Origin of the sequence: Nocardiopsis sp. JB363 (genome assembly GCF_900143625.1) — a bacterium.
Taxonomy (GTDB): Bacteria; Actinomycetota; Actinomycetes; order Streptosporangiales; family Streptosporangiaceae; genus Nocardiopsis.
Map to the genome: position 1 here is coordinate 1 of NZ_FRFF01000020.1, position 49,196 is coordinate 49,196.

A 49,196-nucleotide genomic window follows, 5' to 3' on the forward strand; every position below is an offset into this window, starting at 1 on the left:
ACACTTCCAAGCCACCGGCGTGCAACACCATCAGACTCACCCGGTGCGCCACCACGTCGTGCATCTCCCGAGCGATGCGCGTGCGCTCAGCCGTGATCGCCTGCTCGGCCATCATGTGCTGCTCACGCTCCAACCGCTCGGCCCGCTCCCGCAACCGCTCCACGAGCTCACGCCGCGTACCGATCCACAACCCGGCGATGGTCGGTAGGACCAGGATGGTCATGACGGTCATGACGTAGGAGATCACCGCGGTGTTGAACACGCTCGCCACGGCCAGACAGCTCAGGGCGAACCAGCCGGTGAGCAGCCTGCGGTCGTTGAAGTAGGCCGGGTAGGAGTACAGCCCCACCATCAGCGGGATCGGGTTGCCGTACAGCACCAACAACAGCAACCCGGCCAGCATCAGCCACTTGGGACGGCTTCGCCGCCACAGCATCGTCAACGAGGCGAGGATTCCGGAGATCAAGAGGACGAAGAACCCGGTGAGCAGGATCCACCAGGCGTCGCCCGTGGAGTCCATGGACTCCACGTACACCCCCAACAGCACCGAGAAGGCACCCAGCCCGCCGCCGAGCCCGGCCAGCATCGCCACTCCGCTGAAGGGCAGCGTGAACAGGGCGAAACACCAGTCGGCGATGCGCAGCCGACGGTTCCACCACCACTGTCCGTTGTGCCGCGCCAGTGCCGCCGCGCGATCCACCTGTTCTCTCAGCCGGGTTCTCACGCGACCGAGTGTAGGCCGGTGGCGGTGGGAGGCCATCGGCCCCCAGGGGGCGCGTCATCGCGTCGGTCCGATCGTCGACCCGCGGCGTTCACCCTGGTCCTCGGTGTCAGGAGGCCACGGCGGTTCCTCAGAGCCGGCGGGTCCCCGACGAAAGTAGGGGGCGCGAACCCACTTAGGCGTCCCGAAACCGCCCCAGGACATGCCTTTGGCCCATCCCCGGTTCGGCCCGTGGGTGGAGGTTTCGGGCGCTTTCCGAACCTAGCGTGCTGAACACGCCCGAACACGACCCCGTCCCCGGCCGCACAGCCCGGCCGCATGATCCAGGAGTCATCTCCGCCATGCTCCGCACCACCCTGGCCGGCCTTCGTATGCACAAGGCCCGCTACGTCACCACCACCCTGGCCATCCTGCTCGGAGTCATGTTCATCTCCGGCACCATGGTCTTCGCCGACACCCTCGAAGCGAGTTACGAAGAATCCGTGATGGGGTCGGCCACCAACGTCGACACCATCGCCGTGGCCGCCGAACAGCAGGATGAAGCGGGTCAGTACCTGGAGCCCGAACCCCTCACCGAAGAACACCTGGAACAGATCCGTTCCCTGGACGAGGTCGCCGCCGCGGACGGTGTGGTCAACGGCCACACGGTCCTGCTCGACGCCGAGGGACGCGCCGTCGGCAGCGTGCCGCCCCTGGGCGTCTCCGTGGGCGAGGCCACCCGTTTCACCGCGGGGGAGGGCGCCCTGCCCACCACCGCGGACGAGGTCGCCCTGAGCACCACCACCGCCTCCGAGACCGGTTTCGAGGTGGGCGACACCGTCACCCTGCTCGACCCCGATCGTCGGGAGCGGGAGTTCACCGTCACCGGGCTGGTCAATTTCGGAATCGATCCCCAGTACGTTTTCGGCGGCGCGGTGGTCATGACCGAGGACGTCGCCCGACAGATGACCGGGGCCGAGGGCTTCGGTGAGATCGACGTCCTGGCCGCCGAGGGCGCCACCGAGGAGCACGTCGCCACGAGCGTCGCCGCGCTCCTGGGGGACGCGGCCGAGGTCGAGTCCGGCACCGCCTACGGTGAAAGGCTCGCCGGGCAGGGAGGCGCCCAGAGCGGGATCCTGCGCATCTCCCTGCTGCTGTTCGGCGTGATCGCGATGTTCGTCGCCTCGATCGTCATCTACAACACGTTCGCGATCCTCATCGCCCAGCGTCAGCGCGAGATGGCCCTGCTGCGTTGTGTGGGCGCCAAGCGCGGTCAGGTCTTCCGTTCGGTGCTGATCGAGTCCTTTGTGGTCGGCCTGGTCTCCTCGGTCCTGGGCGTGTCGGCCGGGGTCGGTGCGGGCTTCCTCGGCGCCTGGATCGGTGGTCCCCTCCTCGGCGCCGACGTGGTCGCCGCGGTCGTGATCAACCCGAACGCGATCCTCGCCGGTCTACTGGTCGGCACCCTGATGACGGTGTTCTCCGCGCTGGTCCCGGCCATGCGCGCCACCCGGGTGTCCCCGTTGGCGGCGCTGCGCACCAGCGCCACCGCGGCCGGTCTGGAGAAGGGCACCGGATGGCCCCGCGTGGTGTTCGGTGTGCTGACCTTCATGGTCTCGGGTGTGTTGGTCACCGGGGTCCGGCTGGTCGGCCCGCACCCGGTGAACCTGTTCGTCGTGACCGGTGCGGCGCTGCTCGCCTTCCTGGGCGTGGTCGTGCTCGGCCCACTGCTGGTGCGCTGGTGTGCGGGTGTGCTGGGCCTGCCGCTGCGCCGTATGGGTGTGCCGAGCATGCTCGCGGTGGACAACTCCACCCGCAACCCGCGCCGCGCCGCCACCGCCATGATCGCCCTGACCGTGGGCGCCACCCTCATCACCGGGTACTCGGTGGTGAGCGCCACGGTCGAGTCGACCATGACCAAGATTCTGGACGACGAGTTCCCGGCGGACTACCGGATCGACCCGCAGTTCGCCCCGGAGGGTGAGGTCGCGGACGCTTCCGTCGAGGAGGACGCCGAGGAGACCGGGGACGAGCTCCCCGTCGACTTCTCGTTCATCCCCGACCAGGTGCGTTCCGACCTGGAGCGGGAACCGTCCATCGAATCGGTGTTCAGTGAGCGCTACGACTACACCGAGTCCGACGTCGCCATGGAGGGAAGCGACGGCACCATCCCGGTCACCACCTACCACGGCGCGGAACCCGGCACCGATCTCACCGCCGACCTGGTGGAGGGCGATCTGGCCGACCTGGGCCCGGGGACCGTGATCCTCTCCGAGGACTTCGCCGTCGACAAAGGCGTGGGCGACACCGTCGGCCTGGCCTCCCCCGAAGGCGAGCTGGAGTTCGAGATCGTCGCGGTGGCCGAGGAGATGCAGACCTTCTTCGGGGCGACCGTCATCACCGAGGACTACGAGCGGATCTTCCCCGAGGGGACCCAGGACTCCCACCTGATGATCCGGGGCGTGCCGGAAGCCGATCCCGCCGAACTGCGCGAGGCCGTCTACTCGTCCGTGGACGACCATCCGACGCTACAGGTCGCTTCGGACGCCGAGGTCAAGAACCAGTTCTCCGAGATGATGGACGTCGCGTTCTACACGATCGCGGCGATGCTGGGGCTGGCCATCATCATCGCGGTGTTCGGCATCTCCAACACCATGGCCCTGTCGGTGTTGGAACGCACACGTGAGTCCGCGATGTTGCGGGCCCTGGGGCTGACCAAGGCGCAGCTGCGCCGGATGCTCGCGATCGAGGCCGTGCTGCTGTGTCTGATCGGCGCCGGGGTCGGCATCGTCCTGGGCGTGGTGTTCGGGTGGGCGGCCTCCGTCGCGGTGCTGCCGAACCTGGTGTTCACCTTCCCCGGTCAACAGATCGCGGTGTTCATCACGGTGGCGATCGTGGCCGGTCTCCTTTCCGCGGTGCTGCCCGCCCGGCGCGCCGCGGGAACGTCCATCACCGGGGCTCTCGGAAGCGAATAGCGGCACGGTCGTGATCGGCCGGCCGCACGGGGAGGACGCGGACCCTCGCTTTCGGGCGGGGGTCCGTGTTCGGTCGGACCCGGATCCGGGGAAGAGTGGCACATGAGTGATTCGGTCTCGACGCCGTCCTCCGCAGGGCGAGTGGCCTGGGGTACGCCCACCGCGCGGTGGATGTTGACGGCCACGGTCATGGCTTCGGGCATGGCGTTCCTGGACTCGACGGTGGTCACGGTGGCGCTGCCCGCCATCCAACAGGACCTGGGCACCGGGCTGTCCGGTCTGCAATGGATCGTCAACGGGTACATGGTCACGTTGTCGGCGCTGATCCTGCTGAGCGGGTCGCTGTCGGACCGGTTCGGCAGGGTGCGGCTGTTCATGATCGGGGTGGCGGTGTTCGCGCTGGCCTCGGCGCTGTGCACGTTCGCTCCGACACTGGAGTGGTTGATCACGGGGAGGGTCGCCCAGGGGGTGGGCGGCGCACTGCTGACCCCGGGAAGTCTGGCCATCCTGCAGGCGGGCTTCCGCGAGGAGGACCGGGCACGGGCGATCGGCGCGTGGTCGGGGCTGACGGGCGTGGCATCGGCGGTGGGCCCGTTCGTGGGCGGGTGGTTGGTCCAGATCGGCGACTGGCGGCTGATCTTCCTCATCAACCTGCCGCTCGCGGTGGCGGTGCTCGTGATCGCCCACTACAAGGTGCCCGAGTCGCGGGACACCTCCGCCTCGGGAAGCCTGGACTACGGTGGCGCGCTGCTGGGCGTGGTGGCGTTGGGCGGGATCACCTACGCGCTGATCCAGTGGGGCGCCGAGGGCGGCACCCCGGCGGTGTGGACCGGTGCGGTCATCGGTGTGCTCGCGCTCGTGGTGTTCGTGGTGGTGGAGGCCCGCAAGCGCGACCCCATGCTGCCGTTGGGGTTGTTCCGGTCGGTGCCGTTCAGCGTGACGAACGCGTCCACGGTGGTGATCTACGCGGCTCTGGGGACGCTGCTGTTCCTGATGGTCATCTACCTGCAGGAGGTCGCCGGGTACTCACCGATCGCCGCGGGGGCGGCGTCCCTTCCATTGACGATCCTGATGCTGACGCTCTCGGCCCGTTCGGGGAAGCTGGCCGCGAGGATCGGCCCGCGCCTCCAGTTGGTGGTGGGTCCGCTATTGCTGGCGGGCGGGCTGTTCTGGTTGTCGCGGATCGGTGAACAGGCCCCCTACCTCGCCGAGGTGTTCCCCGGGGTGCTGCTGGTGGCACTGGGCATGTCCACCACGGTGGCGCCGCTGACCGCGACGGTGCTGGCATCCGTGCCCGAACGGCACGCCGGATTGGCGTCGGGGGTGAACAACACGTTCGCGCGCGGGGCGCAGCTGATCGGTGTGGCGGCGATCCCGGCCCTGGCGGGGATCGGCGGCGCGACCGGGGAGGGCGGTGGCACGGAGGGGACCACGGGGCTGGCCGAGCATTTCGGCACGGCGATGCTCATCCTGGCCGGGCTGGCCGTGGCCGCGGCGCTGTGCGCCTTGGCGTTGCCGCGCGGTCGGATGCCCGAAGCCGAAGCCGAGGGTCGGGACGCAGCGACCCGGGGCGCGCCCGCCGAGGTCGGGTCGGCGGCCGTGGAGGAGTCACCGCACGAGCGACCGCTGCGCTTCTGCGGTGTGTCGGGGCCTCCGATGCGGTCCTGTCCCGGGTCCAGCGCGGGTGTACGTCGGAACGGGGGTTCCCCCGGTGCGTCCGATCAATCGTCCTCGTAACCCTCGGGTGGCCGGTCGGTGACGGCGTCGGGATCGGGGACCACGCTCAGGGCCTCCTCCTCCGCGCTGCGTTCACCACCCCAGCGTTGGCGCGGGATGGCCACGCCCAGGTGTTCGGCGCGGACGCCGTCGGTGATCCCGGTCCGGCCGCGACTGTCGTCGTCCTCGAAGTCGTAGTCCAGGACGTTGAAGTCGGAGTCGATGACCATGTCGCGCTGGGCGACCTCCGTCGCCTGTGGGTCGTCTCCGAGGTCCAGGTTCACGTCATAGGGAATCTCGATCACGTGGACCACCTCCTCATCTCAGGTCCTTCCCCGAGTCACCGTCCTCATCACCACCGAAAGCGCGATGGTCGAGGAACGACGCCGGGGAACGCGAAGACCCCGGAGCCCGCTCGGGGCGTCCGGGGCCGGTGTTCACCTGTCGGGCTCGTGCGGGTCCGCCGGATCATCGGCGTCGGGAACGTATCCCCCCTGGTCCCTGGTGCGATCGGGCCTCCCGTGTCGGGTCGCCGGTGAGAACTCGTCCCGCACCGGACCGCTCTCGGGTGTCTCGAACCGACCGTCCCTGACGGCCGCTCCCTCCCCGGTGTCCTCGGTGGCACCGTCGTCGACCACCCGCATGGCCTGTTCCTCGGTGCTCTCGGTCTCCCCGCCCCAGTTGTCCTTGGGGAGGACATCGCTGCGTTCGTCGCGCACCGCCTCGTCGATGCCGCGTCCGCCCCCGGTGTCGTCATCCTCGAATTCGTACCCCTGGATGTCGTGCTCCGGTTCGACTCGTCGCTCGACCTGGGCGATCTCACTCGCCTCCGGGTCGTCGCCCATGTCGGTGTCGACGTCGTAGCGCTTGTCGGTCATCACGCGTACCTCCTCTCCCTCTCCTCCCTTGGTACCCAAGGGCGCGGCGGAGGCACAGGGATCCGCGCGATTCTCCGCACCGGAGGGTGCGGGACCCCCGGACGGCGTGCGGTCAGGTGCGGCGTCTTGAGCTCTCCGCGCGACGCAGGCGCAGCGGTCGCAGGACCGCTTCCAGGGCCACCGCCCCATCGAGCTTGCTCTCGCCCTCCACCCGATCCTCGAAGTGGATGGGCACCTCCACGATCTTCTGACCACGACGGAACGCCCGGTAGTGCATCTCCACCTGGAAGGCGTAGCCGGTGCTCTCGATGCCGGGCAGGTTCAGGGCGCGCAGAGCCGAGGCACGCCAGATCTTGAAGCCCGCGGTGACGTCGCGCACCGGGATGGCCAGTACCGCCTTGACGTAGGCGTTGGCCCAGCCGCTGAGCAGGCGGCGGCGCAGCCCCCAGGCCTCGGACAGGCTGCCGCCGGGCACGTAGCGGCTGCCGATGACCACTCCGGCGTTGGTGGAGTGCAGGGTGCCCAGCAGTTGGGGGACGTACCCGACCGGGTGGCTGAGGTCGGCGTCCATCTGCACCACGTAGTCGGCACCGTCGTCCAGGGCCCGGGTCATGCCCTCCACGTAGGCCCGGCCCAGTCCGTCCTTCTTGGTGCGGTGCACCACGGTGAGCTTCCCGGTCCGGTCACCGCCGAGCTCCACCGCGAGCTTGTCGGCGATCTCCCCCGTGCCGTCGGGCGAGTTGTCGTCGACGACCACGATGCGCAGCTCTGGCAGGTCCAGTGCGACCAGGCGGGCGACCAGCCGGGGAAGGTTCTCGGCCTCGTCGTAGGTGGGCACGACCACAGTCAGTCGGGAGCCGCGCCAGGGTTCGGGGAGCGCCACGGGTTCGGGTGTGACCCGCACCGGCGCGGGCGGAAGGTGCGTCGGTTCGGAGGGCATGCGTGTCGGCTCCTGGCGTCGAAAGGGTCGTGTGCGGACGGTCTTACCGGCGAGTAAGTGTGTACAGGATCACGCATCGGGCCTTCACCGCACAAGTCGGCGCGAATCGCGGGCGATGTGTTCTTCCGGAAGTATCCGACGCCGACGCGCACTCGCGTCGAGTCGTCATTGACCCCGTTCTTCGGCGGCCACGACGACGTGCACCAAGGCTCCGATCTCCTCCAATGTCATGATCACCTCGGGGTCGGCGCCCGAGTCGGTGACCAGGTGCGCGATGTTCTCCGGGGCGACGGTGGGCATCATGGTCTCGGCGCCGACCTTGGTGTGGTCGGCCAGGACGATGGTCTCCTCCGCGCAGGCCGACAGGGCCCGGTCGATGCCGGCCACGGCCGGATTCGGGGTGCTCAGGCCCCGTTCGGCGCTGACCCCGTTGCCGGACAGGAAGGCCCGATTGACCCGAAGCCCGGCGAGCGCGGCCTCGGCGGCGGCGCCGACCAGCGCCCGCATGGGCGCGTGCACCGTGCCACCGGTCATGACGACCTCCACCCCGTTGGCGCCGGCCAAGGCGTCGGCCACCGGCAACGAGTTGGTGACCACCGTCAGGTCGCCGTGGCCGCGCAAGGCGCGGGCCAAGGCCTCCGCGGTGCTGCCGGGGCCGATGGTGATGGCGTCGCCCGGACGGGCCAGGCGCGCCGCCGCGACGGCGATGGCGGCCTTCTCCGCGGCGCACTGGTCGCTCTTCCCGGTGTAGCTCTGTTCGTGCCCGATACGGCCGGGCAGGGCGACACCGCCGCGGCGGCGGTCGAGCAACCCCTCGGCCTCCATGGCGCGCACGTCACGACGGATCGTGACCTCCGAGGCCCGCACCTTGGCGGCCAGGTCGCGCAGGGACATGCTGCCGTTGGCGCGGACCAGCTCCAGGACGCGTTCTCGCCGTTCGGCGCCGAACGTCGGACGGCTCTCCTCGGCCATGCTCACCGGCCCTTCCTCGATCGATCGGTGGTGCGCGGCACGGGCGCCGCCTCCACCATCGAATCAGAGTACGGACCGGTCACGCCGTTGCGCGTCCGGGGCCTGTGCTTCCTCGCTCTCCTGTGTTCGCTGTCCCACGGGCCTCTCGGTGAGGAGGGTCACCAGGAAGACGACGGTGAGGGCGACGAGCCCGATGAGGGCTCCCGCTCCGAACATCATCACGACAGACATCTGAGCCTCCAAGGGGACGGGCCGACCTGCCACTTACCGAATGCCCGCTCCCACTCGCGCTCACACCCCCATGACCGGGGGATCGGCCACAATGGAGGACATGACCCTTGGTTCATCGACCCTTGAGCCCACGGTGTGGTGGGCCCACACCTCCGCCGCGAGCGACCGTCTGCTGAGTCTGCTGGACGAGGCCGAACGCACCCGCAACACGCGATTCCGACTTCAGGCCGACCGGGACCGTCACCTGATCGGGCGGGCCCTGACTCGCCTGGTGCTCGCCGAACACGCCGGTTGCGCGCCCGAGGACGTCCTCTTCGATCTGCGTTGCCGATCGTGCGAGGACAAGGCGCGTACCGGGGCCGGCGGGCAGGACGCCTCCCCGCACGGCAAACCGATACCGGTCGGTGCCGCCGACGGCTGGGAGATGTCGGTGAGCCACTCCGGCGAGTGGGTGGTGCTGGCCTTGGCCGCGGGAACCCCGGTGGGGGTGGACGTGGAGCGGGTGTCGGACTCGCGCGACCTGGACGGGCTGGCCGCCTACACGCTGGCCGACGTCGAGCGTCAGGAGTGGGACGCACTGCCCGAGTTCGAGAGGGTGGGAGCCTTCTTCGGTTACTGGGCACGCAAGGAGGCCCTGCTCAAAGCCACCGGGCTGGGGTTGTCGGGTGGCCTACGCCGGGTCTCGGTGACCCCGCCGCACGGCCGGGCACGGCTCGTGGACTGGGAGGGCGGGGGGCGCCCCGAGTCCGCGTGGCTCGGTGACCTGGAGCGCGGCCCCGACTACCGGTCGGCCTTGGCGGTGCTCACCGATCGCACGGTCGAGCCGACGGTGCACCAGGCCGAGGTCACCCTGGAGCTGTTGCGTCGCTGAGGACCGCCCAGGGCCCGGCGGCCCGTCGGCCTGGGGAACACCGCTCAGGCGGCGGCCTCACGGGCCAGGTGACGACCGATCACCAGACGCTGCACCTGGTTGGTGCCCTCCACGATCTGCAGGACCTTGGCTTCGCGCATGTAGCGCTCGACCGGGAAGTCACGGGTGTAGCCGTAGCCGCCGAACACCTGGACGGCGTCGGTGGTGACCTTCATGGCGGTGTCGGTGGCCAGCAACTTGGCCATGGCGGCCTGTTTCCCGAAGGGGCGTCCGGCGTCGCGGAGGCGGGCCGCGGAGAGGTACAGCTCGCGTGAGGCCGCGATCTGGGTGGCCATGTCGGCGAGCATGAAGCTCAACCCCTGGAAGTCACCGATGGCGGAGCCGAACTGGTGGCGTTCGCGGGAGTAGGCGACGGCGGCGTCCAGGGCGGCTTGGGCCAGGCCCACGGCGCAGGCGGCGATGCCCAGGCGTCCCGAGTCCAGAGCGGCCAGGGCGATGGAGAAGCCGCGGTCCTCCTCTCCGACCAGCGCGGTGGTGTCGAGTTCGACGTCGTCGAAGAGCATTCCGGCGGTGGTGGAGGAGCGCATGCCCATCTTGCGTTCGGCGGGCGCCGAGCCCAGTCCCGGAGCGTCGGCGGGCACGTGGAAGCAGCTGATGCCGCGGCCGCCGGAGTCGGGGGCTCCGGTGCGGGCGAAGAGCGAGTAGTAGTCGGCCTGTCCGCCGTGGGTGATCCACGCCTTGGCGCCGTTGACCCTGTATCCGGACTCGGTGCGTTCGGCGCGGGTGGTCATGGCCGCGGCGTCCGAACCCGAGGCGGTCTCGGACAGGCAGTAGGCGCCCAGGAGTTCACCGCCGAGCATGTCGGGTAGGAGCGCGGCCTTCCGCTCCTCGCCACCGTAGGCGGCCAGCGGGTAGCAGGACAGGGTGTGGACGCTGACGCCCAGGCCGATGGCGAGCCAGCCGCTGGCGAGTTCCTCCACGACCTGGAGGTAGACCTCGTAGGGCTGGTCTCCACCGCCGTACTCGCCGGAATAGGGCAGCCCCAGCAGACCGGCGCGGCCCAGGGTGGTGAAGGCCTCGCGAGGGAAGACGGAGTTCTCCTCGTCCTCGGCCACGCGCGGGGTGATCTCCTTGGCCACGATCTCCCGGGTCAGATCGAGGAGTTGTTCGGCCTCGGGTGTGTGCAGCGTGCGTTCGACCGCCATGAACTCCCCCACGGATACGCGCCCTGGTGCGCATGGGACCCACCTCGCGGGTCTCGCGATTTAGTAGGTCGTCCAACTATATGGTGACGCTGCGCACCTTATCCCACAAGTCCCCCGCTGTGGACACCCAGGTACTGGACGACGACATTCCCGGAGGCGTTCGTGCTGGACACGACGTTCACCACCAGGCTTCCGGTCAAGCCGTCTGTACACAGAGGGGGTACGCGGCTTAGATTCCACGCATGGACCTCGAACTCCGCCACCTTCGCACCGTCTGTCTTCTCGCCGACACCGGCAGTGTGACCAAGGCGGCCGCGGCACTGTCCACCTCGCAACCGGCGTTGACCACCCAGTTGCAGCGGATCGAACGCGAGGTCGGCGGGGCGTTGTTCCACCGGGGACGCTCGGGGGTCCGCCCGACCGAACTGGGCGAGTTCGTCCTGGTCCGAGCACGCTCCGTACTGTTGTCCATGGACGACCTGATGCACGACGTCAGTGCACGCGGCGCCTCCCCCACCGCACTGCGCGTCGGCGGGGTCGGACAACTGACCGTGGAACTGTCCGGGCGGCTCCCGGAGGTCTTCCCCGGGATCCCGGTGCACGTGCGCACCGAGTACTCCCCCAAGCTGGTCACCGACCTGGTCCGGGCCGGCCGCCTCGACCTGGGAACCACCATCGACTACGTGGATCGCGACCTGACCACGGACGGGCCGTTGGCGTGGGCGATGCTCGCGGTGGATCCGCTGCACGTGGCGCTGTGGGTGGACCACCCACTGGCCGAGAAACCCTCCATCCACCTGGAGGACCTGGCGGACTACCCTTGGGCGCTCACTCCCCCGGACGGCACCGGCTGGCCCGAGTGCTTCTACGTGGCCTGCCAGCGGGCGGGGTTCAGCCCCGACGTGCCCTACCGGCTGCACGACCGATCGGAGATCCGCGACCTGATCGCCGACCGCCGGGCGGTGGCCCCCTGTCAGTCCGACTTCGATACCGGTCGGGGCGTGGTGGTCCGCCAGTTGGAGGGGGCCCCGATACAGCTTCGACACCTGCTGGTCTGGCGGCGCGACGGCCCGGTGAACCAGGCCGCGGATCAGATCGCGCGCGTGGCGCGGGAGATCATCGACCACAGCGCCGAGAAGATCTGACGCAGGTCGGGGAAAGCCACCGACTTCGATTCGAATAGTGATCCCATGATCGGACTTATTACCCGAAACTCGGCATCACAATGAAAACCGTTACCCATAAAGGTTTCGTGAAAAATGCGTGGCGACCCTCGCGCGGCCTTTGATGCCGAAGGTCCCCAACCGGCCCTTCGGCCCACCTTCGCGTCTGCGACCTGGAGTGACACAACCCAGCGTTACCGGCGGTTGCAGTGGTCGCTCTCATTCGTATGATGTTTACTAGCCGGTAACGTACTGATGAGTAGGAACCAGCCCCCGAACCCTCTCTCCCGAGCTACGAAGCCGTCTTCCCCCACGGGCCGAACGGGCCTCCCGCTGCGCAGGCACCACGAAAGTTCAGGAAGACCACATGCGACCACTGAGAATCATCGCTTCGACGCTCACCGTGGCGATTCTCTCGACCTCGTGCGGCGGCTCCGGGTCGAGCGAAGAGGAGTCCGTCACGGACGTCCTCACCACCGGGGTCACCGACGACAGCGTCGTCATCGGAACCCATCAACCCCTCACCGGTCCCGCCTCACCGGGCTTCGTGCACGTTTCGACCGGCACGAGCGCGGTGTTCGACTACATCAACGACAACGGCGGCATCCACGGCCGCCAGATCGACTACCGCGTCGAGGACGACGTCTTCGACCCCGCGCAGACCATGGACGTCACGCGCGACCTCATCGACGAGCAGGAGATCTTCGCCATGCTCGGCGGGCTGGGCACGCCCACCCACGAGGCCGTGATCGACGACCTCAACGACAAGGGCATCCCGGACCTCTTCGTCTCCTCCGGGGCCCTGGCCTGGGACTCACCCGAGCAGTACCCCTACAGCTACGGCTTCCAGGTGGACTACTCCAAGGAAGCGAAGGTCCAGGGCGCCTACATCTCGGAGAACTTCCCCGATGACAGCGTCGGTCTGCTCTACCAGAACGACGATGTCGGCCCGGCCTCGCACGCGGGCATCGAGCAGTACCTCATCGACGACATCGTCGCCTATGAGGACTACGACCCCGGTGTCGCCGAACTCGACGGTCAGATCGCGGCCATGAAGGAGTCCAAGGCCGACGTCGCCGTCTGCTACTGCATCCCGGCCTTCCTGGGCCTGGCCATCCTCCAGGCCCAGTCCATCGGATACGAGCCGCAGTGGGTGGCACCCAGTTTCGGTGGTGACGTCGAGGTCGTCACCGATCTGATCAGCCAGTACTCCGAGGGAACACCCGCCGAGGACGTGCCGCCGGAGGCCTTCACCGACGGTCTGATCATCACCTCCTTCCTCCCGATGGCGGCCCAGACCGACGACCCGTGGACCGCGTTCTTCCGTGAGATCCACGACGAGTACAACGAGGGCGCGCCCTTCACCGACACCACGATGTACGGCATGGTGCAGGCGGTCCTGCTCGCGCAGTTGCTCATGGAGGTCGGCCCCGACCTGGACCGGGAGACCCTGATCCAGGCCCTCAATTCCCAGGAGTGGGAGGGCCCTGGGCTGGTGCCGTTCGTGGCCACCGAGGAGGACCACAGCGGCTACTCCGGCGTCATGGTCGCCCAGAACCACGCCGGTGAGGAACCGGAGATCCTGCAGGATCCGCGGGTCACCGACAGCGACGGCGGGGAGATCCTCCCCTACGAACCGGACCGACCGGCCCCGGACGAGGTCGCCCTGCACGACGGCGACCGCTAGCGGGGACCGTTCCGGGCGTTCCCGGACCGCACATGGTCGAGGAGGGCGCGGACCGCATCGGACCCGCGCCCTCCTTCCCTCTTCCGTTCCCGGGATCGGGGACCGACCCCGGTGGCGGAGTGGTCAACGCCGCTCCAAGCGCGGGAAGACCACCTTCTTCAGCACCAGGGTGAGCGCGGCGACGGTGGGAATGGCCAACAGCGCCCCGACCAGCCCGAGCAGCGCGCCGCCGACCAGGGCCGCGGTGATGTTGGCCGTAGGGGCGACGTCCACGGCGTGCCGCATCACCCGCGGCGAGATCACATAGCTCTCGATCTGTTGGTAGACGAGGAAGAAGAGCAGCGTGGCCAGCCCCAGCCAGAGGTCGCTCACCCCCACGGCCAGCGCGGCCGCGAGCGCGCCGATGGTGGTTCCCACCAGCGGGATCAACGCGGTGACGGCGACCACCAAGGCCAGGGTGAGCGCGTAGGCCGAACCGATCGCCCAGAGGAAGAAGAACGCCACCACCCCACCGAAGGCGGCCACCACCAACTGCCCGGCGATGAACGCGCCGATGCGCCGTACGATCTCGTCACCGATCTCGCGAACCCCGTCCCGGCGCGAGCGCGGCACGAACCGGTAGGAGACGTCCATCATGCCGGGCAGCGAGGCCATGAAGAACAGGGTCAGGACGAACACGGTGAAAAGGGCGAACAACCAGTTGAACACCACCTGGCCCACCCCGACCAGACCGCCGAAGAGCCGCTGTCCGAAATCGCCCCCGGTGACCAGCCCCTCCAGGCGTTCCAACACGTTGTAACGGTGGTCCACCGCGCGAAAGAACGACGTGTTCTGCAGGTGATCGATGGCGCCGGGCAGGGCGGCGGCGAAACCGCTCACCTGCTCGGTCAGGGGCGGCACGATGGCCCACGTGAACACCGCCACGAAGGCCAGCAGGACCAGGCACACGGTGACGATCGCCGCCCATCGGGGCATCCGCAGCCGCCGACGCAGGAGTTCGATGACCGGGTTCAGGCCGATCGCGAGGAAGAGGGCCACCAGGATGTAGAGGAAGACCGCCCGCACCCCGGTCAGGGCCTCCACCAGCAGCCAGGCGCTGAGGACACCGAGCGCGCCGACAAAGCCCATGACGAAGTAGTTGGGGCGGCGCGCCCCGTCCCCGGTGAGTCCTCCGGAGGGGTCGGTTCCGGCTCCCCCACCGGAAGCGTCGGGCGCGCGTCCCCCCTCCGCGCCTGTTTCCGGCTTTGGGGAGGGTGATCCCTTCGCACTCGTGGCCGGAGCGTCGACGCTCATGTGCGCCGCTCCGGCTCGTCCCCGTCCTCGGCCTCTTCACGGTCGGGGAGGCGCAGGGTGAACAGGGCTCCGCCGAGCATGTCGCTGTGGCCGGCCACGAGCGTGCCGCCGTAGGCGTGCACGATCTCACGGGAGATGGCCAGACCGAGGCCGCTGCCGCCCGGGTCGAGTTGCTTGGACTCGGGCAACCGGGAGAAACGCTCGAAGACGCGTTCGCGGTCCTTGACCGGGATTCCCGCACCGTCGTCGTGGACCTCCAGGATCGCGGCCCCTCGGCCGTGTCCGACGATGATGTCGATACGGCTATGGGCGTGGCGCTCGGCGTTGGCGACGAGGTTGGTCAGCACCCGCACCAGACGCAACCGATTGACCACGACGTACACGGGTTCGGACTCGTGTACGTGCGCCTGTGTGTGTCGGCGCGGGTCGGTGAACTCCTCCCGTACCAGGGAGCCCAGTTCGATACGTTCGCGGATCATGGCGACGTCGGTGTCCATCCGGGCCAGTTCCAACAGGTCCGAGACGATGTTCTCCAACCGTTCGGTGTCGGAGAGCAGACCGGTCAGCAGACGTTCTCGGGCGCGTTGGTCGGGTTCGGGGTCGGAGATCTCGACCTCCAGCTTGGTACGCATGCCCGCGATGGGGTTGCGCAGTTCGTGGGAGGCATCGGAGACGAAGCGACGTTGCCGGACCATCGACTCCTCCAGTCGCCCCAGGGTGGAGTTGGCGGTGCGCGCCAGGTGGGCGATCTCGTCGTCGCTGCGGGGGACGGGGAGCCTACGGTGCAGGTCGCCGACGGAGATCCGGTCCATCTCGGCGCTGATACTCTCCACCGGGCGCAGCGCCCGTCCCACCCCGTACCAGAGGATCAGGGCGGTGCCCGCGAGCAGGACGATCGCCATCCCGCCCAGGACCAGTTCGAGCGTGTGTCCGGCCAGCACCTGGGGGGTGCGGGTGGCGGCGAGGACGACCACGTCACCGTAGGCGGAGTCGGTGACGCCGTAACCCACCACCTGGAAGCAGTCGTCGGGTGCGGTACCCGCCGTCTCACCGCAGGCCAGCGTGTCCATGCGGAAGTCGTTCTCGTCCGGTTCCTGGAGGGTCAGGGCGGGCAGGCCGCTCAGGGCGACACTGGAGGCGAGGACCTCGGAGGTCTCCCGATCGACGATCTGCAACCGCAGGATCGGTTCGGAGACCGGGATATAGGAGTCAAAGCGGTCCGCCATGATGTACTCGACGACGTCGCGCGCCGAGTCCGCGGCCTGGTCCCTCAACTGCTGCTGCGTCACCTCCCGGAGGAACATGAGGGAACCCACCGAGGTGACCAGCATGACAAGGGTCAGCAGGGTCGTGGCCCACACCGTCACCCGGGCTCGGATGGATCGGGGGCGCAGCCATCGCCACCTTTTCCGTCGCCGTTCCTGGGGTTCTGACACGCCTTCATTGTCACCCAGGGTCATCCCAAAACCGAGAACTGGCAACGGTGTGGCGGGACCACGGCCCCATCGGGCCGAAGGACGGGCCCCTTACTCGTAGGGGTCCGGTGGGTCGGTGACCTCCTCCATCTCCTCGGTGGCGAACTCGTGCTCGGAGACGTCGTACAGGTCGCCCTCCGGCTCCACCCAGGTGCCTCGGACCGTCCACCAACTGTCGGTCTCGGGCGCCGGCTCGTCGGTGATGAGGACCTTGTTGACCACGGCGTCCGCCGCGCAGCAGGCCATCTGCAGTCGGGCCAGGTACCAGCCCTCACCCTCCTCGTTGGGGACCGCGAAGCCGGTCAGCTCGATCTCGCGGTCGGCCATCTCACGCTCGTCGTCGATCCAGGCCCGCATCACGAACTCCTGGATGTCGAGCCGGGCCGCCTCGCCCGGCGCCGCCTCGGAAAGGGCGTCGTTGAACTTGGAATCCCGGCCCTCGTCCCGGGGCGGTGGGCCCGCCGAACCACCGGTGCTCTCCACCGTGTACGAGCCCAGGGCCGGTGGGGCGACCACGAACACCGCCAGTACCGGGAGCAGGAGCAACCAGGCCACCCATGGGGCACGGGAGTGGTCGTGGCCGTCGTCACCGTGCCCGTCGTGGCCCTCGTCATGGCCGTGGACTTCGCCGGTGTTCCGGCCCGAGGCGTCCATCGCGACCGTGGCGGGGGCGACCTCCTCTTCCTTCGAGGTGTCCCCCTCCCCGCGAACCTCGGCCACGACGACCAGGACACCGAGCACGACCATGACGACCCCGGCGGCGATCAGGAAGGGCCCGAAACCCGCCTTGACCCAGTTCAGGTAGAGGTCGGTGGGCACGGTGCTGGTCAACGCGGCGGCGCCGAGCAGTACGAGCGTGAGTCCCTGCGCGATGCGGTTCACAGGATCAGAGCTCCGATCAGGAAGGTACTGAGGAGGCCGACCACCAGGCACAGGGGGGCGAAACGGACGACGAAGCGCCAGCCGAACACGCCCGCCTGCATCGCGATGAGCTTGAGGTCGACGATGGGGCCGATGACCATGAACGCGAGCTTGGCGGTGGGTGAGAAGTCGGTGAGGCTGACCGCGACGAAGGCGTCGGCCTCGGAGCAGATGGACAGCAGGATGGCCAGCGCGGCGAGCACCAGCACCGAGAGGATGGGGGCCTCGGCCACCGTCAACAGCCATTCCCGAGGCACCATCACGTTGAGCGTGGCGGCCGCCAGGGCGCCCACCACCAGGTAGCCGCCGGCGTGCATGATGTCGTGCAGCATCGACTCGCGGAAGACCTGCCACGAGGAGGCCCCGGGGGTCGTGCTCTGTGAGGGCAGGCGCAGCCAGTCGGTGCGACCGAACCGCACCCAGATCCAACCGATGACCACCGACGCCAGCAGGGACGCCGTGAAGCGGGCGAGCACCATCTCCGGCTGCCCGGCGAAGGCCACCGCCGTGGCGATCATGACGATCGGGTTGATGGAGGGCGCCGCGAGCAGGAAGGTCAACGCAGCGGCCGGCGCCACCCCCCGCTTGATCAGGCTGCCGGCGATGGGCACGGAGGCGCACTCGCACCCTGGCAGCAGGGCGCCGGAGGCACCCGCGACCGGGACGGCGTAGCTCGCCTTGTCCGGGATGAACCGTCGGTAGGCCGAGGTCGGGACGAAGGCGACCAGGGCCGCGGACAGGGCCACCCCGAAGACCAGGAAGGGCATGGCCTGGAAACTGATGGCCGTGAAGATGGTGGCCCAGGCCAGGAAGGCCTGACCGGTCAGCTCATCGGAGAACCACGCGTGGCCGAAGGCCATCGCGGTGATGATCAGGGCGAAGAGCCAGACCGTGCCGGTCCTGCGTGCTCCGGGTCGCCTCCCCCAATCGGCGGGGGGCAGTTCGTCTCCGCGGTCGTCCCAGCCACGGGCGAGCGAGTCGCCGAGCGAGGAGGACGGGGCGGACTCGTGTGTGGTCCGTTCGGACACGGGTGTACTCCGTGAGATTCGGTTGGGAACTCCTCGCATGGTAACCGAAAACCGTTTTCGTTCGCGCGGGTGGAAACCAACCTGTGGACGACCCCGGGAGAAGACCACATGACCGAGAGTGCGCGTATGGCTTCCACCCCTATGGCCACGATGTGACCCAGGTCTCTATCGTTGGCGCCCATGGAACCGAGAACGACGCCGTCCCCCTCCGGCGAGAGCGCTCCAAAAACCCCCTTCCACAAGGTGGTCACCGCCAGCCTCATCGGCACCACCATCGAGTGGTACGACTTCTTCCTGTACGGGGCCGCCGCCGCGTTGGTCTTCAACGTGGTCTTCTTCCCCGAATCCGACCCCCTGGTCGGCACCATGTTGGCCTTCAGTACCTACGCCGTCGGGTTCGTGGCCCGGCCCCTGGGCGGTGTGGTCTTCGGACACTACGGTGACCGGATCGGCCGCAAACAGCTCCTGGTGCTGAGTCTGCTGCTGATGGGCGGCGCCACCTTCGCGATCGGCCTGTTGCCCACCTACGCCGCCATCGGAGTGGGCGCTCCCCTGCTGCTCACCCTGTTGCGGGTCATCCAGGGATTCGCCCTGGGCGGAGAGTGGGGCGGCGCGGTCCTGCTCGTCGCCGAACACGGAAAACCGGGCAACCGCGGTTTCTGGGCGTCGTGGCCCCAGGCCGGGGTGCCCTGCGGCAACCTGTTGGCCACCGCCGTCCTCGCGGTCCTGGCCGTGGTGATGACCGACGAGGCCTTCCTCGACTGGGGTTGGCGGATCCCGTTCCTGTTGTCCGGGGTCCTGGTGTTCATCGGTCTGTGGATCCGGCTCGCGGTCACCGAGTCGGAGGTGTTCAAGGACGCCTCACGCAAGGCCCGCAAGTCCCAGGGCCCCGAGCGCGCCCCGATCCTCGACGTGCTGCGCCACCACTGGCGCGAGACGCTCGTGGCCATGGGGGTCCGGCTGGCCGAGAACGTCTCCTACTACGTGGTCACGGCGTTCATCCTGGTCTACGCCACCCAGCAGGCGGGACTGGCCAACGAAGCCGTGTTGAACGCGGTGCTGATCGCCTCCGCGGTGCACCTGGTGACCATCCCGGCGTGGGGCGCCCTGTCCGACGTGATGGGGCGGCGGCCGGTCATCGCGTTCGGGGCCGTGGGGATGTCCCTGTGGGCGTTCGCGTTCTTCCCCCTCATCGACCAGGGCACCTTCGGCTCGGTGACCTTGGCCGCGACCATCGGGTTGATCCTGCACGGGGCGATGTACGGTCCGCAGGCGGCGTTCTTCTCGGAGTTGTTCAGCACCCGGGTGCGGTACTCGGGCGCCTCCATCGGCTACCAGTTGGCGTCGATCGTGGCCGGTGGTCTGGCCCCGCTGATCGCCACGGCGCTGCTGGCGTCCTTCGGTTCCAGTCTGCCGATCTCCGTGTACGTGGCGGCGGTCGGCGTCGTCACCGTGGTGGCGGTGACGTGGTCCAGGGAGACCCGGGGAACCGACCTGGCCGCGGTGCCCAAGGGCGGTGACACCGACCCCGACCTCGACTCCTAATGGTCCTTGGACTCCGGGCCCCGGTCGTCTCCACGGCCGGGGTCTTCCTCTTCGGGGGCCTGCCCGTCGTCTCCGACCTCCGGGTCCGTGGCTTCCTCCTCCTCGATCTCGTGGTCGTCGGGCGGACTCCCCGTGGCCGATCCCCAGGCGGTGACGTTCCGCAGGTCGGGCATCTTGGCCAGGCTGAACTGCGGGTCCAGGCCGTTGCGGAGTTGCCGGCTGTAGTCGGCGAGCAGACGGAAGGCGACGGTGGACAACGGGGCGATCGCCAACAGGTTGACCGTGGCCATGACGCCCATGGAGATGTCGGCGAGGGTCCAGATCACGGCCAGCGGGGCGACGGAGCCGACGAAGACCGCGACCAGGACCGCCGAACGGAAGTAGGTCATGTGACGGGGCGTGGCGTCCAGGAATTGCAGGTTGGACTCGCCGTAGTAGTAGTTGCCCAGGACCGACGTCCACGCCAGCAGGAACAGGATGACGGTGAGGGCGTGGATGGACCAGCCGCCCAGCGAACCCTCCAGCGCGGTCTGGGCGACCTCGATGGGGGCGACGTCCGGGTTGAACTCGGTTCCGTACAGCAGCACGATGAACGCGGTGACCGAGCAGACCAACCAGGTGTCGAAGTAGACGCCCAGGGTCTGGACCAGGCCCTGTTTGGCGGGATGGGAGACCGACGCGGTCGCACCGGCGTTGGGCGCCGAACCCAGGCCCGCCTCGTTGGAGAACATGCCGCGCCGCATCCCCCACAGGATCGCGGTACCCACGCCGCCCGCCGCGACCTCGCGCAGCCCGAAGGCGTGGCCGAAGATGGCGCCGAAGACGCCGGGAACGGCCTCGATGTTGAGGATCACCACGGCGACGCCGAGCAGGATGTAGAGGATCGCCATCAGCGGGACGAGGGCCTGGGCGACGGTGGCGATCCGGCGCACTCCGCCGAAGATGACGGCGGCGGTGATGGCGACCAGGAACAGACCGACGGCCACGTCGAGCACCCACCCGCTGGTGCCGCCGATGGCGTCCATCGTGGTGCCGACCGCCCCGGTGATGCTGTTGGACTGGACGGAGTTGAAGACGAGGCTGAACGTCACGGTGATGATGACGGCGAAGAGCGCTCCCATCCACCGCCGGCCCAGCCCGTGGAGCATGTAGTAGGCGGGGCCACCGCGGAATCCGGTGCTGGTGCGCACCTTGTACAGCTGGGCGAGGGTGGACTCCACGAAGGAGGCCGCACCGAGGACAGCGGCCATCAGCCACATCCAGAACACCGCGCCGGGCCCGCCCAGCATGATCGCCAGAGTGACGCCGACGATGTTGCCGGTACCCACACGGGAGGCCGCCGAGAGCGCGAAGGCCTGGAAGGAGGAGATCTCCCGGCCCCCGTCGGGGGCGATCCCGGGGCTGCTGCGTATGACGCGGAACATCTCGGGTAGCAGCCGGACCTGGACGAACCCCGAGCGCACGGTGAAGTAGAGGGCCAGGATGACCAGCAACGGGATGACGAAGAAGGTCCAGAAGGCGTCGTTGAGGGCGACGAGAGCGTTGTTGAGGACGGTCACGCGTTCCCCTTCAGGTGGCGTGGTGGTCCCGAGTGCGGCTTCGGGGTTTCCCGACCACTTTCGTCTTCGGGGCGGTTCCGGACCCTCGGGGACACGCGAAGGGGTGGTAAAGGACCGTAAACACACATGTTCCGACCCATGACGAAGGGGCCCGGGCCGGCATGTGCCGGTCCCGGGCCCCTCGTCTGTTCAACCTCTAGCGCGGAGCGGAGTCGAAACGCTCACCGCGGCGGGGGCCGCCGCCACGACGGTCGCCGCGGAAACCACCGCGGGGGCCGCCGCCACGACGGTCGCCGCCGTAACCGCCCTCGGGACGGTCGCCGCGGTAGCCACCCTCACCACGGTCATTGCGACGGTCGCCGCCGTAACCGCCCTCGGAACGCTCGCCGCCGCGACGCTCGCCACGGTAGCCGCCGTCACCACGGTCGTTACGACGATCGCCACGGTAGCCACCGCCCTCGCCACGGTAACCGCCTCGGTAGCCGCCACCGTTACCGCGGTAACCACCGCGACGGGGGCCGCCACGGCCGCGACGCTCGCGAACGGGCTCCGGCGGCTCGATCCACGGCTCCCAGGAGGGCTCCTGCGCACCGGTGACCTCGGAGAGCAGTTCGTCCCCGGGGTTGACCAGGTGCTGCTTGGGCTCGATGCCGGCGTCGCCGAGCAGTCGGCGGGCCATACGGCGCTGGTTCGGCGCGACCAGGGAGACCACGGATCCCGAGGCCCCCGCGCGAGCGGTACGCCCACCGCGGTGCAGGTAGTCCTTGTGCCCCGTGGGCAGGTCGACGTTGACGACCATGTCGATACCGTCGACGTGGATGCCGCGGGCGGCGACGTCGGTGGCGACCAGGGCCTGGATCTTGCCCTCACGGAACTTGGCCAGGGTGCGGGTGCGCACGCTCTGGGTCTTGCCACCGTGCAGCGAGGCGCTGGGAACTCCGGCCTCGGCCAGCTGCTCGCTGATGGTGTCGGCCCGGTACTTGCTGCGCACGAACAGGAGCGTGCGGCCATCGCGCGCGGCGATCAGGGTGACGATCTTGTTCTTGTCACGGGGCAGCACCTTGAGCAGGTGGTGCTCCATGGTGGTGACCTGGGAGACCGGCGGGTCCACCGAGTGGGTGCGCGGCTCGTTCATGTACCTGCGCACGAGCTTGTCGACGTCGCCGTCCAGGGTGGCCGAGAACAGCAGCGTCTGTCCGTCCGGGCGCACCTGGTCCAGGAGCTCGGTGACCTGCGGCATGAAGCCCATGTCGCACATCTGGTCGGCCTCGTCCAGAACCGAGACCTCGACGTCGCCCAGGTCGCAGGCGCCCTGTTCGATGAGGTCGGTCAGACGGCCGGGGGTGGCGACGAGGACGTCGACGCCACGGCGCAGTTCGTTGATCTGGCGGGTGTAGGAGCTGCCACCGACCACGTCGCCCACGCGCACGCCCACGACGCGAGCGTAGTCGCGCAGGGAATCGCGCACCTGGTGCGCGAGTTCACGGGTGGGCACCAGGATCAGGGCCCGGGGGCGGTTGGCGGCGGCGCGGCGCTCGGAGCAGCGCATCAGGACCGGCAGGCCGAAGGCCAGGGTCTTGCCCGATCCGGTGCGGCCACAGCCGAGGACGTCGCGGCCCTCGATAGCATCGGGAATGGTGGCGGCCTGGATCGGGAACGGGGTGGTCACACCGTTCTTGGCCAGCTCCTCGACGATGTCCTTGGGCAGGCCAAGGCTGTCGAAGGCAGGCATTACGGCAGTGTCCGTCGTCAAGTGACGTGTACCTTCCTCATCGTTTGGCGGCGTTTCGAGGAAGGCTCCACACGGTCACAGCGGACCCAGCGAAGAAATCACACAAACGCGCCTGATCACACGCGGAAGCGACCCCGCTTCGTGTGGGGTTCGTGATGCTCTTCGGGTCAAGAGTGACGTCGACCGGGTCGACACGCTCTCCGCGTCTTGGCGGCCCGGCGCGCTCTTATGCGCGCGGCATTGAACGACCGCTTGCAGCAGCGTACTAGAAATCGCCTCGGACCGGGGACGGGACGGGTGCATTACCCCGGTGATACGGGTCTCTCGCCCGCCCCCGACGGCACGGGCCGCGCTCCAGGATCAGGAGCCGGCGGCCATGCCCTTGGCCAGGGCGGTGAGACGCTCTGCCTGGGCCTTGCGCTCGGCGGCGCACTGCTCCTCCAAGGTGTTGCCCGCGGCCTGTTGGAGGAGCGCCTTGGTGGCGACGGCGGCGACGGCGTCCACCGCGAGGAGCCCGGCGATGGCGTCGTCGACGGCGCCCGCGAGTTCGTCGGTACCCACCACGAGGGTGGCGAGACCGAGTTCGCGGGACTCCTCCGCGCCGACCTTGCGGGCGGTCAGGCAGATCTCGATGGCGCGGTGGACGCCGACGATGTCCACCAGAGGCTTGGTGCCGGTGAGGTCCGGCACCAGCCCCAGGGCGGGTTCCTTCATGCAGAACTTGGCGTCGTCGGCGAGGATACGCAGGTCACAGGAGAGGGCCAGCTGGAACCCGGCACCGATGGCGTGTCCGCGCACGGCGGCGATGGTGACCAGGTCGGGACGGCGCAACCAGCGGAAGCCCTCCTGGAGTTCGGCGATGTAGGCGTCCAGGTCGGCGTCGTCCGTCTCTCCCTCGGCCAGCCCGGCGACGATGGAGCGTTCCCCGTCCACCCCTTCGGGGGTGAACATGTTGAGGTCGATGCCCGCGGAGAAGATGTCGCCCTCTCCGGCGATGACCACGATTCGGACATCCCCGGGGAGCGTCTGGCCGATGTGGGCCATCGTCGTCCAGGTGCGTCCGGTCATCGCGTTGCGACGCTCGGGTCGGTCGATGGTGATGCGGGCGACCGCACCCTCCACCGACAGGCGCAGGCCCGCGCGGGTCAGCTCCTCCTCGGTGGGCGCCTGCCGCGCGCCGGTCTCCTGCTGGACCTGGGACATGTGTTCCTCCGTCGGGTCGGTGACACCCCGACCTTACTCGTCGGTAACCACGGCGACGCCATCGGCCGTCACGCCTTGCGCGTCGCTCCACCGCGTCCGCGCAGTTCCACCCCGGCCTCGCCCAACAGTCGGTGGACGAAACCGTAGGAACGGCCCGTGGCGGCGGCCAGACCGCGGATACTCTCCCCCTCGTCGTAGCGGCGCTTGAGCTCGGCGGCCAGCTCCGCGCGACCGGCACCCGAGACCCGGGTGCCCTTCCTCAATTCGTCACTCACAGTTCTCTCCCGTTCAAGACAGTCCGACGCCACGAGGGCCGGAACCACAGTCATGATCAGGCATGAGGGTCGAGTGCCGCCACAACCCACGACGGCCACACCCAGTAATCGGGGTTTCGGCGCAGCACAAACCCCGACCGAAAAGGAAGAGGAGTGAACCTCCCAGCGTTCTGGGCGTCCACTCCTCGTCACCGTGTTCCCACGGGTCACCTCAGGCCAGGGCGATGAGGTCCTCGAAGTCGGGGTTCCACATGTCCTCCACACCGTCCGGGAGCATGATGACCCGCTCCGGCTGCAGGGCGTTGACGGCGCCCTCGTCGTGTGTCACCAGGACGATCGCGCCCTTGTAGTTGCGCAGCGCCGACAGGATCTCCTCGCGGCTGGCCGGGTCCAGGTTGTTCGTGGGCTCGTCCAGCAACAGCACGTTGGCGCTGGAGACCACCAACGTGGCCAGGGCCAGCCGGGTCTTCTCCCCGCCCGAGAGCACACCGGCGGGCTTTTCGACGTCGTCACCGGTGAACAGGAACGAACCCAGGGTCTTGCGCGCCTCCATCTCGGGCAGGTCGGGGGCCGCGCTCATCATGTTCTCCAGAACGCTGCGTTGCACGTCCAGGGTCTCGTGTTCCTGGGCGTAGTACCCGAGCTTGAGCCCGTGCCCCGGAACGACCCGGCCGGTGTCGGCCTCCTCGACCCCGCCCAGCAGCCGCAGCAGGGTCGTCTTGCCCGCGCCGTTGAGCCCCAGGATGACCACCCGACTGCCCTTGTCGATGGCCAGGTCCACCCCGGTGAAGATCTCCAACGAACCGTAGGACTTGGACAGCCCCTCGGCCATGAGCGGGGTGCGACCGCAGGAGGCCGGATCCGGGAAACGCAGCTTGGCGACCTTGTCCGCCTTGCGAACCCCCTGCACACCGTCCACGATCTTGTCGGCACGGTTGAGCATCTGCTGGGCCGCCCGGGCCTTGGTCGCCTTGTAGCGGAAGCGCTCGGCCTGCTTGCGCAGGGTGTCGGCCTTCTTCTCGGCGTTGGCCAGTTCACTGCGGCGTCGACGCTCGTCGTCCTCGCGCTGGATCTGGTACTGCTTCCAGCCCATGTTGTAGATGTCCATGACGCTGCGGTTGGCGTCCAGGTAGTAGACCTTGTTGACCACGTGCTCGACCAGTTCGACATCGTGACTGATCACGATGACCCCGCCCTGGTGGGACTTGAGGAAATCGCGCAACCAGACGATGGAGTCGGCGTCCAGGTGGTTGGTGGGCTCGTCCAGCAGCAGTGTGTCGGCCCCGCTGAACAGGATGCGGGCCAGCTCGACGCGGCGTCGCTGGCCACCCGAGAGGGTGTGCAGCGGCTGTGTGAGGACCTTGTCCGGCAGGCCCAGGCTGGAGGCGATGGACGCGGCCTCCGAATCGGCGGCGTACCCGCCCAGCACGTGGAGGCGTTCCTCCCACCGCGCGTACTGACGCACGCCCTTGTTACGGGTCTTCTCGTGGTCGCTGGCCATCTTCTTCTCGGCCTCGCGCAGCCCGCGCAGTGCCTCGTCGATACCGCGGGCGGACAGCACACGGTCCTTGGCGATGACGTCCAGGTCTCCGGTGCGCGGGTCCTGGGGCAGGTAACCGATGGTGCCGGACGAGGTGACCGTCCCACCGGTGGGCAGTCCCTCACCCGCCAGCACCTTGGTCATGGTGGTCTTGCCCGCACCGTTGCGGCCTACCAGACCGATCCGGTCCCCAGCGGCGACCTGGAAGGTCGTCGGCTCCAACAGGAGTCGGGCTCCGACGCGCATTTCGAGGTCGGTGGCGATCAGCATGGGTGGAGCTTCCTCAAGGTGGTGTGACGGTCGGTGGCGGCCCGGGACCGCGCGCGGCCGGGCCTTGTACGTGGCGCCGGCGGGTGGGGTCGGGCGGGGAGTGCCCCGGACGGACCGACCCAGCCTAACGGCACGGGTGAGGGGGTGGGCTAAGGGTTTTCCCGAACGCCCACCGCACGGGGACCTGGGGCGCGCATGGCCGCGCCCCCGACCCTGATAACGGGGTCGGGGGCGCGGCGCATTCCCCCGCGCCGTGGGCGGAGGCTCACATCCGGTCGTTATTCCTGTTCCCTGTCCTTGTCCACCTTGTCCTTGGTCCCTTTGGTCGGCTCGACCGTCGCCTCGTTCTGGGCCACCACGACGACCGCTTTGTCCGGGGCCCCCGTGCGGGGCTCCGCTTTCTCATCCGAGTTGTTCTCGGTGTTGACCGGAGGACGGTTGCGCAGCAGCGCGGCCAGGACGGCGGCGATCGGGGTCGCCAGGAACATGCCGGGGATGTTGCCGAGGATGCCGCCCGCGGTGATCGCGATCAGCACGACGGGCGAGGGCAACTCCAGGGCCTGCCCGTAGATCCGGGGGGCGAAGAAGCTGCTCTCCGCCTGCTGGACCACGACGACCGCGGCCACGATGATGAGCGCGACGACCGGCCCTTCGGCGACCAGGGCGACCAGGGCCGCCAGCAGGCCGGTGAGGAAGGCGCCGATGACCGGTAGGAACGCGCCGATGAACGTCAGCACGATCAGCGGGATCGCCAGGTTCACGTCCAGGAAGATGATCAGGAAGATACCGATGCCGACGGCGTCGATGACACCGACCATCGCCACGCCCCGCACGTAGCGACCCATCACCCCGTAGGCGACGCCACTGGCGTGACGCAGGCCCGGACGGGACTTGGGCGGCAGGAGGGTGACGACCCAGTCCATGAGTTTGTCGCCGGAGTGCACGAAGTACACGGTCATGGCGATGACCAGGACCAGACCGAGCAGGATCTGCACCACGGCCGTGCCGGCGGTCCAGGCGCCGCTGAGCAGCTGGTCGGTGTTGTCGGTGATCATCCCCTGGACCTGCGCCCAGGCGTTGTTCAACATCTCGGTGAACAACGCCGGGTCGACGAAGGGGATCTCCACCTTCTGGAGCTGCATGAAGGCGCTGCTGACGCTGGCGACCAGCCCGTCGAAACCCTGTATGGCGGGCGAGACGATCATGGTGACCACGCCGCTGAGCACGACCAGTGCCGAGAGGACGGACAGCGCGGTCGAGGAGCCCCGGCCCAGACCCTTGCGCCGCAGCCAGTTGGCCATCGGCATGAGCAGGGCGGTGATGAAGACGGCGAGCACCACGGGCAGGGTGATCACTGACAGGTGGAGCACCGCGTAGACGAACAGGCCCACCACGATGCCGATGAGCAGGATCCGCCAGGCGACGTCACTGACCATCCGCAGCAGGTCACCGGCGCCGACGTCGTCCTGCTCGGCCGCGGCCCGCTTCTCCTGTTCCACCTTGGCCTCGGACTCGACGCGCGCCTCTTCCTGCGCCTCCAGATGGGCGAGGCGGTCGGCGCGGGCTCTGCGCGAGACGAGCCACTTGTTCAGGAGCGCCCAAACTCCCGGCCGCTGGGCTTGCACATGGACTCCATTCTCCGGTGATCACACCGAGGTCGCTCATCGACGGCGACCATCCGTATGCCGTTGTCGTCTTATGCGGGGGATGGGAAGGGATGGTGCACTGATGTCGTAGTGGGGTTGATGCACGTTACAGGGCCCCGGTTCTGGGCGGACCCCCGTGATAGGCACAACTTCGTCAGAACTGCCAGGGTTCCCGTGCGTGTCCGCTGTCGACGATCTCGTTGCCGAAGGGGGCCAGGGCGACGGGGATCATCTTGATGGAAGCCCAGGCCATGGGGATGCCGATGATGGTGACGGCCAGGCCGGCCGCGGTGACGATGTGACCGATCGTCAGCCACCATCCCGCGACGATCAGCCAGATGACGTTCATGAAGGTGGCACCGCCGCCGGAGCCCTGACGGCGCACGAGGTCGCGGCCGAAGGGCCAGATGGCGTACTTGGCCATGCGGAAGGAGGCGACGCCGAAGGGGATCGTCACGATGAGGACGCAGCAGATGACGCCGGCGAACAGGTAGCCGAGCGCCAGCCAGAAGCCGGCGACGAAGATCCAGATGATGTTGAGAATGAGCCGCAAGAGGGCCACGGTGATTCGTCTCCTTGAGTCTGTCCCTGGACACGGGTGCGCTTCGTCGGGTACCCGATCGAACACATCCTGTTCTCTATCGTCTGGGACTCTCGCACACCACGCTCTGTTCCACCTTCGACCCCTGGCTTTGCCCCTAGGGGATGGCGCGGGGGTCTCGGCGACGTTCCGGACACCATCGGGGGCTTTCGAGCACCCCGGTCGTTCCTCGCGGAGAGTGAGGACATACGGTCATGCCCAATCTCGGAGACCTACAGCGGCCAGAATGTGATGGGCGCATCAGAGGGACCCCCTAGGCAGGGGCGGCATGGCCCCATACGATGTCCCTTGTCCTTCACAAGACGGTCGTACATGTGATCTGCGACGAACTCGGACAAATATCCATAGACCTGGTGTCAGGCATCAGGTTTCGGTAACAGTTGAACGAGTAATTTCCCCACCCCCCGTGCACGATCGGGAGTGGGGATGGCATGATTACGTACCGGCTCGGACGGAGGCTGTCACCGCCTCCGCAGCCGTTCGCGTGAGCGCACCCCTTCATCGACAGGCATCGCCTGCTGTGATGGTGCATTTGGTGGTCTCAGCCACACCGGGGAACAACGCCTACACCGCCCGACGTTTGCGTCGTGCGGGGTGTCTCGCGCCAAGTGACCGACTTGTTGGTGACTGAAGCTTTTCAAGACAGCTTACTAGTGATTTCAGTAGAGGTGGTTCAAGCATGTCTCAGGTACGTCGGCAGGCCGCGCTGCGCCCCCGCCCGAGCTGGGGGTGGCAGGATGCCGCCGCGTGCCGGGGCGAGGACCTTGTGCTCTTCTTCGGCCCGGATGGCGAACGTCAGCCGGAGCGAGAGATTCGCGAGCGCAAGGCCAAAGAGATCTGTGCGGCCTGCCCGGTTCGAACCGACTGCCTGGACTACGCGATCTCGCGTCCGGAGAAGTACGGCACCTGGGGTGCTCTGAACGAGGACGAGCGCGCCTCCGAGCGCCGTCGTCGTATGCGTCGCGCCAACGCCGCCTAAGTCCGCGCGTCATTCCCCACGCGGAACTCTTCCCGGATGGCCCCGGCCCCGATAACCCGCGGCGCTCCGACATCGAATGTCGGAGCGCCGCGGGTTTTCCCTTGTCCGGGTCACGGAACGGTCGCGAACGTCTTACCCGGAAGGTATCTCGGACCGGCCCGGTGTACCCTTCCGGCCTCGTGTCGGCCCCGATCTACTCGGCACGACGGAACAGGTGCCGGTCGAACCAGTCCAGGCTCCGCACCGCGACCTCACGCCACTGCCGCGTCCCGCCCAGGAGCCGGTCGGCCCCGGAGACCACACCCAGCTCCGAGGGGCCGCCCAGACGGGACATCGTCCACTCCCCCAGTTCGCGCACGAACGACTCCTCGCTCTCCAACAGGATGAGCGTGGGCGCCCGGACCTTCCCCAGCGCCGGTTCGGCCAGGTCCACACGACCTCCGTGCACCACGACCGACGCCACGTCCTGAGGCAGCTCCGCCGCGGTCACCAGAGCCGCGGGCGCCGCGTCGCCCCACCCCATGACGCCCAAGGGTTCGCTGGCCGCGTCGGTGGCCCGGCGCAACCAGGTGACCGCCGCGCTCAATCTCTCCCCCAGTACCTCGGTGTCCCCCTCGTCGTCGCCGTCGTCCCCGGTCAGCAGGTCCAACAGCAGGGTGGCGTAACCGGCCCGCTGCAACGAGGAGGCGATCGCCCGCCGTTCCGGGTCCCCGCGTCCACGCCCGAAGGCCATCACCACCACACCGCGCAGAGCCGTGGGCATGGTGAGGTCACCATCGAGGTAGACCTGCCCGGCGCGGATCCGTACGGCGCGGGCCACCTCCGGCCGCGGACGCGAGCGTTCCAGGTCGAGCAGGATCGTGGTGACGTGGTCGTCCGAGAGCTGATCGAAGTCCCGGTACCACTCCCCCACGGCGCGGAAGTTGTCCGGCGCGCTGATCACCACCACGGCGTCGGCCTCACCCTTGAGTGCCTCCAACACCTCGGAGGAGGCCACCGGCACCGCCAACACCAGGCTCGACGGCCCGGCCTGGCGCACCATCCTCAGGGCGGCGCGGGCGGTGCCGCCGGTGGCCACCCCATCGTCGACCACCACGCAGTCACGGCCGGCGATCCGAGGCATGGAGCGCTCGCCCCGGTAGACACGACGCCGACGGTCGAGTTCGTCCCGTTCGGAGGCGACGGTGTCGGAGAGCGCCTGGCGTGGGAGTCGCATCCGGGCCAGGGCGAGGTCGTCGTAGAAGACGTGGCCGTCCTCGGTGATCGCGCCGACCCCGGTCTCGGGCCGACCGGGCAGACCGATCTTGCGCACCATGAGGACGTCGAAGTCCGCGCCGAGTCCGCGCGCGAGTTCGGCACCCACCGGCACTCCGCCGCGTGGCAGGGCCAGAACGATCGGATCGTCGACCGCGTGTGGACGCACACGTTCGGTGAGGCGTCGCCCCGCCTCGGTTCGGTCGGTGAAGGGCAGGGATACGGGTACCGGGTTCATGTCGTCGCCGGTGCCGGGGGCGTGGGCCCGGCACCCCTCCTTCCGGCCGTCCGTCGAACACGCCGCTCGAAAAGTGCTACCGGCATACCCCGCCGTACACGGATTACAACCCCGAGTCCGGGCAAAACCCGCATGCCTCACGAACACGCCACACGTCCGGGGCCGGGCCGAAGGGGGGCCGACCATGGTGTGTCAGGCCGGACGGAAGCCGTTGCGCAGCACCGCCATCTGCAGCGCGTCGTGTCTGCGCCCCTCCCACAACAGTGATTCGCGCAGGCGACCCTCGACGTAGAAACCACAGGAACGGTAGACAGCGATGGCACGCATGTTGAACGCGTACACCTGCAACCAGAGTCGGTGCAGGCCGATCTCCTCGAAGGCGTGGCCCAACACCAACTGAGTGGCCTCCCGCCCCAATCCCTTGCCGGTGAACTCGATGGCCGACAGGGCTATGCGGTAGCCCGCGGTCTCGTTCTCCGGGGAGACCGCGTAGATGGAGAGCTCGCCGAGGTAGCGGCCGTCCTTGGGCGAGATGATCGCCAGGTCCAGACGGTCGTCCCCTTCGGCGCGGCTGTGACACCACCGACGCGCCTGATCGTAGGTCAGGTGGCCGTGCGAACCCGTGAGCCTACGGACCTCCTCGTCCAGTCCCGCGGCGAAGTAGGCATCGGTGTGCTCCGGGCCGAGGGGGACCAGAGACACGTTCTCGCCGGTGAGGGTGGGCTTGTCTCTCAGCGCGCTCGTGTTGATCATGCGGGTCTTCCGGTTCCGGCCGGGACCGTGGGGCACGGCATTACCCGGGTGAGGGAGACGGCGGTCAGGGGTGCCGCACGCGGAACGGGTCGCGGTGGCGTGGCCTGGGGACATGGGCCGGGACGGGGGCGAAGTGGGGCGAATCCTTCCGGGTTCTCGGTGGGGGTACGGGCTCCCTATGTAAAACACCTCCGCCCCGAAAGGCAAGCCCGGCGGGAGAGTGGTCGACAAAACGCTGTTCATCCGATGATCGGACTGGATAGGATCTGCCCGCATCGAAAGCGCCCTGGGAGCCGCCCGTGAACACCCCGACCGACATGTCCACCACACCACCGCCCGAGGCCCGACGTGCCCGGGTCGCGGTGTCCACCCTGTTCTTCGTGAACGGGTTCACCTACACCAACGCGGTGCCCTGGCTCCCCGTGATCAAGAACGGGTTGGGTCTGAGCAACGCGGAACTGGGGTTGGCGATCGCGGCGATGCCGTTCGGCGCGATCCTCACCGGCATGCTCGCCGGTCCGCTCATCCATTGGTTCGGCAGTGGCCGGACCGCGGTGGGGACGAGCCTCATCAGCCTGGGAGCGCTCCCATTCATCGCGCTCGCGCAGAACTGGTGGATGCTCGCGGGCGCCCTCTTCGTGCTGGGCTGCGCCGACACCTGGACCGACTCCGCGCAGAACTCACACGGTCTGCGGGTCCAGCGACGCTATCGGCGGAGCATCATCAACACCTTCCACGCCGTGTGGAGCCTGGCCGCGGTCTCCGGTGGGCTGCTCGGCGCCACCATGGCGGGCACGGGGGTGCCCATCCTGTGGCACCTGGGCGGGGTGACCGTCGTGCTCGTGGTGATCAACCTCCTGGTCTCCCGCATGCTGCTGCCCGGGCCGGAGAACAGCGAACGCGAGGACGGGACCAACGGCCACGACGGTGGCCGCGTCCGCATGTCCGGTCGCGCCGTGGTCCTGCTCCTGGCGCTGGGCGTGCTGTTGATGATGGCCGGCGGCATCGAGGACTCCGCCGCCTCCTGGGGCGCGGTGTACATGACCTCGGAACTGGACGCGGCGCTGTTCCTGGCCGCCATGCCGTTCGTGGCCTGCCAGGCGATGATGACACTCGGGCGGCTCATCGGCGACCGGGTCACCGACCGCTTCGGCGCGGTGGTCGTCGGACACGCGAGCGGTCTGCTGTCCGCGGGCGGGATGGCCCTGGCGCTGGCGTTGCCGCACCCGGTCACCACCATCATCGGCTTCGGGGTGATGGGACTGGGCGTGTCCACCCTGTTCCCGCTGACCCTGGCCGCCGCGGGGAACGTCCCGGGGGTGCGCACCGGCGACGGGGTGACCCTGGTGGGATGGCTGGGCCGGGTGGGTTTCCTGGCCTTCCCCCCGACCGTGGGGTTCCTCGCCGACTCGATGACCCTGGGCGGCGCCCTGTGGGTGATCGCCGTCGGGGGCGCGGCCGCCTTCCTCCTGGCCCCGGCCCTGCGGCCACGTTCCTGAGGACGCCCCGGCCGGCGGTCGAACCGACCGGCGGGAACCACGGGCATGACGGAGGGCCCCGACCTCGACGGTCGGGGCCCTCCTCACGTCAGAGCCCACGGGGTGGACACGGACGCGGTGTTACCCGATCAGACTCGGACGGCGGCTGCCGGCCCACAGGGCCAGAGCACCGATACCGGTCACCACGGCGCCGCCGAGCACGAAGCCCGACAGGTCGACGCCGGTCGCGGCGAGGTTCGGGTCGCCGGCGTTGTCGGCCGTCGAGGACGGCGTGGTGGGAGTGGTCGCACCGGGGCTCTGGCCCTGGTCACCCTCACCGTTGTCGCCCTCGTCGCCTTCGCCGCCGTCACCCTCGTCGCCGCCATCGTCGCCATCACCGGGAGGAGGCGTCTGGCCGTCGTCCGGCGGCGTCGTCGGGTCGTCGTCCTCGGGCGGAGGCGTCTCGCCACCGTCCTCGTCGTCACCGTCGTCACCGTCGTCACCGTCGTCACCGTCGCCGGGGGGAGGGTCCTCGCCCTCATCCGGAGGATCGGTGGGGTCCGGCGGATCCACGGGGTCCGGAGGATCGACCGGGTCCGGCGGCGGCTGCTCTTCACCACCGTCACCAGGGGGAGGCGTCTCACCGTCTTCGTCCGAAGGGAAGAACGGCAGGATGTTGACGTTCTCGACGGAGCTCTCCACAGCCGCGCCGAGGTCGATCTCGACCTCGACCGGCTGGGACTCGACGGTCTCCTCGGTCACCTCGGGGGTGACGTCAGGGGTGGTCTCGTCCGCGGTCACGGCGAACGCCGGGCCCACGGAGAAACCCGCCATGAAGAGACCCGCCGCGGTAACGGTGAGTACCCGATTCTTGGGGGACATCCGACTCCTTTCTTTTCTCTTGTGAGTGATCACTCAGGGGGGATGGCGTACAGGTGGCCCTCGTGGACCACCACCGCGCGGTCGCCGAGCAGGCCGCGCGGAGTCTCTGCGCCCTCGGGAACGTCGGTGGGCTCACCGGAGGCGTCGATCGCCACCGGGGCCCCGTCGAGTTCACCGAAGACCTGGTCACCGAGGGTGACCTCGGGTTCGAAGCCCGGGACGACGTTGGTCCCACCGCTGCCGGGGGCGAACAGCACCGGGCCGTAGGCGGCCAGGTCGGGGCCGAGGGGGCCGGTGCGGTGCTGAACCTCCGCCAGGTCCTCCTCCTCGACCTCGGCGGTGCCCAGCACCGAACCGTCGGAGTTGTCGTGGAAGGCGAGGAGATGACCGTCGCCGTCCTCCGTCTCCCAGTGGACGAGCGCGTAGCCGCGCAGGAAGGTCATGACCTCGTCCAGGTCGCCGGCGCCGTCGGGCTGTTCGGGTTCCACTCGCTGGGGGTCCTCGCCCGGGGCGACCCAGTGCCAGGGGCCCTGGAGAACGCCGGCGAGCGCGCGGCCGTCCTCGGCGAGCAGCGCCGCGGAACCTCCGGGGGTGTCGACCTCGGCGAGCTCCCCGTCCACCAGGACGTAGGCATCGTCGTCGTCGCGCACCAGGACACCGTCGCCGACGAACTGGGCGGAGGCGGACTCGTTCAACTCGACGTTGACGGCGGTTCCTCCCCCCTCCGGCCAGAACCAGAGGGCTCCGGGGGTCTCCAAGGCGATGTGCGTGGCGCCGTCGAACTCCACGAAACGGGGGCTGCCGAGCGCCTTACCCGCCTCGAAGGGCAGATCGACCGACCATTCGCGGGACCCTTCCGCGTTGAGCAGGTTGAGCCGCTCCGCCGGGTCGATGTAGACGAGGCGCTCCCCCTCGCGGTCGACCGCCGGCAGGGTGTCGGGGGCCAGCTCTTCGGTGATGTCCACCGTGGCGGCGTAACCGGGCGGCGCGGGGTGGCCCAGTTCCACCACCGTGTCGTCCCCTCCCTCCTCGGAGGCCGCGGTGGACCCGGAGAGGAACCTCGCGGCGACCAGTCCGCCTCCGGCCAGGAGCAGCAGGGCCAAGCAGGCGGCGCCGACGATGAGGAGCACGCGTCGACGTTTGGCCCCGTCGGCACGGCCCTTCGGGGTGGTGGGTGCCATGGCGGGCACGGGCCCGGTCGGAGGCCGCGACGGCGTTTCCTGCGGAGGCTGTGCCTGAACGGGCTGGTCGGCAGCCTGAACGACCCCGTCGGGGGTGGCGATCAGACGCCAGAAACCGTTGGCGTCACGTGCTTCCACGAGCACCGGCTGCCCGATGTGCGCGGCGTAGCCGGTGGCGACGTCCAACGCCGCGCGCCGGGTCTCTTTGGGGGCCTGACCCTGGACGACCTGTCGCCGACCCTCGATGACGATTTCGGCGTTGCGTTCGTCCGGCGCGATGACGATGACGGCGGTGGGCCGGGGATGCCCCGGGCGGGACGCCCGGCTCATGGTGCCTCCGAAGGCGTGTGGAACATGGACCTGTCCGTGGACTGGAAAGAGGAGAGCGTGATCGACGATGACGTGCGGTGGCGGCCCGGCGGGGTGACCGAACAGGGGGTTACGGCACAGACGTAGTCATTGCTGGACGTGATCATACTGATCCCCACAGGAGCCGACCGAGCCTATCGGATGCTGGGAAAACGGACATGGTTCGCACTCACTCCCACGGTTTTCACTGGATGCGGCCGATGACCTGCGCTGTTCCGGAACCACCCACCGAACGCCGGGCACGCTTCACTCCCTCAGCACTGGTTCGGACACGCAGAAAGGGGTCGAGGTTGACGCCGAAACTGGCCGGATCCGGCCACGGAGGGTCCCCGGAAACTCACGGGTACGGTCCCTGCGCACCGTTGCAGCACCGGACCGGAGCCCCCGAGCGACCGCCCCTGGATCGTGTGCGGCCCGGGGGTGAGGCCGATCAACAGGGTCTGCCCCGGTGCCGATCCCCCCACCCGGGCACCGTCCACGTACACCCGGTAGTCGACGAGGATCCGGGCGCGCGTCCCGAAGAGATGGCACTCCATGGCCGGGTTTCCTTGGGGGGGAGGTCACACGGGACCTTTCGTGGGCGGTCCGGCTCGGGGCGACGGGATCGCGGCTTCCCGCCGGACGTCGTGAGGATACCGACAACCGCCGTGACGCGGGGGTTTCGGCCGTTTGTGGTCAGCGACCGTTCTGTTCGTTGATGGTGTCGATGACCGCCTGCTCCCGACGCTGGGCGATGCGGTCGGCCCGTTCGAAACGTCGGTTGGCGAGTTCCGCCCGGGCGGCGGCGGTGCGCACCGTCGGCCACAGGGCGTCGATCTCGGAGTTGAGTGAGGATCCCACGAGCACCGCGATCGCCATGACGTACAACCAGGCCAGGATGGCGATGGGGGCGGCCAGCGACCCGTAGATGCTGACCTGCCCGAAGGAGGCGTCCAGGTAGACGCGCAACAGCGCGGAACCGCTCAGCAGGACCAGCGTGGCCAGCGCAGCCCCGGGCAGGTGACGCCACAGCGGGGTGCGCACCGGGACGCTGAGCGCGTACAACAGCGTCACCGCCGCGGTGACCATCAGCCCCACGAGGGGCCAGTAGAGGAGGTTGAGTCTGCCCACGGTGACCGGCAGCAGCTCGTGGACCAGGTCCGGACCGGCCACCATGATCGGCAGCACCAGCACCGCGAAGAACAGACCGCCCAGGTAGGCGAAGAAGGCCAGCAGACGCTGGCCCAGCCATCCGCGGAGCTCGTCCAGGCCGTAGGAGATGGTGATGGAGCGGATGAACACGTTCATCGCGCGCGAGCCCGACCACAGGGACACCAGGAACGTCACCGACAGCAGCCCGCCCTGGACACCGCCGAGGAAGTCGTCCACCAACGGCTCCACCACGGAGGCGACCGTTTCGGGGGTGAGGATGCGCGCGGCCAGGTCCAGCATCCACTCGCGGATCTCCACCACGAGTTCCTCGCCGAACACCATCGCCAGCGGACCGAGGGCGCCCAGGAGACACAGCAGGAGCGCCGGCAGGGAGATCAACGCGAAGAAGGCCGACTCGGCGGCCAGGCCGATCACCCGGTCGCGGGACAAGGCGCGGATGGTGCGCAGGATCAACAGGGTGCCGTTGTGGACCATGGGGTGCCGGCCGAGCCACACGTCGGCCGCTCTCCACAGGCTCTCCCAAAAACCCACCACAAGGAGAACGTTAGCGGTAGTGGCGCAGCTCGGGCGGCCCCACCCCGTGGCCGGGAATGCCGCAACATGACGTGAGTCACTCACGCGCGGGGTCGGCACACCTGGACAACGGCCCGATGGGCGTGCCATTCTCGAAACATGATCGCTGCTTTGGACCCCATGCTCCGCGTGCGCCGCCACGTGGACTTTCAGCGGGTCAGCAGCGCGATCTGTCGCAGCGTCGGATAATCCCCTCGCCGCCTTGACGCACCCGTGAATTCAGTGGGTGCCCGCGGCCCCGGCGCTCCACACTCTTCTTGAACTCCCACACACGCGGGCTTCACCCGTTGCACCTGTCACGACGACGTGCGGTGCCGGCGGGTCCTGTGGTGATGGCACCGGGACCGTGGTCACCCCCGTGACCCCATCGGAGACACCCGCGATGCCTCCCTCTTCCGCGCAGCCCGGCAAGGCCACGACGGCCGCCGCACCTCGGCGCCGCCGTGGCGAGGGCCAATGGGCCCTCGGCTACCGTGAGCCGCTGAACAAGAACGAGGAGAACAAGAAGAACGACGACGGGCTCAACGTCCGCGATCGGATCATCAACGTCTACTCCAAGGGCGGGTTCGACTCGATCGACCCCGCCGACCTTCGAGGGCGGTTCCGCTGGTTCGGGCTCTACACCCAGCGGGCCCCGGGCATCGACGGCGGCAAGACCGCCGTCCTGGAGCCCGAGGAGCTCGACGACCGCTACTTCATGCTGCGGGTGCGCATCGACGGTGGTCAGCTGAGCGTGGCCCAGCTGCGCGCGATCGCGGAGATCTCCCGTGACCACGGCCGTGACACCGCCGACATCACCGACCGACAGAACGTCCAGTACCACTGGATCCGGGTCGAGGACGTGCCCGCCATCTGGGAGAAGCTGGAGTCGGTGGGGCTGTCCACCACCGAGGCGTGTGGCGACACCCCCCGAGTGATCATGGGCTGCCCGGTGGCGGGGGTGGCCGAGGACGAGGTCCTGGACCCCAGCGAACAGATTCGGCAGATCTACGACGAGCACATCGGCAGCCCGGAGTTCTCGAACCTGCCCCGCAAGTTCAAGACCTCCCTGTCCGGGTGCACCGTGCACTGCGTCAACCACGAGATCAACGACGTGGCGTTCGTGGGCGTACGCAACGAGGCGGGCGAGACGGGCTATGACCTGTTCGTCGGCGGCGGCCTGGCCACCAACCCGATGTTCGCCAAGCGTCTGGGCACGTTCCTGCGCCCCGACCAGGTCAGCGAGGTCTGGGCGGGTGTGGCCGGGCTCTTCCGCGACTACGGCTACCGCCGGCTGCGCACCCGCGCGCGGATCAAGTTCCTCATCAAGGACTGGGGCGCCGAGAAGTTCCGTGAGGTGCTGGAGAAGGAGTACCTCGGCTACGAGCTCCCCGACGGCCCCGAGCCGATCCTGGACCCGGGCGTGCGCCGTGACCACGTGGGCGTGCACCGCCAGAACGACGGACGGTTCTACGTGGGCTTCGCGCCGAAGGTGGGCCGGGTCTCGGGTACTTCGCTGCTGCGGGTGGCCGAGATCGCCGAGGAGCACGGGTCGGACCGTGTGCGCACCACACCCGACCAGAAGCTGATCATCCTCGACGTCGAGGAGGAGCGGATCGCCTCGATCAGCGCCGCTTTGGAGTCCGAGGGCTTCGAGGTCGACCCGAGCGTGTTCCGCCGCCAGACGATGGCCTGCACCGGCATCCAGTTCTGCAAGTTGGCGATCGTGGAGACCAAGGACCGCGCCTCCACCCTGATCGACGAGCTGGAGAAGCGCCTGCCGGACTTCGAGGAGCCGATCAGCATCAACGTCAACGGCTGCCCGAACTCGTGCGCGCGCGTCCAGGTCGCCGACATCGGTCTCAAGGGCCAGCTCATGTTGAACGAGCGCGGCGAGCAGGTGGAGGGCTACCAGATCCACCTGGGCGGCGGTATGGGGCTCACCCAGGCCTTCGGCAAGAAGATCCGCGGGCTGAAGAGCACTGCGGACGACCTGCCCGACTACGTCGAGCGGGTGTTGCGACGCTTCCAGACGCAGAAGGAGGACGGCGAGAACTTCGCGGCGTGGGCGGCCCGCGCCGACGACGCCGACCTCAAGTGACGCCCTCCCGGTAACGAACGCACGGGCTCCACGAGCCCCGCCCGGCCCCCGATTCCCCGGGGGCCGGGCCCGATCCGAAGAAGGAGGTGCGCCGTGTCCGAAAGGGCCGCACCTTACTACTGCCCCTACTGCGGCGACGAGGACCTGGTGCCCGAGGAGGGCGCCGCCGTCAAGGGCGAGGGCTACCCCTGGGCCTGCCTGTCCTGCGCCCGAGTGTTCCGGGTCAAGTACGTGGGTCTGCGCTCCGCGTCGTTCTCCGCGGGCGGCGCCCCCTCCAGACCGACGGAAGGGAACGAATGAACGCCACCATCACCGAGGGTCCCGAACTGGCCGAGCGGGCCGCGGCCGAGCTGGAGGAGGCCACCGCCAAGGAGATCATCTCCTGGGCCGGCGAGACCTTCGGCGACCGTCTGTGCATGACCTCCTCGATGGCCGACGCCCTCATGGTCGACCTGGCCGCCGAGGCGCTGCCGGGGATCGACGTGATCTTCCTCGACACCGGCTACCACTTCGCCGAGACCATCGGCACCCGTGACGCCGTGGCGTCCCTCTACGACATCAACCTCGTCACCGTGGAGCCGAAGCGAACCGTGGCCGAGCAGGAGCTGGTCCTGGGTCCACGGCTGCACAACCGCGACCCCGGCATCTGCTGCCACCTGCGCAAGGTGGAGCCCCTACAGCGGGCGCTGGAGCCCTACTCGGCGTGGCTGACCGGCCTGCGCCGGGAGGACTCGGTGACCCGCCGCGACACCCCGGTCGTGCAGTGGGACCGGCGTCGAGGGATGACCAAGGTCAACCCGATCGCCCGATGGTCCCGGGAGGATGTGGACACCTACATGAGCGAACACGGTGTGCTGGTGAATCCGCTCCAGTACGACGGCTATCCCTCGATCGGCTGCGAGCCGTGCACCCGAAGGGTCGCTCCGGGCGAGGACCCCCGCAGTGGCCGTTGGGCCGGGACCGGCAAGACCGAGTGCGGGATCCACACGTGAGCGGGGACGCGCGGGCGCCGCGAGGGCCCGTGTCCATCCCGTTGCTCGCGGTGGCCCATGGGAGTCGGGACCCGAGGGCGGCCGAGGCCGTGTCGGCGCTGTTCGACCGGGTGCGCTCGCTGCGCCCGGAGCTGGACGTCCGACTGTCCTACCTGGACCACGTGGCGCCCAGCGCCGAGGCCGCGTTGGACGAACTGGCCGCCGGTGGGGCCGGCGAGGTGGTGGTGCTGCCGACCCTGCTGACGGCGGCCTTCCACAGCAAGGTGGATCTGCCCGAGGTGCTCGCCACGGCCCGCGAACGCAGCCCGTGGTCGCGGGTGCACTACGCCGACACGTTGGGGCCGCACCCGCTGCTGTCCGCGGCGGTGGAGCGGCGTCTGACCGAGGTGGGCGCGCACGCCGACCCCGAGACCGCGTTGGTGCTGTGCTCCGCCGGGTCCAGCGATCCGGAGGCCAACGCCGTGGTGGCTCGGCTGGCCGAAGAACTGGGCGAACGCGGCCCGTGGCGTGAGGTGGTGGCCGCCTACGCTTCGGCCGCCTCCCCCACACCCGATGAGGCCGTCGCGGCGGCGTGTGGTCGCGGGGCCGGGCGGGTGGCGGTGGCCACCTACCTGTTGGCGCCGGGGTTCTTCGCCGACCGGATCCACGACCGGGCGATGGCGGCGGGTGCGTCCGTGGTCTCCCCCACCCTGGGCGACTCCCCCGAGCTCGCCCGGATCGTGGTGGAGCGCTACGACGCCGCGGTGGCCACCCGGCACTCGGTGGTCTGAGCTCGAACGAACACACCGAGCGGGTGGCTCTTCGGGGCCGCCCGCTCTCCGTGTTCGGGATCGTCCGCGTTCGTGGTCATCTCGCGGCGATGGACGCGGTGGCCAGGACCACCGCGGAGAACAACAGGGCCCCGGGCGCGCCCACCACACCGGCGACACCGGCCGCCGCTGCCGGGATGGCGACCTGGCCCAGCCGGTTGCCCCAGATGCGCAGCGCCAGGGCCGCGCCACGGGCCCCTTCGGGGGCCAGGGTGGTGACCTCGGCCATGGTGAGGGGTTGACCCACGCCGAGGAGGAACCCGCCCACCACCAGGACCACCGCCAGAGCGGCGAAATCGCTCGTGGGCAGGGACACCAGGACCAGTGCGACGGCCGTCACCCCCGTGCTGGTGATGATGAGGGCCTTGCGGGACCAACGGCGCAGCATCCACGGCAGGCTCAGCCGGGAGAGCAGGGAGGCTCCGGCTCGCAGGCTCAACAGCACCCCGACGAGCATCGGGGAGATGCCACGGCTCTCGGCGATGAGCGGCAGGTACGCGGTGAGGATGTCCACCGCGGTGAGCAGCGCCAGGCTGGTGAGCAGGGCGGAGGGCATCCGCCGACGGCTCAGCAGGACCCGGGTGGGAACCGGGGGCGCCGCCTTCTGCTCGGCGGTGCGCCGAAGCGGGCGCAGGCGTGCGAGCGGCAGCAGTGGCAGGATGCCCAGGGCCGCCACGACACCGGCGACCACCAGCGCGGAGGAGGTGGCCGAGAGCAGGGCGGGGCCCGAGGCGTCGGCGAGGATGACACCGGAGATCAGTGGCCCCGCGAGCTGCCCCAGGGACGCGGCGGCGGTGAACCAGCCGAAGTCGCGGTCCAGGTGTTCGGGACGCGAGTAACGGGCGATGAGGGCCTGTGAGGCGATCATGCACAGCAGCTGTCCCACGCCCACGACGGTGCTCGCCAAGGCCAGCCCGAACAGGCCCACGGAAGCGGCCAGGAAGAGGCCGCCCGCGGCGAGGATGATCGAACCCAGGCCCGCGATCCAGGCGATACGGGCCGTGCGGTCGATGAAGCGGCCCACGGAGACCGCGATGAGCAAAGGGAGCAGGGCGTAGGCGGCGGTGACCAGTCCGACCTCGACCGCGTCGCCGCCCAACGCGATGGTCCGGTAGGAGATGAGTGGTCGGATGAGGTTGAGCGCGGTGTGGACCGACATCACGCTGCCCAGGAGGCCCCAGAGCCACCGTGAGCCTCCGTCGGTTCGCTCGCCCGCCATGTTCCCCCTTCGCGCCGTGCCCGCCGTGACATCCCGGGATTCATCCCGTCACGGGATCACTACTCGTGTGGGGTGCCGATCGGCGTCCGGCATCGTATCGGGAGCCCCCTGTCGGCCTCTCCACCGGGTCGACGTCCTTCCAGGTGGACCCGGCAGGACAGGGCCTCCACGCTCCTCGTCGACCTCGATAGGTTCGACGTATCGACGCCGATCCGACGGGGAGCACGAGATGGCCGAGAGTATGCGGGACCTGTTGCGGGGGTTGACGGTGTTCGCCGGGCCCCTGGCCTCCTTCGATCCGGAGACCGCACCACGGGATCCGCTGGAGCTGTTCCGGGAGTGGTTCGCCGAGGCGGTCGACACCGGTGTGGCCGAACCGCACGCGATGACGGTGGCCACCGTCGACGCCGACGGCGCGCCCTCCGCCCGCGTCCTCATCATGAAGGACCTCACGGAGGAGGGGTGGTGGTTCGCCACGACCACGACCTCCGCGAAGGGGCGGGACCTGGCGAAGAATCCGAACGTGGCGCTGCTGTTCTTCTGGGGGCCACAGGGGCGCCAGGTACGGGTGCGGGGCCGGGCCGAACTCGCCGGCGCCGAGGCCCGCGCGGCCGACTTCCGCAACCGGCCGTTGGAGGGGCGGGTGGCCGGACTGCACGGACGCCAGAGCGAACCCCTGGGTGCGGCGTCGGAGATCCACCGCGTGGCCGAGCACAGTCGCGCCCGATTGGAGGCCGATCCCGACCTGGCGCCCGACGACTGGGGCCTGTACCTGGTGCGGCCGCGGGAGGTGGAGTTCTGGCAGGGCGACCCGGACCGCAGGCACACCCGGCTGCGCTACGAACGCGAGGGCACGGAGTGGCGTCGCGGGCTGCTGTGGCCCTGACCCGAACAAGACCGAACGCAATTCGGTTCGGAGGTGGCGGACGGATATGCTGCGGCTCACCCACCCGCCGCCCTCGGACCAGGAACGGAGCCGGTATGCCCGCTACACACGAGGTGTTCAACCAGGCCACCCCGCTCGGCGACCACAACGCCGCCGACGACCCCGCGCTCGTGGACGGTCTGCGCCGTGAGGGCGCGGGCTGGGCCGAGGCCGAAGTACGCGAGGTCGGTTCGGCCGCGGGTTCCGAGCGTGTTCGTGCCTGGGGCGAGTCCGCCAACACCTACACCCCCGTGCTGCGCACCCATGACCGTTTCGGCCACCGCGTGGACGAGGTCGACTACCAGCCCGCCTACCACGTCCTCATGGACCAGGCCGTGGAGCACGGCATGCACGCGGCACCGTGGGCGGACGAGCGAGCGGGCGCGCACGTGGCCCGTGCCGCCAAGTTCTTCCTGTGGTCCCAGGCCGAGAGCGGGCACGGTTGCCCCATCTCGATGACCTACGCGGCGGTACCGGCGCTACGCCACTCCCCCGAGCTGGCCGCACAGTACGAGCCGCTGCTCACCGCGCGCTCCTACGACTTCGGGTCGCGCCCTCCGCTGGGCAAGAGCGGTCTCCTCGCCGGAATGTCCATGACCGAGAAGCAGGGAGGTTCGGACGTGCGCGCCAACACCACGCGCGCGGTGCCCACCTCCGAGGGCCACTACCTGCTCACCGGACACAAGTGGTTCACCTCCGCGCCGATGAGCGACGTGTTCCTGACACTGGCGCAGGCACCGGAGGGCCTGACCTGTTTCCTCGTGCCGCGGGTGCTGCCCGACGGAACCCGCAACAAGCTGTTCGTCCAGCGGTTGAAGGACAAGCTGGGCAACCGGTCGAACGCCTCCGCCGAGTTGGAGTACGACGGCGCGGTCGCGCACCTGGTGGGCGAGCCGGGGCGGGGCGTGCCCACCATCATCGAGATGGTCAACGGCACCCGTCTGGACTGCGTGATCGGTTCGGCGTCGGGGATGCGCGCCGCCCTGGTGCAGGCGCTGCACCACAGCGAGTCGCGCAGCGCGTTCGGGGAACGCCTGGTGGATCAGCCGCTGATGCGCAACGTGCTCGCCGACCTGGCGCTGGAGTCGGAGGCGGCCACGGCGCTCATGATGCGTCTGGCGGGGGCCGCCGACCGCTCCGTGCGGGGCGACGAGGGCGAGATCGCGTTCCGTCGGCTCGGTGTGGCCGTGGGCAAGTTCTGGATCACCAAGCGTCAGCCCGCGCACGCCGCCGAGGCGTTGGAGTGCCTGGGCGGCAACGGGTACGTGGAGGAATCGGGCATGCCGAGGCTGTTCCGGGACTCCCCCCTCAACTCCATCTGGGAGGGTTCCGGGAACGTGGCGGCGCTGGACGTGCTGCGCGCGATGGCCAAGTCACCGGAGTCAGTGGAGGCCTTCCTCGCCGAGCTGAACGCGGCCGTGGGCGCCGACGACCACTACGACGCCGCCCTCAAGCGCCTGGAGCAGACTCTGGGCGACGTGGACGAGATGCAGTACCGGGCGCGTTCGGTGGTCGAGCTGATGGCCGTGACCCTGCAGGCGTCGGTGTTGCTGCGACACGCGCCGACCCCGGTGGCCGAGGCGTTCACCGCCTCACGGCTCGGCGGCGAGTGGGGGCACGTGTTCGGGACGCTGCCCCGGGGCGTGGATACCGGTCTGATCCTGGAACGAGCCCGACCGCGCCGATGAATTCATCGCCCTCGCCGTTTTATTGAACAACCTCGCAAATCTGGCATAAATCACCATAAGAAGACTCGCGAAACAGGCCGGTGCAGGAACATCGGTCTGTTTCGGCATACTTTCGCGGCCTTGGCGGAAGGAAAGAAGGCGCAACGCCAAAGCGCCCTTCCGGGCCCCGACCACAAGAGACTGACGACGCCTATGGTGGAAGTCTGGCCAGGTAGTTCGTATCCGCTCGGTGCGACCTACGACGGCTCCGGCACCAATTTCTCGCTCTTCTCAGAAGCGGCCGAACAGGTGGAACTGTGCCTGTTCGATGACGAGGGGGTGGAGACCCGCATACCCCTGACCGAATACGACGGCTTCGTCTGGCACGGGTACCTTCCCGGGGTGGGCCCGGGCCAACAGTACGGGTACCGGGTCCATGGACCCTACGCACCCGAACAAGGCCTGCGCTGCAACCCGAACAAGCTGCTCACCGACCCCTACGCCAAGGCGCTGAACGGCGAACTGACCTGGCACGAGTCGCTGTTCAGCTACCATTTCGCCGACCCCGACCGCAAGAACACCGCCGACAGCGCACCGTACGTGCCCAAGTGCGTGGTGGTCAGCCCGTTCTTCGACTGGGGCAACGAGTCGCGTCCGAGCACCCCGTACCACCAGACGGTGATCTACGAGACGCACGTGCGCGGCCTGACGATGCGCCATCCGGGCATCCCCGAGCACCAGAGGGGAACCTACTCGGGGCTGGCCCACCCGGCGATGATCGAGTACCTCACCTCCCTGGGGGTGACCGCGATCGAGCTCATGCCGGTGCACCACTTCGTGCCCGAACACGCCATGGTGGCGCGCGGCCTGACCAACTACTGGGGGTACAACACACTGGCGTTCCTGGCCCCGCACAGCGGATACGCGGCGCTGGGGTCCCGCGGTCAGCAGGTCCAGGAGTTCAAGGCGATGGTGAAATCGCTGCACGAGGCGGGCATCGAGGTGCTGCTCGACGTGGTCTACAACCACACCGCCGAGGGCGACCACATGGGGCCCACGCTGTCCTGGCGGGGTATAGACAACCTGGGCTACTACCGGGTCTCCGACGAGGACCAGCGCTACTACCTCGACTACACGGGCTGCGGCAACAGTCTCAACGTGCGGCACCCGCACTCGCTCCAGCTCATCATGGACTCGCTGCGGTACTGGGTCCTGGAGATGCACGTGGACGGGTTCCGCTTCGACCTGGCCTCGGCACTGGCCCGGGAGTTCCACGACGTCGACCGACTGAGCACGTTCTTCGACATCGTCCAACAGGATCCGGTGATCTCCCAGGTCAAACTGATCGCCGAGCCCTGGGACGTGGGCCCGGGCGGCTACCAGGTGGGCAACTTCCCACCGCTCTGGACCGAGTGGAACGGCAAGTACCGGGACACGGTGCGCGACTTCTGGCGTGGTGAGCCGGTCAAGGGCGAACTGGCCTCACGGCTGGCCGGGTCCAGCGACCTCTACCAGGACGACGGACGCCGTCCCGTGGCCTCGATCAACTTCATCACCTGCCACGACGGTTTCACCATGGCCGACCTGGTGTCGTACGACAACAAGCACAACGAGGCCAACGGCGAGGGGAATCGGGACGGCACCAACGACAACCGTTCCTGGAACCACGGGGTGGAGGGACCCACCGAGGACCCCGCCATCCTCACCCTGCGCCGCCGCCAGGTCCGCAACTACCTCGCCACCCTGTACCTGTCCCAGGGCGTGGTGATGCTCTCGCACGGCGACGAGATCGGTCGCACCCAGGGCGGCAACAACAACGCCTACTGCCAGGACAACGAGATCGCGTGGATCGACTGGGAGGGCGCCGGACTGGCCGGGGAGTACCCGGAGAACGATCTGTTGGACTACGTGCGCGGGCTGGCACGGCTGCGCAGGGAACACCCGGTGTTCCGCCGCCGCCGGTTCTTCCGCGGCAGCCCGGTGGAGGGAGGGCGGGCCGGCGAGGACGGGCTGCCCGACATCTCGTGGCTGCGCCGGGACGGCTCGGCCATGGAGGGCGACGACTGGAACAGCGGTGACCGCGCCCTGGGAGTGTTCCTCAACGGGGACGCCATCACCGAACCCGATCCTCGGGGACGCACGATCCGGGACAGCTCGTTCGTGATGCTGCTCAACAGCGGTCCGGACGCGGTGGAGTTCAAGCTGCCGGGGACCGAGTACGGCATGGCGTGGGAGACGGTCCTGGACACCGCCGAACCGGACGTGGGCGGGCGTCCGTTCGTGACCGCGGGCTGCCCGGTGCGGGTGATCGACCGAGCCCTGATGCTGCTGCGCCGCGTCTCGCCTCGTCACGCTTGAGGTCCGACCGCGCCCCTCTCGGTACCGCCCGCACGCGCGCCGAGAGGGGCCCGGTCCCCCGGATCCTTCTAGCCTGGTGGTTATGTCGAACACTCACGCCGCGGGTGGATCCGCGCCCGCACGACTTCGCGAGCTCCTCCCCGACCCCGGTCGCACGGACGTGCGACCGGAAGAGGCCTACGCCTACCCCACCGACCTGGACCGGCCCTGGGTGCGCGCCAACATGGTCGCCAGCGTCGACGGCGGGGCCGTGGGGCCCTCGGGGCGCAGCCTCGACCTGTCCTCGAAACCGGATCGCAGGGTGATGGGGGTACTGCGGGGCCTGTGCGACGTCGTGGTGGTGGGCGCCTCCACCGCCCGGCACGAGGGATACAAACCGGTGCGCCCACGCGAGGTGTGGGCGAAGCTGCGCGAGGGCCGACCCGCCACACCACGGATCGCCGTGGTCTCACGGACCCTGGAAATCGACGACGAACTGCTCACCGCGGCCCCCGACGACGCCCGCACCCTGGTGTTCACCGTCGAGAACAGCCCCGCCGACCGGCGGGCGTTCGTGGCGCGACACGCCGACCTGGTGGTGGTCGACGAGTACTCGGTGCGCCCACGGCACATCCTCGACGCCCTGTCCGAGAGAGGTCTGTACCGGGTGTTGACGGAGGGAGGTCCACACCTGCTGGCGGAATTCGTCGCGGCCGACCTGCTCGACGAACTGTGCCTGACGGTGAGTCCGCACCTGCTGGGCGTGGGCTCGCCCCGGATCGTGGCGGGAGGGCCACCGGTCCCGGGCGTTCCGGGCGTGGGCACGGCGCAGACCACTCCGCTGCGGTTGGCGCATCTGTTGGAAGCGGAGGGCAGCCTGTTCTCGCGCTACCTGCGGGCTTGAGGACTTCCCCCGGAGGGTCCGCCCTAACCGCCCTGTTTCGGTCCCCCCACAATGACGCATGAACCATCCCGCAACCGGACATACCCGTGGTGTGCCATCCACTGAAAACGCTGTGACCGGACACACCGCATCGACGGGGCTCACCGGTGTAGTCCCCTGGGCGAGAGGATGAACGTAGTGCCGACGTCCGAAAACGGGTCACCTCCGGTCTACAGGGAGATAGCCGAGGAACTTCGAACACGGATCCGCTCCGGACGGTACGCCGACGGCGACCGTCTTCCCGGGGAGAACACCCTCATGGAGCGTCACGGGGTCGCCAGGGCGACCGCGCGCCAGGCGCTCTCCGTACTGATCAACGAAGGCCTGGCCGTGGCCGTCCGCGGCTCGGGCATCTACGTCCGCTTGTTCCGTCCCCTGCGAAGACACGGCGCCCGACGTCTGTCCAAGGAACTGTGGGGCGGCGGGCGGGCCATCTGGCAGACCGACAGCGAAACCCGAGGATACGAGGTGGAAGGCCTCGTGATCGAGGAGGTGGCCCCCGGAGCGCACGTCCTGCGCGCCCTGGACCTACCGGAGGGGTCCACGGTACTGCGCCGTTCCCGGCGCTACCTCGTGGACGGTAGACCGGTGCAGAGCGCCGTGTCCCACCTGTCCCCGTCCTCTTGGGAGGGGCGAGAGACCTCCGACGCCGCGCAACGCCTACAAGCCCACGACAGCGGCCCCGGCGGGATCTACGCGCGATTGACCGACCTCGGCAACGGACCGGCCCACTTCACCGAGGAGATCCGGGTCCGTATGCCCACCCCCGAGGAGACCGTGGAACTGGAGCTGTTCCCCGGCACCCCCGTGCTGGAGGTGGCGCGCACCGCGCTGACCGCCGACCACCGTCCGGTGGAGTTCAACGAGATCACCATGGACGGTTCGGCGTACGTGCTCCAGTACGACTTCGACGCCTGAACACCCCCGCCCACCCCCCTGTGG

The 49,196-nt window shown here is 69.0% G+C and carries 42 protein-coding genes; 18 read left to right on the forward strand and 24 right to left on the reverse strand.

Annotated elements, in window-relative coordinates; genetic code table 11:
- Positions 1-724: histidine kinase (locus BQ8420_RS04190; protein WP_235005915.1), on the reverse strand; the 724-nt coding region annotated here is incomplete at its 3' end.
- 338 nt (positions 725-1,062) lie between these two features.
- Between BQ8420_RS04190 and BQ8420_RS04195 the strand changes: the two genes are divergently transcribed.
- Positions 1,063-3,672, forward strand: coding sequence for an ABC transporter permease (locus BQ8420_RS04195; protein ID WP_087096485.1), 2,610 nt, complete (start codon positions 1,063-1,065; stop codon positions 3,670-3,672).
- 102 nt (positions 3,673-3,774) lie between these two features.
- Positions 3,775-5,409, forward strand: a complete 1,635-nt coding sequence (locus BQ8420_RS04200; RefSeq protein ID WP_087096486.1) for an MFS transporter — start codon at positions 3,775-3,777, stop codon at positions 5,407-5,409.
- Here BQ8420_RS04200 and BQ8420_RS04205 read toward each other — a convergent pair.
- The 5 genes from BQ8420_RS04205 to BQ8420_RS32205 all read right to left on the reverse strand — a co-directional run bounded on the left by BQ8420_RS04205 (position 5,394) and on the right by BQ8420_RS32205 (position 8,409).
- Positions 5,394-5,693 (reverse strand): hypothetical protein, encoded by a 300-nt coding sequence (locus BQ8420_RS04205; RefSeq protein ID WP_087096518.1) that lies wholly within the window; start codon positions 5,691-5,693, stop codon positions 5,394-5,396. The two genes, BQ8420_RS04200 and BQ8420_RS04205, sit on opposite strands and share 16 nt — an antisense overlap.
- 132 nt (positions 5,694-5,825) lie before the next feature.
- The gene (locus BQ8420_RS04210; protein WP_087096487.1) at positions 5,826-6,266 is read right to left on the reverse strand and encodes a hypothetical protein; all 441 of its coding nucleotides are present in this window, start codon (positions 6,264-6,266) and stop codon (positions 5,826-5,828) included.
- A 112-nt stretch (positions 6,267-6,378) separates the two neighbouring features.
- The gene (locus BQ8420_RS04215; RefSeq protein ID WP_087096488.1) at positions 6,379-7,206 is read right to left on the reverse strand and encodes a polyprenol monophosphomannose synthase; all 828 of its coding nucleotides are present in this window, start codon (positions 7,204-7,206) and stop codon (positions 6,379-6,381) included.
- Between the two features lie 165 nt (positions 7,207-7,371).
- A complete protein-coding gene (locus tag BQ8420_RS04220) occupies positions 7,372-8,178 on the reverse strand; it encodes a DeoR/GlpR family DNA-binding transcription regulator (RefSeq protein ID WP_087096489.1) in 807 nt (268 codons plus the stop codon).
- 63 nt (positions 8,179-8,241) lie between these two features.
- The gene (locus tag BQ8420_RS32205; RefSeq protein WP_200815786.1) at positions 8,242-8,409 is read right to left on the reverse strand and encodes a hypothetical protein; all 168 of its coding nucleotides are present in this window, start codon (positions 8,407-8,409) and stop codon (positions 8,242-8,244) included.
- A gap of 100 nt (positions 8,410-8,509) precedes the next feature.
- Here BQ8420_RS32205 and BQ8420_RS04225 point away from each other — a divergent pair, with 100 nt between their 5' ends.
- A complete protein-coding gene (locus tag BQ8420_RS04225; protein ID WP_087096519.1) occupies positions 8,510-9,280 on the forward strand; it encodes a 4'-phosphopantetheinyl transferase superfamily protein in 771 nt (256 codons plus the stop codon).
- Between the two features lie 44 nt (positions 9,281-9,324).
- Here BQ8420_RS04225 and BQ8420_RS04230 read toward each other — a convergent pair whose 3' ends face one another.
- Positions 9,325-10,485: an acyl-CoA dehydrogenase family protein gene (locus BQ8420_RS04230; RefSeq protein ID WP_087096520.1), complete on the reverse strand. Its 1,161-nt coding sequence runs from the start codon at positions 10,483-10,485 to the stop codon at positions 9,325-9,327.
- A 242-nt stretch (positions 10,486-10,727) separates the two neighbouring features.
- On the opposite strand from BQ8420_RS04230, the gene BQ8420_RS04235 reads away from it, so the two are divergent.
- Positions 10,728-11,630 (forward strand): LysR family transcriptional regulator, encoded by a 903-nt coding sequence (locus BQ8420_RS04235; RefSeq protein ID WP_087096490.1) that lies wholly within the window; start codon positions 10,728-10,730, stop codon positions 11,628-11,630.
- Positions 11,631-12,015: 385 nt separating this feature from the next.
- Positions 12,016-13,335 (forward strand): ABC transporter substrate-binding protein, encoded by a 1,320-nt coding sequence (locus tag BQ8420_RS04240; protein WP_087096491.1) that lies wholly within the window; start codon positions 12,016-12,018, stop codon positions 13,333-13,335.
- A gap of 123 nt (positions 13,336-13,458) precedes the next feature.
- Here BQ8420_RS04240 and BQ8420_RS04245 read toward each other — a convergent pair whose 3' ends face one another.
- The 4 genes from BQ8420_RS04245 to BQ8420_RS04260 form a co-directional block, all read right to left on the reverse strand.
- Positions 13,459-14,628 carry an AI-2E family transporter gene (locus BQ8420_RS04245; protein ID WP_087096492.1) on the reverse strand — a complete coding sequence of 390 codons (1,170 nt, stop codon included), beginning with the start codon at positions 14,626-14,628 and terminating at the stop codon, positions 13,459-13,461.
- Positions 14,625-16,064, reverse strand: coding sequence for a cell wall metabolism sensor histidine kinase WalK (locus BQ8420_RS04250; protein WP_087096493.1), 1,440 nt, complete (start codon positions 16,062-16,064; stop codon positions 14,625-14,627). Before BQ8420_RS04250 ends, BQ8420_RS04245 begins: the two co-directional genes overlap by 4 nt.
- A gap of 90 nt (positions 16,065-16,154) precedes the next feature.
- Entirely contained in the window at positions 16,155-16,985 is an 831-nt protein-coding gene (locus tag BQ8420_RS04255; protein ID WP_087096494.1) for a TIGR03943 family putative permease subunit, read from the reverse strand.
- Positions 16,982-18,052, reverse strand: coding sequence for a permease (locus BQ8420_RS04260; RefSeq protein WP_087096495.1), 1,071 nt, complete (start codon positions 18,050-18,052; stop codon positions 16,982-16,984). The genes BQ8420_RS04255 and BQ8420_RS04260 overlap by 4 nt, the downstream gene beginning before the upstream one ends.
- Before the next feature lie 180 nt (positions 18,053-18,232).
- Between BQ8420_RS04260 and BQ8420_RS04265 the strand changes: the two genes are divergently transcribed.
- The gene (locus BQ8420_RS04265; RefSeq protein ID WP_160049270.1) at positions 18,233-19,597 is read left to right on the forward strand and encodes an MFS transporter; all 1,365 of its coding nucleotides are present in this window, start codon (positions 18,233-18,235) and stop codon (positions 19,595-19,597) included.
- Here the strand turns inward: BQ8420_RS04265 and BQ8420_RS04270 are convergent.
- From BQ8420_RS04270 to BQ8420_RS04300, 7 genes are all read right to left on the reverse strand, one after another.
- Positions 19,594-21,156, reverse strand: a complete 1,563-nt coding sequence (locus tag BQ8420_RS04270) for a sodium:alanine symporter family protein (protein ID WP_087096497.1) — start codon at positions 21,154-21,156, stop codon at positions 19,594-19,596. The genes BQ8420_RS04265 and BQ8420_RS04270 overlap by 4 nt on opposite strands.
- A 196-nt stretch (positions 21,157-21,352) precedes the next feature.
- Entirely contained in the window at positions 21,353-22,888 is a 1,536-nt protein-coding gene (locus BQ8420_RS04275; protein ID WP_200815788.1) for a DEAD/DEAH box helicase, read from the reverse strand.
- 360 nt (positions 22,889-23,248) lie between these two features.
- Complete coding sequence (locus BQ8420_RS04280; protein ID WP_087096499.1) at positions 23,249-24,091, reverse strand: enoyl-CoA hydratase/isomerase family protein; 843 nt, start codon at positions 24,089-24,091, stop codon at positions 23,249-23,251.
- Positions 24,092-24,159: 68 nt separating this feature from the next.
- A complete protein-coding gene (locus BQ8420_RS04285; protein WP_087096500.1) occupies positions 24,160-24,366 on the reverse strand; it encodes a helix-turn-helix domain-containing protein in 207 nt (68 codons plus the stop codon).
- A gap of 211 nt (positions 24,367-24,577) precedes the next feature.
- Entirely contained in the window at positions 24,578-26,176 is a 1,599-nt protein-coding gene (locus BQ8420_RS04290) for an ABC-F family ATP-binding cassette domain-containing protein (RefSeq protein ID WP_087096501.1), read from the reverse strand.
- A gap of 278 nt (positions 26,177-26,454) precedes the next feature.
- A complete protein-coding gene (locus BQ8420_RS04295; protein WP_087096502.1) occupies positions 26,455-27,801 on the reverse strand; it encodes an AI-2E family transporter in 1,347 nt (448 codons plus the stop codon).
- Between the two features lie 175 nt (positions 27,802-27,976).
- On the reverse strand, positions 27,977-28,384 hold the full coding sequence (locus BQ8420_RS04300) for a YccF domain-containing protein (protein ID WP_087096503.1): 408 nt from the start codon (positions 28,382-28,384) through the stop codon (positions 27,977-27,979).
- Between the two features lie 718 nt (positions 28,385-29,102).
- Between BQ8420_RS04300 and BQ8420_RS04305 the strand changes: the two genes are divergently transcribed.
- On the forward strand, positions 29,103-29,402 hold the full coding sequence (locus tag BQ8420_RS04305; protein WP_255404805.1) for a WhiB family transcriptional regulator: 300 nt from the start codon (positions 29,103-29,105) through the stop codon (positions 29,400-29,402).
- Between the two features lie 193 nt (positions 29,403-29,595).
- Here BQ8420_RS04305 and BQ8420_RS04310 read toward each other — a convergent pair whose 3' ends face one another.
- Complete coding sequence (locus tag BQ8420_RS04310) at positions 29,596-30,894, reverse strand: phosphoribosyltransferase (RefSeq protein WP_087096504.1); 1,299 nt, start codon at positions 30,892-30,894, stop codon at positions 29,596-29,598.
- Positions 30,895-31,086: 192 nt separating this feature from the next.
- Complete coding sequence (locus BQ8420_RS04315) at positions 31,087-31,647, reverse strand: GNAT family N-acetyltransferase (RefSeq protein WP_087096505.1); 561 nt, start codon at positions 31,645-31,647, stop codon at positions 31,087-31,089.
- A 317-nt stretch (positions 31,648-31,964) separates the two neighbouring features.
- Here BQ8420_RS04315 and BQ8420_RS04320 point away from each other — a divergent pair, with 317 nt between their 5' ends.
- Entirely contained in the window at positions 31,965-33,146 is a 1,182-nt protein-coding gene (locus tag BQ8420_RS04320; protein ID WP_200815790.1) for an MFS transporter, read from the forward strand.
- 120 nt (positions 33,147-33,266) lie between these two features.
- Here the strand turns inward: BQ8420_RS04320 and BQ8420_RS04325 are convergent, their stop codons facing one another.
- From BQ8420_RS04325 to BQ8420_RS04335, 3 genes are all read right to left on the reverse strand, one after another.
- Positions 33,267-34,007, reverse strand: a complete 741-nt coding sequence (locus BQ8420_RS04325) for a hypothetical protein (protein ID WP_087096507.1) — start codon at positions 34,005-34,007, stop codon at positions 33,267-33,269.
- Positions 34,008-34,036: 29 nt separating this feature from the next.
- Positions 34,037-35,518, reverse strand: coding sequence for a hypothetical protein (locus BQ8420_RS04330; RefSeq protein WP_200815789.1), 1,482 nt, complete (start codon positions 35,516-35,518; stop codon positions 34,037-34,039).
- Between the two features lie 714 nt (positions 35,519-36,232).
- Entirely contained in the window at positions 36,233-37,243 is a 1,011-nt protein-coding gene (locus tag BQ8420_RS04335; RefSeq protein WP_087096509.1) for a YihY/virulence factor BrkB family protein, read from the reverse strand.
- A gap of 159 nt (positions 37,244-37,402) precedes the next feature.
- Between BQ8420_RS04335 and BQ8420_RS33180 the strand changes: the two genes are divergently transcribed.
- The 5 genes from BQ8420_RS33180 (at position 37,403) to BQ8420_RS04355 (ending at position 41,124) form a co-directional block, all read left to right on the forward strand.
- The gene (locus tag BQ8420_RS33180; RefSeq protein ID WP_369825467.1) at positions 37,403-37,471 is read left to right on the forward strand and encodes a putative leader peptide; all 69 of its coding nucleotides are present in this window, start codon (positions 37,403-37,405) and stop codon (positions 37,469-37,471) included.
- A 193-nt stretch (positions 37,472-37,664) separates the two neighbouring features.
- Positions 37,665-39,362 carry a nitrite/sulfite reductase gene (locus BQ8420_RS04340; protein ID WP_087096510.1) on the forward strand — a complete coding sequence of 566 codons (1,698 nt, stop codon included), beginning with the start codon at positions 37,665-37,667 and terminating at the stop codon, positions 39,360-39,362.
- 93 nt (positions 39,363-39,455) lie between these two features.
- Positions 39,456-39,662 carry a hypothetical protein gene (locus BQ8420_RS04345; protein WP_067599758.1) on the forward strand — a complete coding sequence of 69 codons (207 nt, stop codon included), beginning with the start codon at positions 39,456-39,458 and terminating at the stop codon, positions 39,660-39,662.
- Entirely contained in the window at positions 39,659-40,354 is a 696-nt protein-coding gene (locus BQ8420_RS04350; protein WP_087096511.1) for a phosphoadenylyl-sulfate reductase, read from the forward strand. Before BQ8420_RS04345 ends, BQ8420_RS04350 begins: the two co-directional genes overlap by 4 nt.
- Positions 40,351-41,124 (forward strand): sirohydrochlorin chelatase, encoded by a 774-nt coding sequence (locus BQ8420_RS04355; protein ID WP_235005916.1) that lies wholly within the window; start codon positions 40,351-40,353, stop codon positions 41,122-41,124. The genes BQ8420_RS04350 and BQ8420_RS04355 overlap by 4 nt, the downstream gene beginning before the upstream one ends.
- Before the next feature lie 76 nt (positions 41,125-41,200).
- On the opposite strand, the gene BQ8420_RS04360 is transcribed toward BQ8420_RS04355, so the two are convergent.
- Entirely contained in the window at positions 41,201-42,382 is a 1,182-nt protein-coding gene (locus BQ8420_RS04360; protein WP_235005917.1) for an MFS transporter, read from the reverse strand.
- 229 nt (positions 42,383-42,611) lie between these two features.
- On the opposite strand from BQ8420_RS04360, the gene BQ8420_RS04365 reads away from it, so the two are divergent.
- The 5 genes from BQ8420_RS04365 (at position 42,612) to BQ8420_RS04385 (ending at position 49,172) form a co-directional block, all read left to right on the forward strand.
- On the forward strand, positions 42,612-43,268 hold the full coding sequence (locus BQ8420_RS04365) for a pyridoxal 5'-phosphate synthase (RefSeq protein WP_087096513.1): 657 nt from the start codon (positions 42,612-42,614) through the stop codon (positions 43,266-43,268).
- A 95-nt stretch (positions 43,269-43,363) separates the two neighbouring features.
- The gene (locus tag BQ8420_RS04370; protein ID WP_087096514.1) at positions 43,364-44,995 is read left to right on the forward strand and encodes an acyl-CoA dehydrogenase family protein; all 1,632 of its coding nucleotides are present in this window, start codon (positions 43,364-43,366) and stop codon (positions 44,993-44,995) included.
- 192 nt (positions 44,996-45,187) lie between these two features.
- Positions 45,188-47,332: a glycogen debranching protein GlgX gene (glgX, locus tag BQ8420_RS04375; RefSeq protein WP_087096515.1), complete on the forward strand. Its 2,145-nt coding sequence runs from the start codon at positions 45,188-45,190 to the stop codon at positions 47,330-47,332.
- A gap of 82 nt (positions 47,333-47,414) precedes the next feature.
- Complete coding sequence (locus tag BQ8420_RS04380; RefSeq protein WP_087096516.1) at positions 47,415-48,215, forward strand: dihydrofolate reductase family protein; 801 nt, start codon at positions 47,415-47,417, stop codon at positions 48,213-48,215.
- 168 nt (positions 48,216-48,383) lie between these two features.
- Positions 48,384-49,172: a GntR family transcriptional regulator gene (locus BQ8420_RS04385; protein WP_087096517.1), complete on the forward strand. Its 789-nt coding sequence runs from the start codon at positions 48,384-48,386 to the stop codon at positions 49,170-49,172.
- The last annotated feature ends 24 nt before the right edge of the window (positions 49,173-49,196 follow it).

Bases quoted from the DNA above. Each gene is read 5' to 3' on its own strand.
- BQ8420_RS04340 (WP_087096510.1), top strand. From the start codon at position 37,665: ATGCCTCCCTCTTCCGCGCAGCCCGGCAAGGCCACGACGGCCGCCGCA.
- BQ8420_RS04220 (WP_087096489.1), bottom strand. From the start codon at position 8,178: ATGGCCGAGGAGAGCCGTCCGACGTTCGGCGCCGAACGGCGAGAACGC.
- BQ8420_RS04240 (WP_087096491.1), top strand. From the start codon at position 12,016: ATGCGACCACTGAGAATCATCGCTTCGACGCTCACCGTGGCGATTCTC.
- BQ8420_RS04310 (WP_087096504.1), bottom strand. From the start codon at position 30,894: ATGAACCCGGTACCCGTATCCCTGCCCTTCACCGACCGAACCGAGGCG.
- BQ8420_RS04320 (WP_200815790.1), top strand. From the start codon at position 31,965: ATGTCCACCACACCACCGCCCGAGGCCCGACGTGCCCGGGTCGCGGTG.
- BQ8420_RS04215 (WP_087096488.1), bottom strand. From the start codon at position 7,206: ATGCCCTCCGAACCGACGCACCTTCCGCCCGCGCCGGTGCGGGTCACA.
- BQ8420_RS32205 (WP_200815786.1), bottom strand. From the start codon at position 8,409: ATGTCTGTCGTGATGATGTTCGGAGCGGGAGCCCTCATCGGGCTCGTC.
- BQ8420_RS04275 (WP_200815788.1), bottom strand. From the start codon at position 22,888: ATGCCTGCCTTCGACAGCCTTGGCCTGCCCAAGGACATCGTCGAGGAG.
- BQ8420_RS04305 (WP_255404805.1), top strand. From the start codon at position 29,103: ATGTCTCAGGTACGTCGGCAGGCCGCGCTGCGCCCCCGCCCGAGCTGG.
- BQ8420_RS04195 (WP_087096485.1), top strand. From the start codon at position 1,063: ATGCTCCGCACCACCCTGGCCGGCCTTCGTATGCACAAGGCCCGCTAC.
- BQ8420_RS04210 (WP_087096487.1), bottom strand. From the start codon at position 6,266: ATGACCGACAAGCGCTACGACGTCGACACCGACATGGGCGACGACCCG.
- BQ8420_RS04365 (WP_087096513.1), top strand. From the start codon at position 42,612: ATGGCCGAGAGTATGCGGGACCTGTTGCGGGGGTTGACGGTGTTCGCC.
- BQ8420_RS04265 (WP_160049270.1), top strand. From the start codon at position 18,233: ATGGAACCGAGAACGACGCCGTCCCCCTCCGGCGAGAGCGCTCCAAAA.
- BQ8420_RS04330 (WP_200815789.1), bottom strand. From the start codon at position 35,518: ATGAGCCGGGCGTCCCGCCCGGGGCATCCCCGGCCCACCGCCGTCATC.
- BQ8420_RS04230 (WP_087096520.1), bottom strand. From the start codon at position 10,485: ATGGCGGTCGAACGCACGCTGCACACACCCGAGGCCGAACAACTCCTC.
- glgX (WP_087096515.1), top strand. From the start codon at position 45,188: ATGGTGGAAGTCTGGCCAGGTAGTTCGTATCCGCTCGGTGCGACCTAC.
- BQ8420_RS04385 (WP_087096517.1), top strand. From the start codon at position 48,384: ATGAACGTAGTGCCGACGTCCGAAAACGGGTCACCTCCGGTCTACAGG.
- BQ8420_RS04225 (WP_087096519.1), top strand. From the start codon at position 8,510: ATGACCCTTGGTTCATCGACCCTTGAGCCCACGGTGTGGTGGGCCCAC.
- BQ8420_RS04290 (WP_087096501.1), bottom strand. From the start codon at position 26,176: ATGCTGATCGCCACCGACCTCGAAATGCGCGTCGGAGCCCGACTCCTG.
- BQ8420_RS04350 (WP_087096511.1), top strand. From the start codon at position 39,659: ATGAACGCCACCATCACCGAGGGTCCCGAACTGGCCGAGCGGGCCGCG.
- BQ8420_RS04200 (WP_087096486.1), top strand. From the start codon at position 3,775: ATGAGTGATTCGGTCTCGACGCCGTCCTCCGCAGGGCGAGTGGCCTGG.
- BQ8420_RS04380 (WP_087096516.1), top strand. From the start codon at position 47,415: ATGTCGAACACTCACGCCGCGGGTGGATCCGCGCCCGCACGACTTCGC.
- BQ8420_RS04360 (WP_235005917.1), bottom strand. From the start codon at position 42,382: ATGGCGGGCGAGCGAACCGACGGAGGCTCACGGTGGCTCTGGGGCCTC.
- BQ8420_RS04245 (WP_087096492.1), bottom strand. From the start codon at position 14,628: ATGAGCGTCGACGCTCCGGCCACGAGTGCGAAGGGATCACCCTCCCCA.
- BQ8420_RS04280 (WP_087096499.1), bottom strand. From the start codon at position 24,091: ATGTCCCAGGTCCAGCAGGAGACCGGCGCGCGGCAGGCGCCCACCGAG.
- BQ8420_RS04315 (WP_087096505.1), bottom strand. From the start codon at position 31,647: ATGATCAACACGAGCGCGCTGAGAGACAAGCCCACCCTCACCGGCGAG.
- BQ8420_RS04325 (WP_087096507.1), bottom strand. From the start codon at position 34,007: ATGTCCCCCAAGAATCGGGTACTCACCGTTACCGCGGCGGGTCTCTTC.
- BQ8420_RS04370 (WP_087096514.1), top strand. From the start codon at position 43,364: ATGCCCGCTACACACGAGGTGTTCAACCAGGCCACCCCGCTCGGCGAC.
- BQ8420_RS04235 (WP_087096490.1), top strand. From the start codon at position 10,728: ATGGACCTCGAACTCCGCCACCTTCGCACCGTCTGTCTTCTCGCCGAC.